This is a genomic window from Poseidonibacter antarcticus, from assembly GCF_003667345.1.
Taxonomy (GTDB): domain Bacteria; phylum Campylobacterota; class Campylobacteria; order Campylobacterales; family Arcobacteraceae; genus Poseidonibacter; species Poseidonibacter antarcticus.
Genome location: NZ_RCWF01000001.1, coordinates 57,672 through 115,342 on the forward strand (window position 1 = coordinate 57,672; position 57,671 = coordinate 115,342).

Sequence of the window (57,671 nt, forward strand, 5' to 3'; positions counted from 1 at the left end):
AGTCGCAGTTGCACTTGTTCCTGAAGCTATTGCTTTTTCATTTATTGCACAAGTTAGTCCAATTGTTGGATTATATGCTGCATTTATTTTAGGATTAATAACCGCACTTATGGGTGGAAAACCTGGAATGATTTCAGGAGCAACGGGTGCGGTTGCTATTGTACTTGTTGGTTTAAGTATTGCGGCAAAAGATATATTAATCGCTCAAGGATTAAGTGGTGATGAACTCTCTTTTGGAATAGTGCAATATATTACCTTAACAGCAATTGTTGCGGGAATTATACAAATAACAATTGGTGCTTTTAAAATGGGTAAATTTATTCGTTTAGTTCCGCAACCTGCTCTTCATGGCTTTGTAAATGGACTTGCAGTTGTAATTGCTACTAGTCAATTTAAGTTTTTAGATGGTGCTGGAATAGTTATGTATGCAATTATCTTAGGAACAATGGCAATTATGTACTTTTTACCTAAGTTGACAAGTGCTGTTCCTGCTGGTCTTATAGCAATTATTGTATTTACTCTTGGTGTTTATATTACAGGTATAGATACAAAACTTGTAGGTGATTTAGCTAACTTATCACAATTTAAAGGATTACTTCCATCATTTCATATTCCTGATACGATTTTAAGTTTAGATGCATTAAAACTTATTCTTCCTTATGCAATTATTGTTGCACTTGTTGGTGTAATTGAATCACTTTTAACACTTTCTGTATTAGATGAAATTAGTGGGAAAAGAGGAAGTGCAAATCAAGAATGTATTGCACAAGGAACTGGAAATATTACTTGTGGATTATTTGGAGCAATGCCAGGATGTGCGATGATTGGGCAATCAATTATTAACTTTACATCAGGTGGTCTTGGACGACTTTCAAGTCTTGTAGCATCTATTGGATTAATTTTGTTAGTTGCAACATTAACAGACCTTCTAAATATCATTCCTGTTGCTATTTTAGTTGGAATTATGTTTATGGTTTCTATTGGAACTTTTGAATGGAGTTCTTTTTCAAGAATTACAAAAATGCCAAAAAGTGATGCTTTTGTACTTCTAACTGTAACTGGTATTACAATAGTTGCAGATTTAGCAATTGCTGTTATTTCTGGTGTGATAATCTCAGCACTTGTATTTGCTTGGAAACATGCAAAAGTTGTAGCTAAAACAAATATAGAAGAAGATGGAACAAAAATATATAATTTTGATGGACCATTATTCTTTGGAAGTGTAACAGCTTTTAATGATAATTTTGATGTAGAAAATGATCCAAAAAATGTTGTATTAGATTTTAAAGATGCAAGAGTTATGGATATTTCAGGTGTTGAAGCAATTGATGCAATTACAAAAAAATATCTTGAACTTGATAAAACAATCAAAATTAGACACTTAAGTCCTGAATGTAAATCTATTATGAAAAATGCTGGACAATTTTGTACATACGAAGAAGATGATCCAAAATATAAAGTTGCTTATAATTATTAACAAATAGTTTACTAATAAAGTGTATGATACAGATAAATATAAAATAAAGGAAAATAAAATGAGTAAAATAAATGTTATTTGTCCATCTTGTTTAAAAGTGAATTCAATTCCTAAAAAAGATAGTTATAGTAAGGCCAATTGTGGGTCTTGCAAAAATTCATTATTAGATACAACTCCAATAGAACTTGATGAATCAAATTTTGACCATGTTGTTGTAAATTCTGATATTCCTGTTATTGTAGACTTTTGGGCACCTTGGTGTGGACCTTGTAAAATGATGGCACCAATATTTTTAGAAGTTGCACAAAAATATCCACTTAAAGCATTATTCGTAAAAGTGAACACAGAAGCACATCAAGATTTAGGTGCAAAATATAATATAAGATCAATTCCTACAATTGTAGTTTATAAAGGTGGTCATGAAGTTAAAAGAGTTTCAGGAGCTTTAGATCCATTAAGACTATCAAATTTAGTAAATGAAAATTTATAGAATCTAATTAGATTCTATAAATTGTTTTAAATCTTCCAATTGAGTTTCATTAAAAACTCTTATTCCATTTTCTTCTAAAAGTCTAGCTGTTAAGCCTTGTCCTTCTATTAAAGTATTTGAGAAAGTTCCATCATATATATGTGTATTTCCACATGAAGGAGATTTTGATTTTAATAATGCAACTTTAATACCCTCTTCATTACATATATCAAGAGCATTTTTTGCTCCTATTAAAAAAGGTATTGTAACATCTGTTTCATCATTTGTTTCAACCTTAAAAGGTTTAGTTGTACTTACTATTTCAGCAGGTAATCTAGGTGTACTTAAACCACCTGAAACTTCTGGACAAAAAGAGTATATTTGGTTTTCACAAAGTATATCCATAAATATCTCTTTTTGTGAAAATGTAAAAGATGAACCCATCGCAATTGATGAATTTCTACCATCATATCTTACATCTTCGCCTAATAAACATGAAGAGACTAATACTTTCATATACTAATCTTCCTCTTCTTTTAGAACTGTCTTTAATTCTTCTTTATTAAAAAATGTTGATGGTTGGAAATTTTTAAATGCAGCTTTCATAGATACAAAAATTTGTGGATTTTCTTCTTCTAATTTTGCTAATAATTTTTTAGTACTAGCTCTTGCATGAGGCATTTTAATATCAAATCTCATACCAGGACATGCTTCATCACCAATTACATTGATTTCATTTTTATCAGCAAATGCTCTTAATTGTCTTTCTCTACAAAAGATTAAAGGTCTTATCACTTCTAAACCATTTTCAGCTTTGTAAATTGGAGGCATTGAACGCATTGTTCCATTATAGAAGAAGTTCATAAAAAATGATTCCATTGCATCATCTAAATGATGTCCTAAAGCTACTTTATTAAAACCTTGTTCAAGTGCTGTTGTATATAAATACCCTCTTCTCATTCTTGAGAAAAATGAACAAAATGAAGAATTTTTTCTAATCTTTTCACCAGCTAATTCAAATATTTTTGTATCAATAATTTCATGGTCAATTCCATGTTCTTTACAATGATCTGCTAAAAACTGTACTTGTTCACCCATTCCATATGTAACAGTAACTGCTTTAAAATCAAAATCATATTGTGCAACTTTTTTCATTCTATTTAGAGTGTGAATTAGAGTTAAAGAATCTTTTCCGCCAGAAAAACCAACTAAAACTTTATCACCCTCTTTTATTAATTTGTATTCAGCATTAGTTCTACCAACTAATGAAGATATTTTTTTACTTAATTCAAGCAAGATATAAATCCTATATAATTTTTTTGCAATTATAGCTAAAAGTTTATCAAATCTATGCTAAAATGATGAGATTCAATATTTAAATCTTGACTTAAGTAGAATTTATGAGCATCTTTTCTATGAACACTTGAGTCTAAATGAATTGATTTGCATTCTTGTTGTTTCGCATATAATTTAATAAAATCTAACAAAGCTTTTCCAGCATGTGTTGCATTAACACTTTTATCTGTAACAAAATCATCAATATAAATATGTTTCCCTATAGATAACTTATATCCAATTGAAAATCCGGCAACACAAATAACTTCATCATTATGTACTACATACGCTAATTGATATCCATTTTTTATTTGATTTGAAATAATTTTATGTAAAGCATCATCTGATAAGTCTTCTCTTATTTGATGCATTATTTTATAACAATATTTTATCTCATCTTCACTTGCAATTTTTATTTCCAATCATTTAGCCTTTTTATTATTATTTATCTAATATATTTATTATAATAACAAAACTTTTTTTTAATATAGTTATAAAAAAGTCAAAAAAAATAGTTTTTTAGCAATCTTTTATATAAATAGTATATAATTCGGATTAACTAACTAATAAAAATAAGAGATAAAATATGACAAAAGAAGAAGAACAAGAATTCCGAGAAAAAGTCGCTCAAACAATTTTGCCAATTACATTAAATATGTCAGAAAAACAAATCAAGCAAATAATAATATCAGTTGAAAAAGAAAATCCAAATTTGCCAATAGGTTTTGCAGATATGTTATTCCAACAAATAATGGTTTACAAATATAATAAATAATATTTTTAATAGTTACTATCAACTAGATCACTTGGTTATATCCATATAAAATAAATTTAAAAAATAATTAAAAGGTTTTAAAATTAGAATTACAATAACAGTCAATGAATTAAAGATATTGCAAGAATTAACTAAAGAACATGGACAATTAGACTTATATGAAAAACTTTGTAATGAAGAAAAAAAATATGAAAAAAGTATTACCGAAAAAAAAACAAATGCAACTAAAAAAGCAACTAAAACTAGACAAGAAACTGCAAAGAAAAAAATAGAAGCATCTGTTAATATGATGAGAATGTTTAATCAAAAAATTACCATTTACTCTGTTGCAAAAGAAGCACAAGTAAGTTATAATACAGCATCAAAATATAGAGATTTTATTACAAAAAATTCAGATAATTAGGAAAAGAAATGAGAAAATTTATTACTTATGATAAATCTATTGAAATACTAAATAATATAAAGTTAAATAAACCTACAACAGAAAAAGTTTTTATAGTCGATGCAATTGATAAAGTAATAGCATATGATGTAATTGCAGATCATAATAGTCCTGAGCACCCAACTTCTGGTATGGATGGCTATGCTATAAAATTTGAAGATATGAATAATCCTAGTATTGAGATTATTGATAAAAATCCTGCAGGCAGTGTTGTTGAATCAAAGGTTGTAAAAGGAGTATGTATCAAAACTTTTACTGGCTCTTTAATGCCAGAAGATAGTGATACATTAGTTCCAATTGAAAATGTAGAAGTAAATAAAAATACAATAAAAATTACTAAAGCAGTTCCTTTTGGTTTTGCAACAAGAGATATTGGTGAAAACTACTCAAGAAATGAAGTATTAATTAAAAAAGGTACTGTAATTGGTTTTGCTGAAGTAGGAGTCTTAGCTTCATTAAATATTGCTCAAATAAATGTAATAGTAAATCCTACTGTTGCAATTGCAAGTACAGGAAGTGAGATACTTGATTTAGGAGAAATTCAAACTAATCAAGCACAAATAAGAAGTTCAAATCATCTTACTATTGAGGCTTTATGTAAAAAAAATGGTGCAAATACACTTCAAATGGGTATAGTTGAAGATGATATTGAATCAATTACAAACTTACTTGAAACTGCTTTACAAAAAGCTGATATTGTTGTAACTACAGGTGGTGTTTCTGTTGGTGATTATGACTTCGTTCAAGATGTTATAAAAGACAAACTTCAAGCTGAAGTATTATTTCATGGTGTTACTATTAAACCAGGAATGCATATTCTTGTAGCAATTAAAGATGGAAAAACAATTATTGCACTTCCAGGTTTTGCATACTCTTCAACAGTATGTGCAATTTTATATGTATTACCGTTAATTTATAGATTTAGACAATCTAGTGAATCATTACCAATAGTAAAAGCAAGAATTAGTGAAGATTATCCACGAAGAATGCCAAAGACTATATTTTCTGCATGTAATGTTGAATATATAAATAATGAATATACTATAAATTTTGATGGAAAGAGAAAAGGAACAAGTGCTATTTTAACAAATATGTTAGAAAGTCCAGCACTTTTAATTCAAAAAGAAGATAGTAAAGATATTAAAAAAGGTGACTTAGTAGAGATACTTCTTCTAAATCAGTTAAAGTAAATAACTTAAGTTATTTACTCTATACTATTATTTTTAAGATTGATTTGTCTTTTAGGTTTTACACCTAATTCAAGAAACTCTTCAGATCTTTTAAGAAGATTTCCATTACCCGTTGATAACTTAGAAAAAGCTCTATCATAAGCTTTTTGGGTTCTATTAATATTTAAACCTATATCTTCAATATCATTTATAAATCCATGAAATTTGTCATATAAATCTGCTGCTTTTTTTGAGATAATTTCTGCATTTTCATTTTGATGTTCATTTCTCCAAATATTTTCTATTGTTCTTAATGTAACAAATAATGTAGATGGTGAAACAATCATTATATTATGATCAAATGCTGTTTTAAATAAATTTTTATCTTCAGAAGATGCCAATAAAAATGCACCTTCTATTGGTATAAACATTAATACAAAGTCTAAAGTTTTAACACCTTCAATATCCTCATATTTTTTAGAACTTAAACCTTTCATATGATTTGAAATAGATTTAAGAAGTTCTTTTAAAGCTTGTTCTTTTTTATCTTTATCATCTTTTTGCGTATATGCTAAATATGAGTTTAGTGATACTTTTGAGTCAATAATTATATCTTTTTTAGAAGGAAGATGAACAACAACATCAGGTCTTAACACTTTCCCATCATTATCTGTATATGAACCTTGAGTATCATATTCTTTACCTTCTCGAAGACCTGTTTGATCCAAGATAGAAGATAAAATCATTTCACCCCAATCTCCTTGAATCTTATTCTCACCTTTTAATGCTTTTGTTAAATTAATTGCATCAGCTGATATTTTATGATTTAAATCTTTTAAAGTTTTTAGTTCTGTTATTAACGATGTTCTTTGCTTTGTTTCTTCATTATAGATATCATTTGCTCTTTTCCCAAAAGATTCAAGTTGGTCTTTAAATGATGTTAAAACTTGCGATAAATTTAGATTAGATTTCTTTTGATTCTCATCAAAAAGTTTATTAGCTAAATTTTCAAATTCCATTTTCATTTGAACTTTTGATTCTTCTAACAAAGTAATTTTTTCATTCAAATTTCTTTCTTTTGCTTCTGCTAATTCTTCTTGATTTGATAATTTTAGTTCATAATTAGCAGTTATATTATCTAATGTTTCATCAGTATGCTTTTCCAACATCCTTAGTTTATCTTCTAAACTTTCTTTAATTAACTTTTTCTCTTCTTCTAGTTTTCTATTAGAAGTGTTTAATGTATTTATTTGACCTTCATAAGAGCTATGATTTAATTCAATTTTTTCATTTAAAGCTTTTAATTTCAATAAAGCTTCATCTTGAAGGCTATTTAGTTTACTTTCATATTTCTGCCTAGAGAATTGCAAAATAATTAACAACCCTGCTAATATAAAAATTATAGAAATTATTAAAGTTATATAATTAATTTCTATAAAGCCATTATCCATCATAATTAAACTCCTCCTTAAGTGCACTACTAGAGTTATTATTTACATCGTATCCTAATTCTTTAAATCTCTCAGTTAAAGGAGGATGAGAATAATAAAAGAATATATATAAAGGATGAGATAAAGGGAAAGACTTATTTTCATTTGCTAATTTCAATAATGCATTTACCAAATCATTTTTCGAAGATAAGTTTGAACCAAATTCATCTGCTGCGTATTCATTATGTCTTGAAATAAGTGAAATCAAAGGCATTAAGAAAAATGATAATATTGGTGAAAATATTAAAAAAACAACAATGATAGATGAAGCTTCTTGATTTAGTTTTAGTCCTAAAAATAATTCTTCAGGTAAATTACCAAAAATTGCAAAGAAAACAAACATAACAAGTCCCATAATACCAATATTTTTAACTATATCACCATTTTTAAAGTGACCTAATTCATGACCTAATACAGCTAATAATTCATTATGCGATAATTTCTCAACTAAAGTATCAAATAATACAACTCTTTTCGTACTTCCTAAACCACCAAAATATGCATTTAATCTGTTATCTCTTTTACTCGCATCAACTGAAAAAACACCAGAACTTTTAAATCCAACTTCATCCAAAAGCTTTTCAATTTTTGCTTCAAGTTCTTTATCTTTAAGTTTCTCAAATTTATCAAACATTTTATCTCTAATTACTGGATAAAGCATATTAATTAATATCATTATTATAAATATAAAAACAAATCCCCATATCCACCATGCAGGGAAAGATTCAATTATAAATGCAATTCCAGCAATTACAAGTGATCCTAAAACAAGAAATAAAATAGCTGATTTAACTGTATCTTTTAAATATAAACTAACTGTCATATTTGAAAAACCATATTTTTTATCTAGCTTAAATGTTGAATATAAATCAAAAGGAAGAGTTAAAATCCAATTTATTATTATAAATGCATTTACGAATAAAACTGCTTTTAACCAAAAAGATTCAGTAGTTATAATAGAATCTAATGTAGATAAACCAAAGCTTATCCACATCATAAATATTAAGAAATCATAAAACGTAGATAAAATTGAAGTTTTTTCTTTTTCTATTGTATAATTTGCAGCAACTATATATCTTGATTCATCCAAAATAATAGGCTCTAATCTTTTTGCTTTCTGAACAAAAGCCACTTGCATGAATGAAGTATATATATTAAATAAAAAATATACACAATATGCAATAACAAATATTTCTAACACTAAATAATCCTTCTTAATCTATAAATTAAATTACATTTTACAATCTTTATACTTGTATATTAGTAAAATATATATCACAATTATTTTTCAAAATCTATTTAAATAATTCAACATCTTGTTTATCGTCTTTTTATCTTTTGTAAATAATACAACTTCATAATTATCTTTAAAAGATTCTTTCGTCCAATTTATACTACCTAAAACAGCTATTTTCTCATCAAATATCGCAATTTTCATATGCATTTTTTTATCTGCTATTTTTATATTAATTCCATTACTTTTAAGATATTTATATATTTTATCATTTTTAGTAATCTTTGACTTATCTAAAATAATGGTCACTTCTACCCCATCTTTTGATGAAGAAATCAATTCTTTTGCAAACTTCTTATATGAAAAATTATACATTGCTATTGATATATTATTCTTTGATTTTTTGATTAATCTTAAAATATTATCCTTTGCTATATCTGCTTCTTTTGGTAAAAAGTATACTTCATTTATATTTGGAAGTAAACTTGTTTTATTGTCTTTTGCATGTAAATTAAAAAATACACATATTACAACTAGCATAGTTTTAAAGAAAAACATTAATTAAATCCTCGGGTATTCTGCTTGGTTTAAAGTTTTTTAAAAAGGCTAATTTAAATTTTCCTGTAAATAAAACTTCATTATCTCGTAATACTTCTTGATACATTGTAATTGAAGCAAATTTTCTATCTATAAGCTTACAAGTAACATCTAAATCATCACCAAATATAGCTGGTTTTATATACTTAGCCTCAACATGTTTAACAACAAAAAATTCATCACCATTATGAGGACTCATTCCTTTTTGAAAGAATAATTCGGACCTAACTCTTTCGCAAAATTTTAAATAATTTGCATAATATACTATACCACCAACATCTGTATCTTCATAATAAACTCTTATTTTCACTATAAACTTCCTTTTTTTAAATACTTCTATTTCTCATTTAAAATATTCGCTCCTATTTTAGCTATTTTCTTCAGTCTTATATCTTAATCTTCTTTAATATCTTTTCAATATAAGGCAATGATTTCTCTTGGTCTCATATCAGTTTAATCCTTTGGGTATTAAATCAATTTATATTCAATAGTAAATTTCGGAGATTCCGGAATTTTATCAATCAAACCAAACTTTTGAAATTAGTTCATAAGATTTTATTTTATCTTCTGGATTATGCATCATAGCATTTATCATAACTTCATTTGCTTGTGTTCTCTCAATTAGTTTTTCAAGTCTTTCTTTAACAACTTCTGGTGTTCCCCACATTGACTCTCTTGTTTTATGTCTTATACTTTTTTCTTCCCATTCTTCCCATAAACTACTCATATTTTTTGTAGGTTTTGGTAATTGTTTATTATCGCCTCTTTGTAGATAAAGAAATTTTTGAAGTTCTGTTGTAGCTAAAAATTGCGCTTCCTCATTTGTTTGAGCACATACGATATTGATGCAAACTATTAAATAAGGTTTCTTTAATTGCTCAGATGGTTTAAAGTTAGCGTGATAAATTTTTATGGCATCATCCATTGAATCAGGTGCAAAGTGTGAGGCAAAAACAAAAGGTAATCCTTTTTGTGCAGCCAATTGTGCACTAAAAGTACTAGAACCAAGTAACCAAATTGGTATATCTAAGCCATATCCTGGTACTGCTTTTATTCCTTTGTTAACAGCTTTATTGGATAAATAGTATTGTAACTCTTCAAGCATCAAAGGAAAGTCTGAACCATCATTATTTATATCGCGTCTTAAAGCTAGCATTGTTTGTCTATCCGTACCTGGGGCTCTTCCTAAACCTAAATCTATTCTATTTGGATATAAAGATTCCAAAGTCCCAAATTGTTCTGCTATAACTAATGGTGCATGATTAGGGAGCATAATTCCACCAGAACCTATTCTAATTTTTTTAGTTTTTGCTCCAATATAACTTAATATTACAGATGTTGCAGCACTTGCTATTCCACTAAAATTGTGATGTTCAGCTACCCAATAACGACTATAACCAAATTCTTCAACAGCTTGGGCTAGTTTTGTACTATTATCTATTGCTTGTGCTATTGAGAAACCCTCTGCAATTGGAACTAAATCTAACACAGATAGTGGTATTTTTTTATTCATATTCTTCTCCATTTATATTTGGTATTTTAAAATTATTTTATGTAATAAACAATTTTACCTACCAAAGATTAAATTTTATCATAAATCCAGAGAGTTTTAAGAATTAATATATTGATCTGTCTACACTTTTTAGGACACCGATTCGATAAAGTTTCTGTATCAAATTCCGCTTCTTTTTTAGATTGCTTTTTAAAAAGACTTTTTCGCTAAATCATCAAACTTCATAAAAAGTTTTAATTCTTTTGTAAAGGTTTTATCTAGGCTATCGTATGATCTTTTCATTCTTTTATATTTACCTAGTTGATTTTTTTGTTTTGCTTTACTCATTCCTCTTATTAGATAATGATACCTAACAAGATTTTTTGTATATGATGATATTTTCCAATTCTTTATTATCTGATATGATAACTCTTCATGATTATGAAAAGAATACTCTCCTGTTATTTTATCTTTTTCATCTTGATATGCAATTACTGGTTTCCCTATATCATGTAAAAATGCTGCTGGTATCATTCTATATTGTTTATGTTTGATTGTATGAACTACTAGTGCTAGAGTGTGATTAAAAACACTATATTTATGCCAATTATTTTGTTTTACAAATAACGTTATAAAAAACTCTTTTCTAAATATTCTTTTTAATCTCATTTAATTCATCTCTTTGTATTTTTAAAGTCTAATATATCCTATAAATACTTTATAGAATTAGTATTAAACACTAGTTAATATAAATAATTTAAGAAATAATCGTACCCGTTTTCCCTTCAATAATATCCAATGCATCTTTTAAAGTACCAATTCCCGCTTTTGCTTTAAGTGAATTAACAAAATCACAAGCTGCATCTACTTTAGGACCCATAGAACCATTTGCCAATGACATCTGACTAATTTCTTTTGCTGTTACTTTTCCTATAAATCTTTGCTTTGTTGTACCCCAATCTTTATAAACTGCATCAACATCTGTAAGCATTAATAACATATCAGCACCTAATTTTTTAGCTAATAATGCACTAGCTTTATCTTTATCAATCACAGCTTCAATACCAATAGATTTGCCATTTTCTTGACGAACAATTGGAATACCTCCTCCCCCAGCACAAATTACGATAATATCATGCTTAAGAAGTATTTTAATAGTAGGTATATCAGGAATTGAAATAGGCTCAGGTGACGCAACTACACGTCGATAATTCTCGCCATCACTTGCTACTGTCCAAGCATGTTTATTTGCTAGAAGTTCTGCTTCTTCTTTAGAATAAATTGGTCCCACTGGTTTTGAAGGATTATCAAAAGCAGGATCTTTTGCATCAACTTCAACCTGAGTAAGTAGCATTGCAACTTGATGAGCAGAAGGCAAAGCATTTTCTAATTCTTGTTCAATTAAATAACCTATCATACCTTCAGTTTCTGCACCCAAAACATCTAAAGGATAAGCTTCTTCAGGTTTATAAGAAGCACCTTGAAGTGCTAATAAACCAACTTGTGGCCCATTGCCATGGGTAATAATAACCTTATGTCCAGCTGCAATGACTTCAGCGATTGACTTTGCTGCAATTTTTGTGTTAGCTCGCTGATTTTCTATAGTTAATGGCTCTCCACGCTTCAATAAAGCATTACCACCTAATGCAATTACAATTAGCATAACTAATCTCCCATTGTTGCAACTAAAACAGCTTTAATAGTATGCATACGATTTTCTGCTTGGTCAAAAACAATAGATGCTTTTGATTCAAATACTTCATCTGTTACTTCCATACAATCAAGTCCAAATTTCTCTTTTATCTGTATGCCCATAGTTGTATCAGTATTATGAAAAGAAGGTAAACAATGCATAAATTTAGTTTTTAAATTCCCTGTTTGTTTCATAAGTTGGGTATTTACTTGATATGGCTTTAATAAATTAATTCGTTCCTGCCATTTCTCTTCATCTTCCCCCATTGATACCCAAACATCTGTATAGATAAAATCACAATCTTTTACTGCAACATTAATCTCTTCAGTGATTTGTAATTTTGCTCCAGTTTCAAGAGCAACAGATTGTGCATATTCAATTATTTCAGAGTTTGGCCAACAAGCTTTTGGTGCACATAAACGTACATCCATACCTAACTTAGCTCCACCAATTAATAATGCATTCCCCATATTATTTTCTGCATCACCAATGAAACAATAAGTAATTTGATCTATTGGTTTTTCACTATGTTCAATCATTGTTAATGCATCAGCTAAAAATTGTGTAGGATGATACTCATTAGTTAAACCATTAAAAACAGGTACTCCTGAATATTTGGCAATCTGTTCTACAATATCTTGACCAAAACCACGATATTCAATGCCATCATAAATTCTACCTAGAACTCGTGCAGTATCTTTAATTGTTTCTTTATGACCAATATGTGAACCTGTTGGTCCTAGAAAAGTCACATTGGCTCCTTGATCATATGCAGCAACTTCAAACCCTACTCTTGTTCGAGTAGAATTCTTTTCAAAAATCAGTGCTATGTTCTTTCTTTTTAAACGTTGTTGTTCTATACCTGCATATTTTGCAGATTTTAAATCTTTTGAAAGTTTCAACAAAAACTTAATTTCTTGTGGACTAAAATCTTTAATGGCTAAGAAACTTCTATTTCGTAAATTATATGACATTTTTATCTCCTTAACATACCTAGGTTAATATTATATTTTGTATCTTTATGTTTTTAAATAACAGGATCACGTTGAATAGGACATGTCATACAATGAGCACCACCACGCGCACGTCCTAATTCAGAACCACGAACAGTAATTACTTCTATACCCGCTTGACGTAATTTATCATTAGTAAAAGTATTTCGTTCATAAGCAATAACTACACCAGGTTCTAATGCAAAAACATTATTACCATCATCCCATTGCTCTCGTTCACGTTCATAACTATCACCACCTGTTGAAATCACATCAAGCTTTTTAATATTTAGACACTCTTCTGTAATCTTAAATAAGTCTTTCTTTTCTTCACGAATATCTAAAGTTCCTATTTTATCACCTGGACGTAAAGAATAACATTTTATAATTGAAGCAACTTCAGTATAACTAGTTGCAATATCACGATCACATAAACTAAATACTGTATCTAAATGCATTGCAGAACGTTCTTTTGGCATTTGGCAAGCAACAACTCGTTGTGCAGCACCTGATGCAAATAATGATTTTGCTACTTGACCTACAGCTTGTGGTGTTGAACGTTCACCCATTCCAATTAATACTGTACCATTACCAATTGGCATAACATCACCACCTTCTAAAGTAGCTGGACCATGATCAATATCAGGATCACCCCACCATATATTTGGAGCTTGTGCTGTGAACAAAGGATGAAAACGATAAATTGCAGTCATTAATAAAGTTTCTTGTCGACGTGCTGGCCAATGCATTGGATTAAGAGTTAATCCATTATAAATCCAGCAACTGTTATCACGAGTAAAAATAGTATTTGGTACAGGAGGGATAACAAAACCATCAGAACCAAGATAACTACCAAACATACCATTTGGTTTAAAAGGTAAATCATGTACAGCTATCCCACCAATAAGAAATTCAGCAAGATCAGAAGCTTTCATTTCATTTAGCCAAGAACGCAATTCATTTAACATACCTACACCTACATGGTTTTCTGTAATACGACGATCCAATACCCATTTACGATTTTGTTCAATCATTAAAACTTCTGCTAGTAATTCATGTACATCTAGTACCTCAATACCACGTTCACGCATTCGTTGACAAAAGTCATCATGATCTTTTTTAGCTTGTTCTACCCAAAAAACATCATCAAATAAAAGTTCATCACAATTCATTGGTGTTACACGAGTATGTGCTAAACCAGGACGACAAACTAATACTTTATGTAGTTTTCCTACTTCAGAATGAACACCTAGTGTTCCTATTAAATTATTAGACATGCTATTATTTACCTCCATTATTAAATTTATAAATTATTTTATATGATATTTAAATTAATACACCAATACTCAATAACACCATAATTAGAATTGATAAGATCAATAATAGTGGCCATACGAAAATTAACCATTTTTCATAAGAAACTCTTCCTATTGCAAGACCACCAACAACTACTGCTGAAGTAGGTGTAATTAGATTAACTATACCACAAGCTGATTGGAAAGCTGTTACAACTAAATCACGTTCTACACCTGAAAAATCACCTAATGGAGCCATAATTGGCATACTTAATACTGCAAGACCTGAAGTTGAAGGAACAAAAAATGAAAGTAAAACTTCAATCCAATACATAACATTGATAAACACTACTGTTGAGTATCCTTTAATTGCTTCTGCTGAGAAGTTTAGAATTGTATCTGTGATATGTCCATCATCCATTATTACAACAATACCTCGAGCTATACCAATAATTAAAGCAACACCTAAAAGATCCCTAGAACCATTTACAAATGCATCTGTAAATTTTTTCTCTCCAACTCTTCCTATAACACCAATAACAAGTGCTGAACCAATAAATAATGCCGCCATTTTTCCCATCCACCAGCCTTGAGAAGAAACCCCCCATATCATTATTGCAAATGTAGCTGCAAATACCACTAGGATAATTTGTTGAGATGTTGTAAGATGTACATTATCAGCTGATACTTGTTTAAGAAAAAAGGCTTTATTACTTTCTTCTTGTGCTGCAACTATAGATTTTGAAGTATCTTCACGAACTCTTTTTGCATACCACATCACATATGCAGTACAAATCAACCAACCAAGACCAAGAATAACTAAACGTAAAGTCATACCTTCAGTAAATGCAATACCTGCTGCATCAGATGCAATAGTAGTTGAAAAAGGATTAATAGTAGAACCTAAAACACCTATACCAGCACCAAGTAGGATAATTGCTACACCCGTTATTGCATCGTATCCTGCTGCAATCATTATGGGAATAATAAGTATATAAAAAGCAAGAGTCTCTTCTGCCATACCGTAAGTAGTACCACCTAAAGCAAATAGTGCCATCATTATAGGAATCATCCATATTTCATGACCCTTCATATTAGACATAGCCCGAGCAATACCTGTATTAATAGAACCTGTCAAATTAACTACACCTAAAAAACCACCAATTACTAATACAAAGAGAGCTACATCAATCGCATTAGCAGCTCCTGAATCAGGATCATAAAAACCTTTAATCGGAGCCATTATTACGTCTAAAATACCTTGTGGATTAGAATCAACTATTTGATATGTACCTGGGACTGGAACATTCTTCCCTAGTGCTTCATTGTTTACCCGATCAAACTGACCTGCTGGTATTACCCATGTTAGAGCAGCCATTAAAATAATCAGACCAAAAAGAATTGTATAGGCACTTGGAAACCTTGATTGTATAGCTTTTACCATACTTGAGTCATCTTTGGGTATTCTATCTGTTGAATTAGCCATTTTATATCCTTTTATTATTTTTTTTTAGAAATTCTTTTATTCCTAATACTTACTATAATTCTTTTCAAAACTCTTTATTAAGAATCTTGTTAGAATTTTCTCAATTAAATATAGCTATTTAATTAATACAGCTAAAAAATAACTATATAATACCTTTCCCCATAAAATAAAAAAACTATTAAGAAGTACATATTTAAACATATTATTAATCTTTATACTAATATTTTTCATTCAATATCTTATTAATTATTCTACACTAAATAATTTAATAATAAAATAACTTTAAGAATGTAAATAAAGTTTAAATTTTATAATATAATTACTACTTAAATAATATCTTTATAAAAAAGATATTATTATTTTCTTACTTAATTATATCTTACCTAGAAAGATATTTTTAGAAAATTTATGTTACTATTTGAGTATGAATATAAAACAATTTAAAACTAATCTTGAACATGTAAAAAAATTAAGTCCTGAAGTTTTTAAAAAATCTATGTATTCATCTGTGCCTTTTTTTATACTCCATGAAGAAATATATGAGAAAGGTGAAAAACTATTATCAATGAAATTTAATATAAACCAAAGTGAATTAGATGTCTTAGCATCTTTATATTATATGGGTGGTGAAGATTATATGTTAAGTCCTACAAAATTGTATGAAGTTATGATATTTTCTTCAGGAGGAATGACTAAACTTTTAAAAAAACTTGAAGCATTAAATTTCATACGTAGAATAGAAAATACCAATGATAAAAGAAGTAAATTAGTTCAAATAACTGATTTAGGAAAACAAATAACAACAAATGCTTTAAAAGATTTAATCGCTCTTGAAGATACATATTTTTCTAAATTAAATATAAAAGAACAAGATACTTTTCAAAAACTTATTTGTAAGATATTAAACTAAGTGAATAAAATAATATAGATAAATTTGCAGTCAAGGAAATATTTTATGGAAATACAGACAGTAAAAAAAATGCAAAAAGAAGCAATCAAGAGTAGTGGTATTGATTTTATCAGACTTGGCTTTGCCTTATTTTTTCTAGTTGCAGTTTTGACTTATAGTTTTTTAAGTACAGGATCCATTCCAAATAATGTTTTTTTAGCAATTGCTGCACTTTTTGGTGCATATATGGCCATGAATATTGGTGCAAATGATGTTGCTAATAATGTAGGACCTGCTGTTGGATCTAAAGCACTTACAATGAGTGGAGCAATAATTATTGCTGCTATTTTTGAAGGAACTGGAGCTTTTATAGCAGGAGGAGATGTTGTTGAGACTATTAAAAAAGGTATTATAAATATTGATTCCTTTGAAAATAATATTGAACCATTTATATGGGCAATGATGGCTGCACTTTTGGCTACTGCTTTATGGCTAAATCTTGCTACAATAATGAAAGCACCTGTTTCAACTACACACTCAATTGTAGGTGGTGTAATGGGTGCAGGTATCGCTGCTTCTGGATTTTCAATAGTTTCATGGGATAAAATGGGTGAAATTGCTATATCATGGGTTATTTCACCCATTCTTGGTGGTATTATTGCAGCAGTATTTTTATTTGCAATTATAAAGTTGATAGTCTATAGAAAAGATAAAATAACAGCAGCAATAAAGTGGGTACCTATTTTTGTAGCTATTATGTCATGGGCTTTTATTACTTATTTAACTCTTAAAGGTCTTAATAAAGTATGGCCTATAATTATTAATTTTTTAATATTCTTACCAAATGAAAAAGAACCCTCTTTTCTAACAGCTTCTACTTTTGGATTTATTATTGCTATAACTGTTTATTTCATAGTAAAAAAAACTGTTTTATATAAAGCCAATAAGCTTAAAAATACAAGAGATTCTATCAACCTCTTATTTACAGTACCTTTAATCTTTGCAGCAGCATTATTAAGTTTTGCTCATGGTACTAATGATGTAGCAAATGCTATTGGACCATTGGCAGCTATTAATGATGCAGTTATTAATGGTGGAATTTCAGAAAAAACTGGTATCCCAATATGGGTTATGGCTGTTGGAGCAATTGGTATTGCATTAGGTCTTACTCTTTATGGACCAAAATTAATTAAAACTGTGGGTAGTGAAATTACAGAACTAGATCAAATAAGGGCATTTTGTGTTGCTATGGCTGCTTCAATAACTGTTATTATAGCCTCTCAATTAGGACTTCCTGTATCTTCTACACATATTGCAGTTGGTGGAATTTTTGGGGTAGGCTTTTTAAGGGAATACTTTGCAGCAACAGGACAAGAAGAAATTATTGCACATGCACAAATAAATATCGAAGATGAAAAAAGAGTTTTAAAAGCATATAATAGTGAGCTAGAAGCATTGGGAAATAAAAACAAAAAAACAAAAACAACTTATCAAAGAATTGTTGATTTATATAGAGTTATCGATGAAAAAGAAGAACAAATTAAAATATCAAAGAAAGAAGTAAAAAGTGTCGAACGCATAGAATATGTGAAAAGAGATGCTATTAATAGAATAATTGCAGCATGGATCATCACTGTTCCTGCTGCAGCTATTCTATCAGCTGCAATATTTTTTATGATTAGGGGGATTGTAATTTAATGTTAAGAAAAATATTATTACCTACTATTCTAGCAATTCTTGCTTATGGTTTCTGGATTAGTCCTGACTTTAAAGTAATTGCTGCTGGTGTTTCTATTTTCTTATTTGGAATGTTAGCTCTTGAAGAAGGATTTAAAGCTTTTTCAGGTGGAACTTTGGAGAAAATATTACAAAAATCTACAAATAAACTTTACAAAAGTATTGGCTTTGGTTTTATAACAACTGCAATAATGCAATCAAGTTCATTAGTTTCAGTTCTAACTATTTCTTTTTTAGGAGCAGGACTAATTGGATTAACTCAAGGTGTTGGAATTATCCTAGGAGCTAATATTGGTACAACAACTGGAGCATGGTTAATGGCTGGATTTGGATTAAAGGTAAAAATTTCTGCTTATGCTATGCCATTACTTGTATTTGGAGTAATACTTATATTTCAAAAGTCAAAATCTCTAAAAGGTATTGGATATATATTTGCAGGACTTGGTTTTTTATTCCTTGGAATTCATTATATGAAAGAAGGATTTGAAGCATTTAAAGAAGCTGTTGATATATCAAATTTTGCAGTTTCTGGGTTTAAAGGTTTACTAATATTTCTAGGTATTGGGATATTAGCAACTATTGTTATGCAGTCATCTCATGCAACTATTGTTCTTATTTTAGCAGCACTCTCTGTTGGGCAGATTAACTATGAAAATGCTTTAGCTCTTACTATTGGAGCAAATATTGGTACTACTGTTACTGCAGTTTTAGGTTCACTTAGTTCAAATATAGAAGGGAAACGATTAGCTGGAGCTCATTTCATTTTTAATATGATTACTGCTTTTATTGCAGTAATTATTATTCAACAAATGATGTATACTGTTGATATAATTAGTAATTTTATTGGTATAGCAGAAGATAATTATACATTAAAATTAGCAGTTTTTGATAGTATATTCAAAATTATGGGTGTTTTATTATTTATACCCTTTGTAGATAAGTTAGTTTCCTTCTTAAATAGAACATTAAAATCAGCTATAAAAAAACCTGATGCAAGTTTAGATAATGCTAAATATTTAAATAATTCAGCACTAGAACTTCCCTCAACATCAATGATTGCAATTATTAGAGAAACAAAACATCTTTATCAAAATGCTTTTGAGATTATTACTCATGGTTTAAATTTAAAAACAAGTAGTATTCTATCATCTATGCCTTTGGAAAAAGCTATAATAGATTTATATAATATAAGTGCAATAGACATTGATATGTTTTATAAAAATAAAATAAAAGGTATTTACGGTGAAATACTAGATTTTTCTGCTAATGCACAATCAGACATGAGTCCAAAAGACATAGAAAGACTATATAAACTCAAACTTGCAAATAGAGATTTAGTCGAAGCAATAAAAGATACAAAACATTTACAAAAGAATCTTTTTAAATACTCAAATCATCAAAATGTACATATTAAAAAAGAATATAATCGTATTAGACAAGATTTAGCAGAATTACTAAGAAACCTTAATAATATTGCAAATTCTAAAGAAGAAGATGTTATTTTACTTTTACTTTCAAAATCAAAGGTGCATACAGAAAAATATGATATTCTTGCAAATGGCACACTCGATAATCTTATTAGACAGGGAGTAATTACTAATAAAATGGCAACTTCACTTATGAATGATAGTAATTATGCCTATAATATAAGTAAAAATCTTACAGATATGGCTGAAATTATATTTATAGATAATTCTTCAATCTTAAATGTAGAAATGAAAATAAATGATGATGATATTGACTCAATTTTAAGTAAAAAGGATAAGTAATGGGTATTAATAAATTTATAAAAAAAGTAAAAGATACACTTGGATTAGATAATTATGGGATTGAAGGTAAGAAAAAATCTCTTAAAGACCTTTTAAAAAAGCTCAATACTAGAAAAAAAAGTATCACAAATTCTCTTAAAAATGAAAAAAAACTAAGAACAAAAAAAGAATTAGATGACTTAGATGAAGAACTCAGAATTATTTCATGCCAAATAAAAAAAGGAAAAAAAATCTTGCATGATTTTTATTCTGATAAATAATTTAAATTATAATTTATAAGTAAAGCAGAAGTACTCATAGCTCCATATTCATTCTGTCTATAAAACTGCTTTATAAAAATAATTTGGTACTTCCCCCTACTTTCATTTCATGACATACTTTGTTCATTTTATTAACCTATTTAATTTTTCCTAACCACTTCCTAACAATTAAAAGTAATAATTATGATATTAAAAATCTATTTTAAAAGAAGGTATATTTTGCAAAAAATTTCAAATGTTGATGTTATATTAAGAATAATAAAGTATGTTCCATTAATATTTATTATCATAGCATCAATTTTAACTACACTTAACATCTCTTTTAACTATACAAATAATTTAAAGAAAGAAAAAGAAAGAATTAAAAAAGAATATATACATTCTAATAAAGATATTATCGAAAATAATATAAATATCATTTTTGAATATATTAATAATAAAAATCGTCTTTCTAACGATTTTCTAAAAGAAGAAATAAAACAACAAGTCTATAATGCCCACAGTATGATGTCTTCAATATATAATAAATTTAAAAAAACAAGAACAAAAGAAGAAATAACTTTAATAATAAAAACAGCCTTAGAAAATATGAAATTTAAGAATGAAAGTGGATACTATTTTATTCATGATTTAAAAGGAATTGGTATTTTTCATCCAATAAATCCTGAACTAGAAGGGGAAAATAGTTTTTATACCCAAGATAGAAATGGTAATTTTAGTATACAAGAATCCATTAAAATAGCAAATAGCAAAAAAGGTGAAGGATATCAAACGTGGATGTATCCTAAACCTAATGGAACAAAAATTGAATATAAAAAAATTGGATTTATAAAAAAATTTGAACCTTATAATTGGTTTATTGCCGTGGGAGAATATGTTGATGATTTCCAACAAGAAGTAAAATATGAGATATTAAAACATATAAAAGAAAATCAATATAAAAATGCAGAATATATTTTTGTAATTAATAAAGAAGGTGATTTTTTACTAACGAGAACTGCGTTTACTAATGTTACGGATATGGAAAATGAAACTTTATTTAGTAAAGTATATAATGACTTTACTAATTCTAAGAAAGAAAATTTATATATAGAATATGCTTTAAGAAATGATAAACAAAATTATTCACAAAAAATATCTTACTTAAAAAAAGTTGAGTTATATGATTGGGTAATAGGAACCGGTTTTGATTTGAATAATTTAGATTTAGAAATTAAAGAAAAACAAAAAGAAATAGAAAAATATTATGATGAACAAATTTTTATTACTTTAATAACTACTATTATTATGACTGCTTTATTTTTAATAATATCAATATTTCTATCAAACTTGCTAAAAAAGAAATTTCTAGAATACAAAGAAAGTTTAGAAATACAGATACTAAAAAATCAGCAACAAAAAGAGACTTTAATAAGAGCCCAAGAAGTTGCTCATCTTGGAGATTGGAAATTAAATATAAAAACAAGGAAAGCTTATTGGTCAAATGAAATCATTCGTATATTTGGTATTGATAAAAAAGATAAAGATAAATTTGGACCTGAATTTTTGAAAGGTATAATGTTAGAAGAAGATAAAATTTGTTTTGAAGATTCATTAAATAAATGTATTGATACAGGAAAAGAACATAAATGTGTTTATAGAATAAAAAGAGCAAATAATGAAATTAGATGGATTGAGTGTAGAGGAAGACTCGATATAAACAAATTATTTATTGTAGGGACTATACAAGATATTACAGAAAATAAAAAGCAAGAAATAGAAAAGCAAGAAAAAGATGGAATCTTATATCAACAAAGTAAGATGGCAGCAATGGGAGAAATGATAGGGAATATTGCTCATCAATGGAGACAGCCTTTATCCGTAATTTCAACTGCTGCTACAGGTATAAAACTACAAAAACAAATGAATTGTTTATCTGATAATGAACTAATTTTTTCATTAACTGCTATTAATAATTCAGCCCAACATCTTTCTACTACAATTGAAGATTTTAGAGGTTTTTTTGATCCTAGCAATAATAAAGTTACTGAATTTACTATCTCTAATACTTTAAATAAAACATTAAACTTAATAAATGCACAATTTGTATCAAAAGAAATAGAAATAATTAAAAACATAGAAGATTTTAACTTATTATCAATAGAAAATGAGTTAATACAAGTTTTAATAAATATACTTAATAATGCAAGAGATGAATTAGTAAAAAAAGAAGATGGTAAAAGATTAATATTTATTACTACATATATAAAAGACAATATTTCATATATTGAAATTCTAGATAATGCAGGTGGTATTCAAAAAAATATTATAAATAGAATATTTGAACCTTATTTTACGACAAAACATAAAGCACAAGGAACAGGTATTGGATTATATATGAGCAAAGAAATTATAGAAAATCATTTAAAAGGTAATCTTTTAGTTTCCAATGAAGATTATATATATAAGAATGCAAGAAACACTGGAGCTAAATTTACAATTAAAATAAAAGTCTTCAATTCCTTATAAATTCAGCTAACTTTGCATATTTTCAATTAAATTATGGGAAAATACACAAAGTAAGCTGGGTTTACACAGTTTATCGAACACTTCCAGAGTTATCTTAATCTTTTTTTGTTACTAATGAAAGGTTATTTAATTCATATTTTTGTAAGTTATCTAAAACTTTTACTATTTTTTCATAGATTACATCTTTATCTATTCTTACAATAATATTTTTCTTTTTATCTTTTATTTCTGCTAGTTTTAAATCTAGTTCTTCAATACTAACTTCTTTTCCATAAATTGCTAGTTTATCTTTACTTATTTCTAAAGAAATTTCTTTTGGTTCTACTTCTAGTTCTTGTGCTTTTGAAGATGGTAAGTTTAAAACCAATGCTAGTTCTTCTTTTTTAAAAACTGATGAAACTATAAAAAATATAAGTAAGATAAAAACAACATCAATTAACGGCGTAATATCTGGTGTAATTGTTTCTCTTGGTTTTCTTCTCATATCTTAGTTATAACTTTCTCTTCAATTTTATGTTCTAATTTGTCAATAAACCCTACTAAATAGTTATATCCAACATAATGAGGAATTGCAACAATTAAACCAGCAACTGTTGTAATAAGTGCTATTGAAATACCAGTTGAGAAAACGCTTGGATCTCCTAAACCAGATTTTGAAATAGAATCAAATGAATTTAAAACACCAACAACTGTTCCTAATAAACCAAGTAAAGGAGCAATAGAAGCAATAATTTTAACAGTATTTAAACCACTTTCTAAACCTTTTACATATTTATCCAAGGCATTATCAAGGGTTTTTACTTCATACTTATCATTACTTTTTTCCATTGACTCTATGATTCTTTTAACAACTCTATCTTTGTTAAATTTTGCAATTGTTATAATAATTAACTTCCAAAACATAATTGTAAATCCAATTATATTTAACCCAATTAAAATATATACAATCACACCACCTCGATTGATATAATCTATTAACTCTACCATTAACTCTCCTATTTTTAATTAATTATTGAATAATTTATTGGAACTTCAATTGTCCAACTATTTTTTTCTAATTCTTTTGGAATTGCTTCAAATCTTGCAATTTTTTTAAGTAATTCTAAAGAAGCATTATTTAGTCTTTTATAAGAAGATTTTCCTACAATTTTTATGTTTCTTATATTTCCATTTTTTGTAATAAGAAATGAAACACGAACTTTCCCTTCCTGTCTTAATCTTTTCGCACTTTTTGGATAAACCTTATTTTGTTCTATTTTTCTCTTAACTTTTAACAAATATGCATTTTTTATTAGCTCTTTTGTAGCAGGAGAAACAACAACTTTTTTAGTAATTTTAGGAACCTTTGCTACAGTTTGAGGGACAACTTGAGGTGCAGGTTTTTTTACCTCTTTTTTAATTGGTTTTTCAACTGGTTTTTTTATAGGTTTCTTTTTTACAACTTTTTTCTTAACTTTTTTTGCAACTTTTCTTTTAGCTTTTTTTACAATCTTTTTAACTTCTTTCTTTACTTGTACTTTCTTAACCTCTTCTACTACAGGTTTCTTTTGGATTTCTTTTTTCTTTAAAGTAACTTTTCGTAGAGAAATACTGTTAGCTTGAGGCTTTTCTAATGCCACTTCTTTTTTAGGCTCAGGTTTATATAAAGCAAAAGCAGAAAGATGAACAATTGATACAATTACTAATGATGTGACTAATGAGATTTTATTAAACATAATCTGATTATATATTAATATTGATAATAATTATCTTAATTGATTAGTATTTTTAAAAGAATTTTTAAATTTATTAATGTGTTTTTGAGATTTAATATAGGTTATGAAGAAACACCATTAAGTTTTCTTCATAAGGCTTATAATAGATTAAAGTTTGTCTGTTCTATTTCTTCTTTTTATCATTTTTTTAGATGTTTTAGTAATTGTTTTTGCAGTTATTGCGGCTGTTAATATTGTAGCTAGTGGTAATAAAAATCCCATGAAATTCCTTTTTAATAATAATTATCAATAATTTTATCAAAAAGAAACTTATACGATTCTGATATTAATTATCATTTATCAAATTTCTGGGATTATATCTTTATTTTCTATTTCTCTTTTCTCTTCTAATACTTTATTTACTTTCTTCTTTTTTGAATCATATAATAAAGTATGCCATAAAGTAAAACCACAAAAAGCCACACCACCAATGATATGAGCTTTTTTTGCAGCTTTATTTTTCATAAATAACGATGTTACAACTGTAACACCAAGAGTCGCTGTCATTCCAATTTTGGCAGTTTCTCTTTGTAATTCTTTATCAAATTTCATATTTATTTTACTCCTTTTATTGAGTTTAATAATAATCCAATAGTTGTACCATTATGTAAAACAGCTGTTACGATTGGTGAAAACAATCCAAATGTAGCTCCTGCTAATATTGCAGAGTTTATACCTACTGTTGCATTAAAGTTATTACCTATTAATTTCATTGTTTTATTTGCTAATTCTTTTGCTTCAACAACTGCATAAATATCATCTTTTAATAAAGAAACATCAGCAGTAGCTTTTGCTATATCAGCCCCACGACTCATTGAAATTCCTACATGAGCAGAAATCAATGCTGGTGCATCATTTATTCCATCACCTACAAAGGCTACATTTTTACCCTCGGTTATAAGCTCTTTTATTATTGTTGCTTTATCTGTTGGTAAAAGTTCTGATCTTACTTCATCAATTCCTAATTCTTTTGCAATCATTTCAGCTTTTTTCTTAGTATCGCCTGTTAGCATAACAATATTTTTTACACCAAGTTCTCTAAGCTTAGATATTGCTTCTTTTGAATTTTCTCTTAAATTATCAGCAAGTGTAATTGTTCCTAAAAGCTTACCATCAAAACCTACATATAATAGTGTATGACCTTGACTTAATGATTTTTCAATTTTATCTTTGTGTTGTGAAAAATCTATTTTTTCGTCATCTTCTAAAAAGTGTCTACTTCCAATAACTACTTGTTTTTTATCAACTTCTGTTTTAACGCCATGAGCTACGATAAATTCTACTTCTTCATGGTGCATATGAACAAAACCATTCTCTTTTGCAGCTTTTACAACTGCTTCTGCTACTGGATGAAAATAGTGTTCTTCTGTTGAAGCTGTAAGATTTAAGATTTTTTCTTTATCCCAATTATCATCATAAGATTCAACTGAAATTACTTCTAATTGACCTGCTGTTAATGTTCCTGTTTTATCAAAAACAAAAGTATCAGCATTATATAAAGCTTCAATTGATTTTGCACCTTTTATCATAATACCATTATGACCTGCTTTTGAAATAGTAGATTTAAAAGCAACTGGTGTTGCAAGTTTTAAAGCACAAGAATAATCAGCTTGTAAAATAGAAGCTGTTCTTTCAAAATCTTTTGTAAATACATAAGAAGTTGCAGCTAATCCCAATGTTACAGGAACTAGGCTATCAGCTAATTTTGTTGCTTTTAGTTGTACAGATGATTTTTCATTTAATGAACTTTCAATATAATGTTTAATTCTTTGTGTAGCTGTATTAGTACCTACATACTCAGCCCAAACTCGTAATCTTCCATCTTCTATAATAGTTCCAGAAATAACTCTATCACCTCTTTGTTTTATAACAGGTTCAGCTTCACCTGTCATAGAAACTTCATTTACACTTGCACTTCCATCTATAATATGTCCATCAATAGGCACTGTATTTCCAATACCTACAATAACAATATCACCGATTTGTATATCTACACTTTTTATTAATACTTCGCTTGTTTTTCCATCAACTTCTCTTTCAACCCATGCTTCTTCAACATTTGGTTTTGAAAGTTCTTTTAATAAATCATCACTTTTATGAACTGTAGTTTCTTCAATATATTCACCAAGTTCAAGCATAACATTTGTAGAGTTTGCAGCTATATAATCTTTTCTATAAATAGAAATACCAACAGCAGCACTTTCTAAAACTTTTGAAGTTAATCCTTCTGTAAAAAGTTCTTTTGTACCATCAATTAGCATAGGAACAGCAGCAGCGGTTGTAATACCAGCTTTTAGCATATCATTTTGTATAAGTCTTTCTGAAACTAAAGCGGCACTAGCTCTAGCCATTCCTTTGATACTTGGCTCTTCATTACTTATACAAAATGTACAAGATTCTTCACTTGTACAAGAATTTAACAAGTTATCAGTATTTAAACTTGCTAATTCTTTTTCTATATTTTCACAAACATTATTTTCATCAAAATCAAAAATAATACTATTTGCTTTTTTATTTATTCTTACAGCAATAACACCTTGTATTTTTTCTAAATTATTTTTTAGAATATTTTCATCTAAATATTTCTCTTTTAATAAAGAAAATTTGTATCTTGCTCTATTTTTTGTACTATGTACTTTTTTAAATTCATTATTCATTTAGAGTCACTATTGTTGATTTGCTTCCATTTGAGCACGTGCATCTTCATATCTTTCTTTTAATTCTTCCATACCTGCTTGGAAAAATTCGCTTCCTTTTGAAGCAGCTTTCATAATACCTTGTTGAGCATTTTTATTTGTTAAAAGATATGTAACAGCAGCTCCAATTAAAGCTCCTTTAATAAAATCACCATTGTTAAATCCACTTTTTATAGGAGTTACTGGATTTGTTTGATTCATTTGAGCCATTTGACTTATTGGATTCATTTGAGAATCTAAAGGATTATTTACAGTTTGGTTTATATATGGATTTTGATTACTATTCATATTTTGAACATTTGAAACTCTTGTATTTTCAATATTTGTATCATAATTATTATTTTGCATTATTCACCTTCACTTATTAAATCTGTAGCGTTATTTTCATTATTTTCAATTGGAGTATAATTAGCTCCTAATTTATCATCTATTAATTCAACAGCATAAATACCACTCATACCTATTGAAAGGGCTGTTAAAGCTTTTAAAAACCCACCTTTTTGCCCTAGATAATTTGTAGTAGCAATAGCAGTACCTGTTGCTATTGCTCCTTGAGAAGTTCTTTTTACTGTATCTTTTACAGCATCTTGTTGAGATATTTTATTTTCTTTTAATTTTTTATAGTTAATCGTACCTGAAACAACCGCCGAAGCTATTGCTCCACTTACAATATGTCCTAGTACATTTCTAGGTTCTCCTAGATTTAACAATGGGTCTGTCATTATTTTTCCTCAGTCTTTTTTTCTATCTTTTCTTCTATCGTCTCTTCAACATCTTCAATTTTTTCTACTGTTTCAGTTTTTTCTTCATTTTCTTTTTTATCTAAAATTGCTTGTTCTTTTTTTTCTTTTATACATTGAGCTGTAGCGTCAATTGTTTGTTTTACTTCGCTTACAGTTTCTTTACCTTTTTCGTAAGAAGAATTTGCTACATCTTTTGATTTATTGAATAAATTTCCTGCTACTTTTTTGATTTTATCAGACTTATTTAAAGCTACAATTGCTCCTGCACCTACTGCTATTCCTAATATAAATGGTAATGCCATAATTTATTCCTTATTGTTTTTATTATTCATATAAGTATTTAAAAGTGCAACTGCCGCACCTCCAAAGCCTACACCACTAATCATTGAAATATTTAATTTAGAAAGAATTTCTGTTAATTTGCTTTGATCAATATTTCCATTCATCACATCATCAAATAAACCTTGATATTCTCCTAATTTTTGCATTAAATCTTCTTGATTAAATTCTTCGTTATTTGCAGCAGTATAATGATTAATTACGCAGTTTCTAAATGCTGGTAAATGATTATTATAAGAAGCCGCTTGCAATCTAAATAAAACATCTTTAATATCAAGTTCAACTGTATGTGATATTAAATTATCATACATTGCAATATTTTTTATTTCTGATGCAACACCTAATTCACAACATTCTATATATGTATTAGGTACTTCAATCTTTTCCGCCCAATCATTGATTGGAACTTCAACCCCATATTTTTCTAAAAGTGGAATAAGTACAGAATAATGTCTAGACTCAGCTTCTCTAATGTTTATAAATGGTTGAACAAATCCAAATTTTTCCATTATTTTTGTATATGTTTCATACGCTTTAAATTCATCATATACAGCAATTCTAAGAACTTGTGAAGTAATTTCTTCTTGGGCATTGACATCTACTCTTTGAGATAAGAGTATTTGTTCATTGATATTTTCTTCCAACTATACAACCTCCTTTGCTAATTTATTAATTAATAAAGTCAACTCATCAATGTTTTCATTTTTTATTAAATCTTCCCAAAGTTTTGGGCTAAATATTGAAGGATTATAGGTAATTGTAATTGAAGCAATAATCTTATTAATTTTTATAGTTTTTATTCCATCAATTTTATTTGGTATATCTTCAATATCTTTTAATGTTAAATTTCCACCCTCTTCTTTTATTTTTGGGTTTACTCTAACTCTTAATCTTCCTGGTGTATGAGCAATAATTGTAAAATATTTTGCTATTTTTATTATATCTTCTGAATTAATCAAAGTTTTCCTTTATTTTGAAATTTTATCTCTAAGGTCTTAAATAAATCTTTTTATAAAATCAGACTCATTATCATTATGTTTTTATTGACAATCTTCGCATAAACCATATATTGTCATAATATGGTCTTTTAAATTGAAATTATGTTTTTTAGCTACTTTTATTTGTTGTTCTTCTATAAAATCATCAGTAAACTCAACAATTTTCCCACAAGAAGTACAAACAAGATGATCATGATGTAAAGCTATACTTAGTTCATATCTTTTAACACCATCGCCAATATCTAATAACTCAACAAGATTAAGTTCTTCAAAAAATTTCATTGTTCTATAAACTGTAGCTATTCCTATATCTACGTTATATTCCATTTTTACTTTTGCATTAATTTGCTCTGCTGTTAAATGCTCATCCATAAAAAAAAGAATTTTTAGAATATAATCTTTTTGAATAGAGTTTTTATACCCTTTATTTGATATTTGTTTTTTAAAATTCTTTAAAAAATCATCAAAATCAATTTCATACTTATTCTCCATTAGTTAATACCTTTTATAACAACTACTGCTATACTAACTATCAATCCTAATGTATAAACTTTCCACAAATTATTTTGTATTTTCTTATTGTTTCTATAAAACATTGAGTTTTCAATGCTATTTTCATTTTTCATATTATTGCCTCTAATAATTATTGTCAGAATAATACAGTTTATGCACTTAACATAATATTAATGATAGTTAGTATCATTTTAATAAAGGGTTAAGTTTTTATTGCGTAATATTTGATAATTAATATCAATAAGGAAAAACATGTCAGCTCTAGCTTTAGTTAATACAGTAGCAGGAAATGCGATACTAGGTTCAGTTAGTACAAAACTATTTGACTCTTTAATATCATCAAGATTTACACAAAAGCATGATAAAAATAAATGGTTAAGAGAAAAAACATTAAATCTTTTTTCAGAACTTTCACATAATATAACAGAAATCAATTGTGAAAATTTAAAGGAAAAACAAAAGCTAGTAAATGAATTAACTTCAAAAATCAATCTTTTAATAGATGACAAAAAACTAAAAACAAATCTTAAAAACTACTCTTTTATTTTAAATGAATATGAGTGTTATAAAAGTGAGATAAATTTAGAGCATATAAATGAAGAATTAATAAATACATTAAGGTTACATGTAAAAAAAATGTAAGTAATTTACATCTTTTTTTATAGATATATCTTATTAAATTGGAAATTTTAAGAATACTGTAGTTCCAGAATTTTCTATACTTTCTAATATAATTATAGAATTATGAATTTGCATAATTTTCTTAGAAATAGACATTCCTAATCCTGTTCCACCTGAATCTTTACTTCTACTTTTATCTGTTCTATAAAACTTTTCAAATATTTTTTTCTGCTCATCTTTTGCAATACCTATACCATTATCTTTTACACTAATAATATAATAGTCATTATTTCGATAATTTTTTATATAAATTGAACTATTTTCATAACTAAAGATTATTGCATTTTTAATTATGTTCTTTAACGCAATTTTTAAAAGTTGTGAATGTCCATTGATTTGGAAAGGCTCTAAAATATCATATTTTATATCTACTTTTTTTAATTTAGCAAATTTTTCTAATTCTTTTCCTGCTTGTAATGTTATTTCATCAAGATAAATTTCATTTTCAATATATTCTAATTTATCTTTTGTTTTAGCAAGAAAAAGTAAATCTTCTATTGTTTGCTGAATAAGTAATACTTCTTCTAAAGAGGTATTTAAAGTATCTTTGTATTCATTTGTTGAGCGATCTTTTCTTAATGCAATTTCAAGTTCACCTCTTATTATTGTAAGTGGCGTTTTTAATTCATGAGAAGCATCGCTTGTAAATTGTGTAACTTTTTCAAAAGATATTTCTAATCTATTAAGCAAATTATTAATCTCTTTGCTAAGATTATCTATTTCATCATTGTTTTCAAGTCTTTCTAATCTTTTTGATAAATTTTTTGAATTAATTTCTTTCAAATTTTGGACAATTTGTTCTATTGGATAAAAAGATTTATAAATTATAAAGTATCCACCAATTGTTGCAAAGATAAGAATAATAGGAATAATAAATACAAGTATATAGAGGAAATTTTCTAAGGTATTATTTAAGTTTATATCATTTGTTGCAACTTCTAAAACATAAGATTCATTATTAATAATAAATTTTAGTCTACTAATTAAATAAGGATCTTGTTCATCAAAGATAATGATATCTTTATTATATAAATTAAGTTTTGATATATCACTTTTTATTTCTTCTGGAAAAGAAATATTTTTTATAATATTTATCTTTTTATCTAGTTTTATAAACCTGATATACAAAGGCTCAAATTTGTATTCTTTTTCTTCATCAAAATTCAAATCTTCAAAATTATCTTTTTCAAGAATATCATCGACAATATCGAGAGTTATAACTTTTAAAGTACTTTCTAACTTATCAATTGTAGATATTTCTAAAGCTTTATGTAGTGAAATAGAAAAGATTATAAGTATAAATACTTGTATAAAGAATACATAAATCAATAACTTTTTTTTAATTGATAATTTATTCATCATTAATCTTAAAGCCCATACCTCTAACAGTTTTAATCAATTTTTTTGTGTATGGTTTATCAATTTTGTTTCTTAATCTATAAATATATACATTTACGACATTACTCATATTTATTTCATCAAGATTACTTAATGAATCTAAAATAATTGTTTCAGATAAGACTTGGTTCTTATTTTTTATTAAGAATTCTAATATAGAAAATTCTTTTGCAGTAAGAGTTATATTATTATTGGCTCGTTTTGCTGTTTTTGTTAATAAATTAAGTTCTAAATCTGCAATTCTTAGAGTTGTATCAAATGAATTCTTCGGTCTTAATTGAACTCTAATTCTTGCTAATAATTCTGAAAAAGAAAAAGGTTTGGCAAGATAATCATTTGCACCAATATCCAAGCCTTTTATTTTATCTTCAATAGAATCTTTTGCTGTAAGCATTATAATAGGTGTTTGTATATTTGAATTTCTTAATGTTTTACAAACTTCTATACCATCTTTTAAAGGAATCATAATATCAAGTAAAATTAAATCATAAATATTAACACTTGCTAAATAAATACCTTCTTCACCATTTAATGAAGAATCAACAGTATAAGACTCTTCTTCTAACCCTTTTCTTAAAAAGTTAATAATCTTTTCATCATCTTCTATAATTAAAATTTTCATAAATACCTTTATTAATTCTATTTCTATTTTACATCTTTTGAAATTAATTTTACTATACTAATCTCACTATTAGCTTTATATCTAAAATCAATTCCCCAAGTACCTAGTCCTCTATTTACATATATTGCTGTTTTATTTTTATAAAAAAGTCCTGCTAAAAAAGGTTGTACTAATTTTACTAGATAATGAAAAGGAAAAATCTGCCCACCATGAGTGTGCCCACATAAAAAAATATCGCTTTTAGAATCAACTGCAAAAGTATAATCTTTTGGTTGATGAGAAATAAAAATCGTAGCTTCATTATTTTTTAGTAAACTAGCAATCTTTTTTTCATCTCTTTTTACTCCAAAAAACTTTGAAAATCTATCAGCTAAACCTACTAAGCAAATTTTATTATTATTAAACTCTATATAAACTGCTTGATTATCCATAAAAACAAAAGATATAAGCTCTTTTTTCAAATCTTCTAATCCATAAAAAACATCATGATTCCCACTTATATAATATACAGGTTTTACAAAAGCTAAGTTATTTAAAATTTGTAATTTCTCTTTAATATTTTCTACTTTACAATCAATAATATCACCTGTTATAACAGCAAAATCATAATCTAAATCTGTACAAATATTAATTAACTCTAATAAATTCTCTTTAGAAACTTTCTTATCAATATGTAGGTCACTTAAATGAAGTATCTTTAAACCATTTAAATATCTATGATTTACTAATACTTCAATTGTTTTAGCACTAGGCAATTTCATTATTTAGAAACTTTTTATTAGACTATTTTTATATAACAAATCATATTTTATTTCTATTTTATCTCTAACTGTTAAAAATAATAATGATGGTGGTTCTATATTAAACTGTGTTAAATTAATCGAAAAATATCCCAAAATACTTACTTCATCTTTATGTTCAGAAATTGTAGCAATTGATAAAACTTCTTTTTCTTGACCATTCAATGTTAAAATCCCATTAATTTGATAATTTTCATCAATTTTTTTTATACTTTTAATCTGAAAATTGATTTTTGGATACTTTAGTATATTTAAAACCTTATACATATGTTCATCTCTATCAAGATTATCACTTTTCAAAGATATTGATGTTATAGTAATATTCCCCTTTATTGATTCTACATTTTTACTTATTATTAGACTTGAACTAATATTTTTTGTTTTTGGATCAATTTTGCTATCTCCAAAGATTCTTGTATGAGCTATAATCTCACCTTTTTGTAATATTAAATTACTTCCAAAAGAAAAAACTGTAAATACTAAAATTAAAATCATACTACGCATAATTAAACTCCTTTTTTTGTGATTGTTGTTCATTGATTACTATTAAAAATGCAATTAAAAATAATATTGGAACAAATAAGATTAAACCCATCAAGGCAATAATTAGTCCAAGTCCAGATGCTATCCATCCTATAAAAATCATAAAAATACTAATAACTTTTAAATCTTTTTTAATTATAGTTTTAAGTATTGCAACATTATAATATGAAATTACAAAAGGGTATACAAGTGATAAAAGAAAAGACTCTTCTAAAAAATAAAATAGATAACTAAGTGCAAATAAAAGTATTATAAATAATTCTTTTATCTGCTTTTGTATTTTATATTTTAGGGCTACAAAAACTCCGATTATATGAAACAATGCAATTTCAAAATTATAACCATCTCTCCAAATTGAAATTGTTATATCTCGTGAAAGTGTTTCAAATAAAGCAGAATCTAAAAATACCCATAAAACCATTATAAATAATGAAAATTCTTGATAATTCTCTAGGTTTTCTGATGGTGTTTTTCTCTTTGGTAAAAGATATGAAGAGATAATAGTCAAAGTACTAAGAACAATTGCTAAATTGCCTCTTAAAGAAGCCTCATAACTAAAAAGAAATGTTCCAAGTACATAAGAAAGACAAAGAGCAAGACCTAAATCTATTAGACTAGCTTTTTTTAATTCATTTATTAAAAGTGGTGCTAATGCCCCAACACTTATTCCTAAAATAAAAAGCATAACAATTGATAAATTTGGATAAAAAAAGCTCATTATTAACTGTAAAAATAAAAATAGTGATATTTTACTTTTATTTGATATTTTAAGATAATAAGTTAAAAGTGAACCAAGAACTCCACCAATAGGAAGCGGTGCAATAGCAAAAATATCAGATGAAAGATATTCTACAATTCCTGTTTGTGCAATTAATAAATAATAAGATAATTCAGAAGATATAAAAATAATCAAAGCTATTTGTGCAAGTGATATTTTTAAAAAATTTAATTTTTGCATAATATGTCCTTTTGATAGAAAAAAATTAAATACACTAGTACAAATGTTAAATCAAAAGCACTAATAATTAAGCCAATAAACCCTAAAGTTTTAGAAATATAAAGAGCGAAAAAAACAGAACTTATAAAAACTCTTATAATAACTGTTATATTTGTTAAAATAATCTGATGTTCTTTATATTTTAAAGCCATAAAATGTATTATTCCTGTCATACTTACAAAAGTAAATACGATATATTCATAGCTTCCTGCAAATGTAAAACCAAGAAGTGGATAAATAAAACTAGAAAGAAGAATAAGTCCAATTCCTCCTAAACCATCACTTAGGACACCTATTAAATTGTATTTTTGTAAAGTACTTAGTGTATATTTACTTTGAATAAAAAAAAGTAAACTTGATAATGTGATTAAACCAAAACATGATCTTAATATCCATAGTAGCTTAATATTACTATTTAAAATACCAGCTTCAACAAAACCAGAAAAACTTAAGCTAAAGAAAATACCAAGTAATCCTAAAAGATAAAGATAATAAAAAGCTGTTTTTTTAAGCTCATTTATATAAGATGTAAACATACATAAAACCATAAAAAATACTGCAATTCCCATTGCTATATGAGCATGAGCTACTATTAAATCATTTCTATGAAAAATCCATCTAATTTCAGGAATAAAAAGAATATTTCCCTCTATATCTACAAAAAGAAAAGCAAATATTGATATAAAAAGTGAAAGCTTTGCAAAATGCTCAATATTTGAATCTTTGTACCATCTATAAAGTAAAGGGACATATAGAAGACTTAAATATTCTAAAAACCATTCTTGATTATACGTTAATGGCTCAAAGAATATTCTATATAAAACAGAAGAAAAGTAAAATACAGTAGGAATAATCCATAAAAGATTCCATCTAGCAATAAATTCTTCTTTATTTAATAATTTGATTATTAAGTAATACAATGGAATAAGTGCTAAACTCATTCCTAATGTATTATCTCCATGAGGTCCCGATACTGTACTTTCAACTTGTCCAATTATAGGATTCATCAAAATCAAAAGTGCAATAGGTGCAATGATTACAACTCGTAAACACACTTTTACCCACATAGGATGGACTTTGTACATTTTTATAAAATTATACAAAGCAATTATATAAAATATTCCAGCAAAGGCAAGTATAAAATTTAACTCATAAGGAAAATCGTAAAAAGCTAATCCTCTAGTATTTCCAAACAGAAGAGAACTTATCATAAAGATTAAAAAGATATACCAAAAAATAGTATATAAATTTAAGTAATGAAGTCCTTTTTTGGAAGAACCAACTTCTTTTTTTATTAATAAAAAAGGTAAATATGAAAGCATTAATGGAACAAAACCATAAAGCATTAGACTTATGTGCAAAGCTCTTAAATTTGTAGGTAATAGTGTTTGAGAATTAATAGAAAAACCTAATAAATTTATTGAATAAAAAAGTCCAAAAATTAAACCAATACCAAAAAATATTAGAGATATTTTAAAATGTGTTTGTATAAAAGTATTAAAGTTGTCCATCTTTTACCTCCACTATTCTGTCTGCTTTTGAAGATAAGTTTATATCATGAGTTGCTACTATTATTGTAGTTCCTTCTTTTGATAGTTTTTTAAAAATATCAAATACATTTTGAGAATTTTTTGAGTCTAAATTTCCTGTTGGTTCATCTGCAAAAATTACCTTTGGTTTATTTATCAAAGCTCTGGCAATTGCAGCTCTTTGTCTTTGTCCTCCAGAAATTTCATTTGGATATTTATTTATGATATTTTTAATTCCTAAAAGTTCTAATAACTCTTCAATCTCTTTATCTCTCGCATGTTCATTTGCTATTTGTATATTTTCTTTTATATTTAAGTAATCAATTAGGTAATGAAATTGGAATATAAAACCAATATTTTCTTGTCTGAAAGTGTCAATATTTTTAATATCTTTAAAATTTATATCTTTAAAAAAGATTTCACCAGATGTGGGTTTTAAAAGAGTTGAAAGTATAGAAAGTAAAGTTGACTTACCACTCCCACTTTCTCCTATAATAGCTACAAACTCACCTTTTTTAACTTCAAAATCAATATTTTGTAAAGCAATATCATTTGAATAAGAATGTGATATATTTATTGCTTTTATCATATTTTATTTCCTTGAATTAAAATAACGGGATCTATTTTGGCTGCATTTAGTGCGGGAATAACAGCTCCTAACATAGCCATAATAATTGAAGTAGCAAAAATATAAAGACTTAAATTTGTTGATATTTCACCATTTACATAACCTTGAAGAGAAGAAGAATTTTTTATAAAATATAAAACTATATGTGATAAAACAAAAGCAGAAATAAAACTAAAAAAACCAAGGATAAAACTTTCACTCATTATCTGAAAAACTATTTTTCTCATTGGAATTCCAATTGCTCTTTTAATACCAAATTCACTTTTTCTTTGATTTATTGTAATACTCATAATACTTACAATCCCAAGTAAACCCATAGCAAATGCAATAAATGAAATAGCATTTGATGAGGTTTGGATTATCTTAAATTGGTTATAGTTATTAACAAAGCTTTTTGTAGATTTTACATCTATTTTTGAACTAAGAGAACTAATATCTTTTATAAGTTTTTTAATATTTGTATCACCATTTTTATTTATCTTACTGTTTACCATTATCATTGAAGCACTTTTATTGAAAATTTCTCCAGCTTCTTTTATATTTAAAACAACTCCTCCATTTTCAAAACCTATATCACTTTGGAAAACACCTGATACTTTAAATGTTTTATTTGCAATTTCTATTGTTTTTTTATTTTTAAGTTGTTTATAAATTGATTGTCCTACTAAAACTTCATTTTCTTTTGGATAAGAATCTTTTACTAATTTATAATTTGCAAATCTATTTTCACTTACTCCATAAACTGCAACAATTGGGAGTTTTTCAACAGGAGATGCTCCTACAATAATTGCAGATGAGTTTTTTACATTAGATAATTTATTTATTTTTGTGATTAAATTAATATTTACATTTGAAAAAAATGTGTCAGATATTTTGGCTTGAGTAATGATAATATCTCCATCACTTTTTAACATAGATGAATACATTGAAATAATACCATTTGAAATAGAAGAAATTAAAAATATAGAAGTAATAGAAAATATTAGACTCAAATATATTAAAATAGTTTTTAAATAGTTGGCTTTTAGTGCTTTTACAGCAGATGAAATCATATAACTTCCTTTTTAATTTAAGGAAGTTTAGTAAACATATATGAATTAGTAATGAATAGAATATGAATAAAAATTCATATTCTATGTTTAAAGAAGATTTATTTTGCTTTTATAGATTTTACTGCATTATCTACATTATTATAAAATTCGATAACACCTTTCTCTTGAATAATACCTATTTTTGATAATTTATGTAACATTCTATCTTCAAGTCCTGATAATACTAATAAATTATTACTTTCTTTAACAGATTCTAATAGAGATCTTAATGCAACCATTGCAGTCATATCAATCATTGATACGTTTTCCATATTTATAATAATTACATCGTATAGATCTTCATCTGTTGTTAATATTGTTTTTAGGGCGTGTTGTGCTGCACCAAAAAACATTGGTCCATTAATATCATAAATACAAATATTATCTGGAATATCTAAATCTCGTTTATGGTCTTTATTAACCAATTCAATTGAGTATAAATCAATAGTTCTTTTTATAAATAAAACAGAAGCAAGAATCATTCCCACACCAATTGCAATTTGCATATCTAATAAAACAGTTAATATAAAACAAGTAAGTAAAATATATATATCATCTCTTGGAGCATTTTTCACTATATTAATAAAGTGTTTATATTCAGACATATTCCACGCAACTATAAGTAATAATCCTGATAATGAAGCCATAGGAAGATAAGATAGAATAGGAGCAATAGAAATAACTGCTATAAAAATAAATACAGAGTTAAAAACAGAAGAAAGAGGACTAGTTGCACCTGATTTAATATTTACAACAGTTCTAGCAATCGCAGCAGTAGCTGGAATACCTGCAAAAAATGGTAAAATTACATTTGTAATACCTTGTCCTATTAATTCTTTGTTTGGATTAGTTTTTTTCTTTGTCATACCATCTGAAATAACAGCACATAATAATGATTCTAAAGAACCTAAAACTGCAATTGCAATTGAATGAGGAATTAAATCTTTTATTAATTCTTTCGTAATTGTAAAGTCAGCCCAAGGTATAGTAAAAGTTAAAGGATTTGAAGGTATCCCTGAAAATGTTTCACCATTTACTATATAAGAAAAGTTTGAATTAATTGTTGCAATTTGATAAGCATCTGCATAGTTATTATAAAGATAAGCTAATACTGTAACAACAACCAAAGAAACTAAAGAACCTGGAGTTTTATAGTTTTTCTTTTTCCAAAAAACAATTATTAAAATAGTTAGTAATCCAATACTAAACTCTTCGATTCTAAACGTATGTAAAGATGTAAAAAGGATATAAACCTTTTCTAAAAAGTCACCATCAAAATGCTCTACAGTTAGACCAAAAAAATCTTTGATTTGTAAAGTTGCAATTACTATTGCAATTCCTGATGTAAAACCCACTGTAATAGGATAAGGTACTAACTCAATTAAGCTTCCTAGCTTTGACAATCCCATTAGAATTTGGAAAATCCCTGATAAAATACCACAAACAAGTAAGCCTTTTAATCCATATTGTTGAACAATAGGTATTAAAATAACTACAAAAGCAGCAGTAGGTCCACTAATATTTACCCTACTACTACCAAATATTGCAGTTAATATTCCTGCAATAATAGCTGTATATATTCCATTTTCTGGAGGTGTACCAATTGCTATTGATAATGCCATTGATAAAGGTAAGGAAATAATTCCAACTACAACACCTGAGAATAAATTTGATTTCATATTATCTCTTTTTTTTGCTTTTTTTTGTAGAAGTTTGATATTTTATAGCTTTCAAATCTTTAATAACTTGTGAAGATATCATATACATCTGACTTACTTTTAATCTATATTCTTTATTTTCTTCTATATCGATAGTTTCAAATTTAGATAATAATCCTAGATAGTCAATATCATTTAGATATGAAAAATATTGTGTATGTTTTTCTTCTAATAGCCATTCTGAAAGTAAGCACAGAGTGAATTGTTCGGGTATCCATAAATCGCCATTTTTCATATTATGTTCAATTTGTATAACAATGCTATTATAGTATGTTACAAGTTCTTCATAATATGTATTAGGACCTTTGCATTTATTAACAGTGTTTCTAAAAATACTATCATTCATAATTTCAGATTCTTTTAATCTTTTTAGAAGTTCTTCTAAATGTTCAATTATAGTTTTGCTGTCTTCTGGTGTTAGTACTTTAAGGGCATATTCTTTTTGTTCGATTAGAGTGAAAAGTTGTTCTAATGTTGAGCGAACATATATCAATAATGCAATTGTTTTAGTTTTATTTACGAATAATCTATTCATATATTATCTTTAAGTTTGAATTCAGTTCATTTTATATAATTTATGATAAAAATATGATTAAATTAAAAGTTATTTTTGTTATAATGTAAAATAAGGCGTAATTAAATGAACAAAATCAATCAAGAAATAAGTAAAATTAAGAAAGAATTATATTTAGAAGAATCAATTAAATATTTTGATACTATAGGATTTAAAGACTCCAAGATAAATGAAATATCTAAAGCTTTAGATACTTCTGTAGGAACGATTTATAATATTTTTAACTCAAAAGAAGAATTATATTTAGAATATCTAATTTATAAATTAAGAAAATTCTTACATAATATAGAAAAAGAAAAAACAGAAGATCCCTATGCTAATTTATGTGTTTACTTAAAATATAAATATGAATTTTTTATTTATATTAATGAAAATGAATCAAAACCAATTACAAACGATCCGTATTTCTTTCATAAACTAGATATTGCAAAACACCCTATTGTTGATCATATATACGATTATTTGGAAGAACAATTTAAACTAATGATTGATGAACCTTATATATCATATAGGCATTTAGCCATATTATTCAAAAAATTTTCTGATGGCTTTATTGAAAGTTATATTTTAGAAGCATATGAAACACAGAATATTGTAGATCATACGCTTACTATGTTTTTAAATGGATTATTAAGAAAAAATAATTAAAATAGTTTAACTATTCTTTCTTTTTTCTTATTTTATCCCATCTCTTTTGTAATTCTTCAAAATCTATTTTATGTTCATTATCCATTTCATCCTCCCTTTGAATTTTTTAATAAATTTACGTACCAATCGTCATTGACATCATCTATTTCTAAGTCTTTTAAAACAATTTCCATTTCACCCTCTACCATAGTCAATTCTTCAATTTTTTCTTCGGGAATAAACAAAGCCTCAATACAATAGTCAATTAATAGTTCTTCACAATCTGCTGTTTGGACTCCCCAACCTTCTTCAAAGTTATCCATTAAGAAATATTTCTCAAACTCTTTCATAAAATCATATCCTTATTGTTTTCTAATGATATAGATTATCATTATTAATATAAATACTATCTTAAATACTTTTTTAAGTTTTATATTAGAATATACTAATATACTTCTATTATAATTTACAAAAAGGAATTAATATGGAATTAATATTAAGTTTTTTCGACAATTTTCTTACATTATTAAATGCAATGTCTATTTATATAATAGTAGGTTTATTTTTTGCAGGTATTTTAAAACAGATAATACCTGATGATTTCGTTTCAAAACATTTAGGAACGACTTCAACTAGTTCAGTTGTAAAAGCCACACTATTTGGAATCCCCCTACCTGTTTGTTCTTGTTCTGTTATACCTTTAGCTCAAGGTTTGAAAAAAGAAGGTGCTAGTAAAGGTGCTGTTCAAAGTTTTTTAATCTCTACACCAATTACAGGTGTTGATTCGATATTGGCTACTTATTCGCTTTTTGGTTTTGTATTTACTGTATTTAGAATTATTTCATCAATTATAATAGCTATTACAGTAGGACTTATTCAAAATCTTTTTCAAAAAAATCACGATAAAAAACAAGAAGAAGAAAAAGTTTCTTGTTGTTCTTCTTCATCTTGTAGCTCAACAAATGTAAAAAAGAAATTTTCTTTTATAAATGTTTTAAAATATGGTTATGGAACATTATTTAGTGATATGGCAAAAGCACTTTTGATTGGACTTATCTTAGGTTCAATATTTGTTACATTTATTCCAAAAGAATATACAGAAATCTTATTTGAAAACCAATTTTTAACATATATAGTAGTTATATTATTTTCAATGCCTTTATATACTTGTGCAACAGCATCACTACCAATTGCGGCTGCTTTTATGTTACAAGGTATGTCTCCTGGAGCTGTATTTATATTTTTAACAGCAGGTCCTGCTACTAGTGCTGTTACTATGAGTGTTGTTTATAAAATGTTAGGTAAAACATCATTGATTATATATTTAATTGTTATTGCTGTATTAGCGTTTTTATTTGGTTATATTTATGATACATTTTTTAAAGAACTTAGTTTATTAACAATTTCTATAAATCACGAAGAAGTAAATATTTTTAATACTTTATCATCAATTGCAATGATATTATTAATAATCTATCACTTAATAAAACATAGATTTACAAAAGAAGAAAGTTGTTGTTCATCAAGCAGTGATTGTTCAGATACAGTAGAAAAAAATAAATTTTCTATAAAAAATAGTGATTTAACATTAAAACCTAAGTTTAGCAATGATAAAGTAAAGAATAATATGTTTAGAACAAAGGAATAAAATTTGAAGAATGATACAACTTGTCTAAGAATTAGTGTTGACAAAGATAAAATTCAACGTGAAAGAAATCAATTAATTTCAAAACAAGCTATATTTTCAAAAAAAGAAAAATTCTTTTCATTATTAGGAAGTGAAGTTAGATTAAAAATAATCTATCTTCTTCTTAACAATGAAAAGCTTTGTGTATGTGATATAAGTGATATGCTAGAAATGAACCAATCGCCTGTATCTCAACATTTAAGAAAACTAAAAGATGCTCAAATACTTATCTCAAAAAGAGAAGGTTTGATGATAAATTATTATATTAGTTCTAAATATAAAGAAGATTTACTTTCACTATTTTAAGATTTATTTAATCAAACTCAAAATATATTCAAACATTAGATTACTATCATCTTCTGATTGATTACATTTTCCATGTAGATTAAAACCATAAATCATATTAATAAGAATCAAAGTCATTGTTTTTACATCACCGTTAAACTCATTAGCCAAAGAAGCTTCTATAAGTTTCTTTTCTAATTGAGCTTGAAGTTGTGTAAAATAGTTTTTTGGTATATCAAAAATATCAGAATCTTTAAAATCTTTTTCTACCATACAATTTGTAAAAAGACATCCTCTAAAATTTTCATTAAATTTCATAAAATCAAATAGATTTTCAATACTTTTTTTCCCTTTTGCACTTTTTAAAACATCCAGAAATTTCCCAGCTTTTTTAGTATTATAATTTTCAAGAGATTTTTTAAACAAACCTTCTTTATCTTTAAATAAAGAATACATACTACTACGACTTAAACCTGTAAATTCAACTAAATCAGCCATAGATACGCTATCGTATCCTTTTTGCCAAAATAATTCCATTGCATTATCAAGTGCTTTTTCTAAATCATACTTAGTAGGTCTTGCCATAATTTCATCTCCATTTATAAAATTTTATAAAATCGTCTTGCGTGCTACGTGACAACTTTTATCTATCATAATCAATGACTTTTTCATCTTATCTTGTGAATTATTTAAGTTAAATGATTCTGCAAATTTCTTAAAATCCAAAGAAATAATAGACTCAGGTAACTCATATTTATTTATGACCTTTTCAATTGTCAATTTTTCACTAGCTGTAATAATAAAACATTCAATATTTTTAGAAGATGTTTGTATTGCGTTTAAAAGTTCCTTAGAAAATTCATTTATATTTGGAAGAGTTATAATCATTTGTGCTTCTTTTTTCACAAGTCCTACTACTTTCTCTTCATTATTTAACATTTTTAATTTCAATATAGGAGAAATAGTATGCTTAAAATTTACACTCATTTGTGGCTTCCTCAATTTGTATTTATATTTAATCGCGGAATTATAGAACAATCATTCCATAATGTCAATACAAATACTAAATTATGCTAATTATTTAATCCAATTAAGCTATTATTGACTTAAAAATGTTCTCCAGCTTAAAAGCCCACTTATCTCTTTTGCCTCTTTTAAATAATCGCTCTCACATAAAAACCCATATACACTACTTTCATCTTCTAAGTAAACCGTTCCAATACCCAAAGGTGATTGTATTTGTTTCATAAACCTTCCAAAATTTTCAATAGGCATTGACCATATTTCAACTTCAATTTGGAAATCACACGAACTATCATAAATCATTCCAGGACGAATTGGGTCTTTATTTTCTAAAACAAATAATCTATATCCTTTTTTTGTTTTTGTTTTTCTAACAAAATTTGCATTTAAGTCAGCAAGTTGCCAATTTAAAGGCAAATCACTCATATGTGCTCCACAAACTCCTACTAAGATTTCATTTTCATTCATTTTAAACTCCTAAATATTTAGAAGAATAAGATATTAACTTCTCTTCTTCAAAATTATCTGCAACAATAGTCACCCCAAAAGGAAGTCCATTTTTTCTAAATCCAGCAGGTACTGCAATAGCTGATAAATCAAGTAGATTCATAAAATTTGTGTAATATCCAAGATTAGTATTTAAGGCTATTGGGTCTGCATTTACTTCTTTTATTTTATAAATAGTTCCAGTTGTTGGTGTAAGCATAAAATCATATTTTGCAAATATCTTATCCATAATTTTTCTATTTTTCTTTAGAGTATATTCTGATTCAAAATAATTAATTGCATCAATTTTATCCCCACCACTTATAATAGCTCTTACAGTTTCATTTATAATCTCAGGAGTTTTAGTAATAGCATCTTTTATAGCAATAAATCGTTCAGTTACCCAAGGCCCACTATAAAGTAGATTTGCACTTTCATTAAAAGGTTCATAATCAATTTCTACACTTTTCCCACCAAGAGATTCAAATTTTTCCACTGCTTCGTAGAAAAGTTTTTGGGCTTCTTTATCTCCAAAAAATTTCAAATCTTCTTTTTTAGGAATTGCAAATGTAAAATCATTTCTTGCTTCTTCACAAGAAGATATATACTTTCTACTATAAATATCTTTTTCATCATAAGAATTTGCTACTTTAAAAACTGCTTGCACTTCTTCTAAAGTTTTTGTAAATATTGTTACACAATCTAAACTTCTACAAGCAGGAACAACACCACTTGTACTAATCACACCTTTTGTAGCTTTTAGTCCAATAAGATTATTAAAAGCAGCAGGAACTCTTCCTGAACCTGCTGTATCAGTTCCTAGTGAAAAGCTTGCCATTTCAAGAGCGACACTAACTGCACTTCCTGAGCTTGAACCTCCTGAAATGTATTCAGGGTTTATTGAGTTTTTACATTCACCATAAGGACTTCTTGTTCCTACAAGTCCTGTAGCAAATTGGTCTAGGTTTGTTTTTCCAATAGGAATAGCACCTGCTTTTATAAGTTCATTTACTACATAAGCAGATTCTTTTGCAATATATTCATACTCTTTACACGCAGCTGTTGTTGGAATATTTATTAAGTCAATATTATCTTTAATTGCAAAAGGAATACCATATAGAGGTAAGTCTTTAGGATCTTGATTTTCTAAATTCTTAATATAAGGCTCCAAATCTTTATCACTTAAAGTATATATCCAAATATTATGGTCTTTTGTTTCTTTTATTTTCTTTTTAATTGATGTTAAAACATCTTCAATACTTATAATCTTATCTATATACTTTTTTCTTAAAATATTAATATTTAAATTCATTTATTATCCTTTTTTATTACAACTAAAACATCACCACTTTCAATATTATCACCCTCTTTATAAAGAATTTGTGATACAAGCCCCGTATATTCACTTTCTATTTCTACTTCCATTTTCATTGATTCTAAAATTACTAAAACTTCACCTTCTTTTACTTTATCACCAACTTTTACTTCTATTTTCCAGATATTCCCTGACATAATAGACTCTATTGCTTCTTCATCATCATTTAAAATAAGTTCATCTTTATCTTCAACTGCTTCTATCTTTGTATCAAAACTATCAAGACCTTTTTCTTTCCACATTAATCTTTCATCTTCAAAAGCTTGAACTCTTTTTGTTTGGAAAGTATTTGATTCTTTTTTATTTTCTTTTAAAAATTGTTTATACTCTTTTAATTTAAATGATTTATCTTCAATTGTTAAAGGAAATTTTCCATATAAAAACTTTTCTCTAATATCTTCTAACTCTTCTGTTGTTACAGGATAAAACTTCACTTGATCAAAAAATCTTAAAAGCCATGGGTTTTTAAATTCTTTTGTTTGTCTATATGTATTCCACATTTGTAATGTTCTACCAAAAAGTTGATAACCTCCTGGTCCTTCCATTCCATATACACACATATAAGCTCCACCAATACCAACAGAGTTTTGTGCTGTCCATGTTCTTGCAGGATTGTATTTAGTTGTTACTACTCTATGTGATGGATTAAGAGGCGTGGCAACAGGTGCTCCTAGATAAACATCTCCTAGTCCCATCACTAAATAATCTGCATCAAATACGATGTTTTTAACTTCATCTTTATTCTCAAGTCCATTAATTCTTCTGATAAAATCAATATTAGATGGACACCAAGGTGCATTTGGTCGTACACCTTTTTTATATTTGTCTATTGCTTTTTGAATTGAAGGATCATTCCATGAAAGAGGAAGCCAAACAGTTCTTGAATCAACTTCTAAGTTTTCAATATCTTCTAATGAATCTACGCTTTGTTTTACTAAGTTTAAAATAGTATCTCTACTTACTACACTTGTATTAAAGTGAATTTGTAAACTTCTAATACCAGGTGTTAAATCAATAATTCCCTTTAAGTCTTTATCTTCAATTGAACTCATTAAAGCATGAATAAAAAATCTAAGCTCAATATCAAGTTTTAACTCACCTGCTTCTATTAAAATGAACTCATTTCCAGCAGCTCTTATAGTTATATCAATATCTAATTCATCATATTTAAAAGTATCAATAATTGGTGTTGCTTTTTGTACATCAAGCTTATTTGTAAAGTCACTTAGTTTTGGTAATGCTGTATTTTCTTCTATTGCTTTTTCGCACGCTTTTGTCATTAAATCTGCATTTTCTAAGCTTACTGCTTTAAATTTGATTTTATCTCCTGCTTTTAATTGACCTATTTTATATATTTCACACGAAATAATAGTTGCAGGACAAACAAATCCTCCAAGACTTGGACCATCAGGTCCTAAGATTACAGGCTGATCACCTGTAAAATCTATTGTTCCAAAGGCATATGCATTATCATGAATATTTGAAGGATGAAGTCCAGCTTCTCCTCCATCATTTCTAGCCCATTTTGGAGCAGGTCCAATTAGTCTTACACCTGTTCTACTTGAATTAAAGTGTACTTCCCAAGAAGCTTCAAAAAATGCTTCAATATCTTCATCTGTGAAAAAGTCTGGACTTCCATGTGGTCCATAAACTACACCAATTTCGTATTCATTAGTTAAACTTGGAATATCATAAGGTACCTTGAAGTCTTGCTCTTCTTTTGAGGGATAGAAACTTAAAACATCCCCAGCTTTAAGTGCTCGTCCTCCATGACCTCCAAATTTACCTAATGTAAAAGTAGAAGCACTTCCTAAATATTTTGCTGTATCAAAACCACCTTGTATAGCAAAATATGTTCTATTACCATTTCCAATTACTTTTTTAAATTCTAAAGTATCTCCTAGTTTTACCTTTATAGCTTGATAACTTTGTATTTCTACGCCATTTAGTTTAGCATTCATATTAGCTCCACCAATTGCTATAATACTATCTTGTCTAAATTTATAAGATGCACCTATAAATGTCATTTCTATAAATGAAGCATCTTCTTTATTATTTAAAAGTTTATTTAGAAGTCGTGGTGTTAAGTTATCAATAGCTCCTGATGGTGGAATACCTACATTCCAAAGTCCTTGACGAGAAGGATAATCTTGAATAGTTGTTAATGTTCCTGATTTTAATATATCTACTTTATATGGATTGTATTCAAGAGTATCTAGTACTTTTGTATAAAAACGTGCTTGAGTAAAAAACTCTTCTTGTACTATTGCACTTAAATATAATAAGTTTGATTCAAGACCATATATTCTACTTTCATCTAATGCTTTTTGTAATTTTAAAACATTTTCTTCTCTTGTAGGGCTTACTGTAATTAGTTTTAATAAAAGTGGATCATAAAAGGGACTTACTTCACATCCATCTTCTATCCAAGTATCACATCTTGTATTACTTGGTAACTGCACTTTTGTAATAGTTCCTGTACTTGGTTGGAAATTTTTTCCTCCATCTTCTGCATAAACTCGGACTTCAATTGCATGACCTTTTGGATTATGTTTATAATTTAATAGCTCTTTATTATCTCCATAAGCTATTTTTATCATCCATTCAACTAAGTCAACACCGCAAACCTCTTCAGTAATACCGTGTTCAACTTGTAATCTTGTATTAACTTCAAGAAAATAGAAATTATTGGTTTTTGTATCATAAATATATTCAACTGTTCCTGCACTTTTATAATCAACGGCCTTTGCTAGTTTATATGAAGCTTCAAATAATTGTTCTCTTAGCGCGTCTGAAATATTAGGAGCAGGTGTTTCTTCAATAACTTTTTGATTTCTTCGCTGTATTGAACAATCTCTCTCACCCAATGTTTTTATATTTCCTAAACCATCACCAAATATTTGAACTTCTATATGTCTTGCTGTTTGGATATATTTTTCTAAAAACACTCCACTATTACTAAAGTTTGCACCTGCTAATTTAATAACACCTTCATAAGCATCAACTAATTCTTTCTCAGAGAAGCAAAGCTTCATTCCAATTCCACCACCACCTGCTGTACTTTTTAACATTACAGGATAAGTAATTTCTTTTGCTGTTATTTTTGCTTCTTCAATACTTGAAAGTAATTCACTTCCTTCTAATAATGGTACATCATTATCTTTTGCAATTTGTCTTGCTGTATGTTTTAATCCAAACTCTTCAATATGTTTTGAGTTTGGACCTATAAATACAATTCCATTATCTTCACAAGCCTGTACAAAATTTACATTTTCACTTAAGAATCCATATCCTGGATGAATTGCATCTACATTATATTCTTTACAAATTTTTATAATTTTTTTATAATCAAGATATGTTTCATCAAGTGTTATCCCATCTAAAGATACTGAAATATCTGAATTCATTACAAAAGATGCATTTTTATCTGCTTGACTATATATTGTCACTGATTCTATGTTCATCTTTTTTAAAGTTTTTATTATTCTGTTTGCTATTTCTGCACGATTAGCAATTAAAACTCTTTTAAACATTCTATTTCCTTAAAGTATTTTTGTGGGCCGTCCCGAATGAATATATCTTATAAGTCGTCTTATAAAATAAAAAGATAAGGTTCTTTTAAACCGTAGTTTTGTTTTTTTATTTATCCCAAATAATTAATTGAATTGGTGTTGGGTTATATCCATTACAAGGATTGTTAAGTTGTGGACAATTTGAAATTAATACTAAAGTATCCATAAGTGCTACCATTTCAACATAATCACCTTTTTTTGATATTCCATCAACAATTGCTAAATGTCCATTTTCTTCAACAGGTACATTCATAAAAAAGTTTACATTATTTGTAATATCTTTAGGACTCATTTCTAATTCACCAACTAATGTTAAGTAATTATCTCTACAAGAGTGCATATATCTTTTATCTAAACCAAATCTAACAGAGTTACTCTCAGCACTACAATGTCCACCTAAAGTATCGTGATTTCCACAAGTATCTTCTACTATTTCCATTAAAACATTATCATCACTAGATATTAGTTTAGTTCCTGTTGTAATAAAAATACTACCTTGTTCTCTTATCGTATCTGTTGGACTATATCTATCGTTATAATCATTGTTATTATAAAAAAGTGTATCAACTGCTTGACAACCTTCTAAATCAACTATTCTAAATGTTTGACCTTTTTTTACAACACCTGACCATGGAAGACCTGATAAAAGTTTTTCGTTATAAACTGCATTTTCAATATTTTTTGACATTTTTTAATCCTTACGCAAAGTATCTATTTGTATTTTGAAAGCCTCTTTTGGCTTCATCAGAAAAATCTACATAATCTTCATCTTTAAAATCTATAGAATCAAAGATAGTAATTTCTACATCACTTGGGTTATAAGTACCTTTATCCATTGCATGGGGTGTATTTGATAAAACAAGAAGAACATCCATATGTGCAGTTAATTCAATAACATCACCTTTTTTTGCACATCTTGGGTTTAATTCTAATTTTGAACCCTCTTTAACATCAACTTTTCTAAAAAGGTTTAAAGCTGGAATCATATCTTTTTTACCCATTCCATATTTACCAATTTCAATTAAAAAGTTTTCTCTATCTGATTTAAAGTATCCATTTCTACAGCTTTCATAAGTTGCATCACCTTCAAAGTTTTCTTTTATAACTCTTGGATTACTAATTCCACCTAAGATATCAAATAAACCATCTGTAGTATCACCTGTAATTGCAAATAAAACTCTTCCCATTTCAGAAAGTAAAACTTTTTTCTTTCCTAAAAAGGCATTCCATTGTACTTTTACTGTATCTGCACTATTAAATCTTTCTGCTACATTTGAAGAGTTATAAAACATAGCACTTAAACTTGCATTATCATCTAATGCTTTTAATTGAATAGTTTGTCCTCTTTTTATTCTTTTTGACCATTTTACACTTGAATATAAAATTTCATTTAATACTATTTTTTCACTTTTCATTATTTTTTTCCTTTTTTACTTGCATCAATATCATTTACGATTGTTGAGCCATATCTATTTGGGTAATCTTTATCAGTTTTAACCTTGTCAAATACTAGTACTCTAGTACCTAATTTAAAAGCTTCACTAATATCGTGAGTTACCATTACAACACCAAAATTTAATTTAGAATGAATATCTAAAAGTAAATCATGCATATCTTTACTAATACCTGGATCTAAAGCTCCAAAAGGTTCATCTAGTAATAATAGTTTTGGTTCTTTTACTAGTGATTGTGCTATTGATAATCTTTGTTTCATTCCACCTGATAATTCGTGTGGATATTTTTTACTTGCACTATATAAACCAACTGCTTTTAAAATCTCATAAGCTTTTTCATAAGCTTCTTTTTTTGCTTTTCCAAAAAGTTTTCCAAAAAGTTTTGATTTTTTAAACTCTAAACCAATAATCACATTATCAATAACATTTAAGTGACTTAATGTTGAATATCGTTGAAAAACAATTCCTCGCTCATCACTTGGTTCTTTTGGATATTCATTTCCTTCAAATTTTAGTGTACCTTTTGAGGGAGTTTCTACACCTAGTAACATTCTTAAAAATGTAGTTTTACCACATCCAGATGGTCCTACTAATGCACAAAATTCACCTTCATTCATAGAAAAGTTTAAATTTTCTAGAATAATATCTTCACCATATATTTTCCATATATTTTTAGCTTCTACTAATTTCATTATTACTCCTTACCAAACCAAGGGAATAGTTTTTTATTAAATTGTCTTAAAATAAAGTCAATTAAAAATGCTAAAAACGTAATCCATAAAACATAAGGTAAAATTACATCCATTGCTAGATAACGTCTAACTAAAAATATTCTATAACCTAAACCTTCCGTTGCCGCAATTGCTTCTGCTGAAATTAAAAATATCCATGCAGTTCCTAGTGTTGTTCTTATCGCATCAATTAATCTTGGTAATATTTGAGGAGTAATTACTCTTATAATGATCTGCCAAGTACTAGCACCTAAAGTTTGAACTTTAATAATTTGTTCACTAGGTATTTCTGTTACTCTTTGGTAAATTTCTCTTGTAATAATTGGAGAAACTCCGATAATAATTAAAACAACTTTAGATAGCTCCCCTAAACCAAAAACAATAAATAGAATTGGTAACAAAGCCATGGTAGGAATTAAAGAAAATAGCCAAACTAAAGGAGATAATGTTGAAGTCATATAAGGTATTGCACCTATAGATACACCAATAACCAAGCCAATAATTGCACTAATAATTACACCAAAAAAAAGTCTTTTTAAACTCGATATTGTGTCTTCTAATAATATATATTTACCATTTCTCTTATTTTCTTCAAAAGCCATCTTACTTATTGTATTTACACTCTTCTCGATTGATGGCAAAAGCTTATCATTCGGATTCTCTGCTAATCTTTGTGTTGAAGCACTTATATAAACTAGGATTATTATTATAAATGGCAATAATCCTAAAAGTATATTAGTTGACTTTGATGGAACTTGATTAATCAATCTTTTCATTATTTACTCCTAAAATAGTTTTATAAAACTATTTACTGTAGATAGTTGACCCCAAACACCACCTTCTTCTAATATCATTTGTTCACAAGCTTCTCTTATTTCTGGTTTAAAAGCTGATATTGCATCTTTTAAATAAAAACAGTTATAACCTCTGTCCGTAGCCTCTCGTAAAGTAGTATGAACACAAACATCAGCAGTAACTCCAGCAATAGCAATATTTTCTATACCTTTATTTTTTAATATTTCATCAATATTTGTAGTTAAAAATGTTCCATAACTAGACTTATCTAAAACTATTTCATTTTTAAGAGGACTTAATTCATCAATAATATCGTTACCATATTCGCCACGAATCATAAGTCGTCCCATTGGTCCTTGATCGCCATACTTTGCTCCAGCATTCTCAGATCTTTGTAATTTTATTTGTGAACAATCGGATAAATCACTTGCATAATTTTCTCTTGTAAATATTATTGTTAAACCAAGTTCTCTTGCTTTGTCTAATAGCTTTTTTGTATTTGGAATGATTGGTTTTACCCAATCTAATCCATTACACTTATCAGCATAACCACCTTCAGAACAGAAGTCTCTTTGAAAATCAATAAGAACCAATGCAGTTTTTTCTGTACTTAAAGAATCCATTTTTTAAAGTTTCCCTTCTGCAGCCATTTTTATATATGTATTATCAAATCTTAGTTTTATGTTATTTTTATCTCCATAAATTTTTCCATTAGGAAAAGAAATCCCAATAAATTCCGCATCAGGTGCACCTTCTCCAAGTATTCCATGCTCAAAAGAAAATTGACTAACTTTTTTCATAGTATTAATAATTTCTTGGCTTTCTACAAATTTAAGTGCATCTTTTACATTATAAAACATCATTGTTGAGTCTAATTGTTCTTGGAAACTTTTTATATTTGTTCCTGAATCTTTAGCCATAAAAGATAGTGCCTCTTTATCTTTATTTTTAACAATTTCCATAACTTCAAACCAAGCACCAACTAATGCTTTTCCTAATTCTGGATTATCATTTAATATTTTAGTATGTATAACAATATTATCGATTATTTCTCCAGGAATATTACTTGAATTAAATACTATATTAGCACCGTTAGATTTTTTAATTTCACTTAATTGTGGATTCCATGTAACTAAAGAAGTTACATCATCAGATGAATACGCTGCTATAATATCAGCATCAGACGTATTAATAATACTAATATCTCTTTCACTAAGTCCTACTGTATCTAAACCTCTTGCTAATAAATAGTGAGAAACTGATAACTCTACAAGGTTAACTGTTTGACCTTTAATATCTTCAAGTTTATTTTTATCTTTTAATACAATTCCATCATTTCCATTTGAAAAATCTTGAGTAATTAATATTGTAGAATCAACTCCTCCAGCAGCTGGAATTGTTAAGACATCCATGTTCGTCATTAATGCTGCATCGAATGTACCTGCTGTATATTGATTGATTTGCTCAATGTAATCATTAACTTGAACTACTTCAATATTAATCCCATATTTTTTTGCCCATTTATTTACTATACCTTTTTGTGCAGCATAAGGTAATGGCATATTTCCTACATAAATAGTCCACGCGATTTTAAAATCTTTTTTAGTCTCAGCTTGAAGAGAGCTTGTCGTTAATCCTAATACTAAAACAGACAGTGACAGTGCTTTGATTAGTTTTTTGAAAGTAGTTGATTTCATTAGATTTCTCCTAAATAGAATTTTGAAACACATAGAGGTATTAACCTCCCGGGCTTTTATCCCTCCGTGTAACTCTATTTAAGAGTCGGTTGCTCTTGGACCAGTCATCTTTAAAAGATCGGAACCCTAGCTACCATTGTTAGTTGTTTAAATGAGATATGTTAATACCTCTAATATGATTTCATTGGATTAAGTATAAAAGAAATTGAAATAAAATTCAACACTTAAGTCTATAAATTATATACAATCTTTAAAAATTAAGCTATTTATTCTTAAAATTATTCTCTATTAAAATTTTAAGTTCACTTATTTCAGTTCTAAGTTTTTTAATTTCATCATTTACATGTATTTCATTTAAATGAACTTCATCTAGAAGTTCTTGATCCTCTTTTTTATTTAAGATTGCCATTGCATCAACAATAATTGCTACAACTAAATTTATCATTACAAAAGTTACAACAAAAATAAAAGGTACAAAGAACAACCACGCATGAGGTGAAACTTCCATTATAGGCCGAACAATTCCCATTGACCAAGATTCTAAAGTCATAATTTGGAATAAAGTATAAAAAGATTCTCCTAACGTTCCAAACCATTGAGGAAAATTTTGTGAAAATAGTTGAGTAGACATAATCGCAGAAATATAAAAGAATAATGTCATTAAAGCAATTACAGATAACATACCAGGAATCACACTAACTAAAGCAGAAACAATTTTTTTCATTTGAGGCACTGCTGTAACTATTCTAAATAATCGTAAAACTCGTAAAATCCTTAATATCTCAAAACCTGAACTAGTTGGAACTAATGAAATTGCAACAACAAAAAAGTCAAATAAACTCCAAGGGTCTTTGAAAAAAGACAATCTATGAATATAAATTCTAAGAATAATTTCTATTGTAAATATAGTGATAACAAATTGATTGAAAAAGTTTGTATAGCTTTCAAAACTTGACATAAGTGTTTTAGAAGTTTCTAATCCCATTGTAATACCATTTAAAATAATTAAATAAATAATAAATTTTGTAAATAGATTACTTTCTATAAAAATTTTAATTTTATTAAACATATATTTCTCCAAAAAATTAGAATGATTGTGATTTATTATATTTATGATTAGATTGGAATAGCTAAAATTAGCTATCCCATTGGGTAAAGTATATCTTTTTGAATTTCTTCGATTTTTTTCATTAGTTCATCATCAATTTTAAATTTGAATGCTGCTAATGAATCATCTAATTGATCTAATTGTCTTGCACCTATAATTGTAGATGCAACAAAATCAAAGTGTTTTGAATAAGCAACTGCTAGTGTAACAGTTGAGATACCGTATTCTTTTGCTAGTTGTTCATATCTTTTTGTAGCTTCGATTGTTTTAGGATTTACAAATCTTGTAGCTTGTGCTTGTACTCTTGGATTTGGATTTTTCATATATGCTGAAAATCTTGCTTCCTCTGGGTAAAAGTTATTATTGTATTTTCCTGATAAAACTCCACCTGCTATTGGCGAGTATGGAAGAAGTGAAATATTTTCATTTTTACATACTGTTGAAAGTTCATCTAAAAATCTTGGATTTAGTAAAGAAAAGTTATTTTGAATTGATTCAAATCTCGCTAAATTTTTATTTTTTGATGTTTCATTTGCTTTTGTAAGTCCATAAGCACTATCATTTGAAGTACCAATATATCTTACTTTTCCTTCACGAACCAATTCATCAAAAGCTCTTAAACTCTCTTCAATTGGCACAATAGTATCAGGCCAGTGCATTTGGTAAAGGTCGATATAATCAGTTTTTAACTCTTTTAGACTTCCTTCAACTGCTTTTTTAATATGAAAAGAATCAATAGCTGTAAGTCCATTTCTAATAGGTGGTACAAACCACCCTGATGCTGCTCCTGCAACTTTTGTAGCTAAGATAATAGAATCTCTTTTTTTAGTTTGTAACCACTCACCTACCCATTGTTCTGTAATTCCTGCTGTACTTGCTTTTGGAGGTACGGGATAGATTTCTGCTGTATCATAAAAGTTTATACCTTCAGCATAAGCTTTGTCCATTATTTTAAAAGCTTCACTTTTTGATGTACTTGAACCAAATGTCATAGTTCCCATACAAATAGAAGAAACTCTAAGTCCACTTTTTCCTATGTATCTAAAATCCATAATATTCCTTTTTATTCTTTTTCATCATTTTTAATTGAGTTTAAAATTGTCTCAATATTACACTTTGTCGAATTATCACAAGCTTTAAACTCATGACTTAAAGATAATACTAAATTACCTAAAATACTTGAGATTATTTCAAGTGATATTTCTTCTGTATCGCAAGGTTTGAACTCTTTACATTCTACGCCTTGCTTTAGATAATGATTTATAAGATTTAGGTTTTCTTTATTAAAACAACGTAACTTTTTAATTTCATCGCTGTTTTTTTTAGTAAAGGCTAATCTTAAAAATTCAACTAAAATATAAGTGAACTTTTCATCTTTTTCTTTTGATTTAAAAATATATTTAACTATAAAAATGATTTTTTCTTTATTTGTTTTATACTCATTAATCTTTTCATTAATTTGAATATGCATATTTTCAAAATATACTTTTATATATTCGTTTATTACATCATCTTTCGTTTTAAAATATTTATAAAAAGTTCCTTTTTCTATATTAGCCAAGTAGGTAATTTCTGAAATTGTTGTTTCATTAATACCTTTAGAATAAAATAAATCAGATGATATTTTCATAATCTCATTTTTTGTTTTTTCTTTTAAATTATCCTGCATTGACTACCTTTCTTAGTTTTCTTTATTTTCTAATAATCTTTTTTTCTCTATTTTTTCATCACTATTAGTAAGTTTTTCAACTACATAATAGAACATTGGAATAAAAATAATTGCAATAAATGTAGCTGCTAACATACCACCAATAACACCTGTACCAATAGAGTGTCTACTAGCAGCACCTGCTCCTTGTGATATTGCTAAAGGAACAACACCAATAGTAAATGCTAATGACGTCATAACGATTGGTCTTAATCTTAATTTAGCTGCTTCAACTGTTGCATCAAGAAGTTTCATTCCTTCTTTTCTTTTATGTAAAGCAAACTCTACAATCAAAATCGCATTTTTGGCACTAAGTCCAATAAGTACTAATAATCCAACTTGGAAATAAATATCATTTGATAATCCTCTCCACATAGTAGCTTCAATAGA

The 57,671-nt window shown here is 27.3% G+C and carries 64 protein-coding genes and 1 riboswitch (2 of these 65 cut by a window edge); of the genes, 14 read left to right on the top strand and 50 right to left on the bottom strand.

Going from position 1 to position 57,671, the window contains the following annotated elements; genetic code table 11:
- A protein-coding gene (locus D9T19_RS00275; protein ID WP_121626196.1) for a SulP family inorganic anion transporter crosses the window boundary here: on the top strand, positions 1 to 1,477 show its 3' portion. 65 nt of this gene lie to the left of the window's left edge; the window shows 1,477 of its 1,542 coding nt (coding positions 66-1,542); its start codon lies off the left edge, out of view; it ends in the stop codon at positions 1,475 to 1,477.
- Between the two features lie 58 nt (positions 1,478 to 1,535).
- Positions 1,536 to 1,967, top strand: a complete 432-nt coding sequence (trxC, locus tag D9T19_RS00280) for a thioredoxin TrxC (RefSeq protein WP_205588659.1) — start codon at positions 1,536 to 1,538, stop codon at positions 1,965 to 1,967.
- Positions 1,968 to 1,970: 3 nt separating this feature from the next.
- Here the strand turns inward: trxC and D9T19_RS00285 are convergent, their stop codons facing one another.
- The 3 genes from D9T19_RS00285 to D9T19_RS00295 are packed head-to-tail and all read right to left on the bottom strand — an operon-like array spanning position 1,971 to position 3,703.
- On the bottom strand, positions 1,971 to 2,462 hold the full coding sequence (locus D9T19_RS00285; RefSeq protein WP_121626197.1) for a 2-thiouracil desulfurase family protein: 492 nt from the start codon (positions 2,460 to 2,462) through the stop codon (positions 1,971 to 1,973).
- 3 nt (positions 2,463 to 2,465) lie between these two features.
- Positions 2,466 to 3,242, bottom strand: a complete 777-nt coding sequence (locus tag D9T19_RS00290; RefSeq protein WP_121626198.1) for a PP-loop family protein — start codon at positions 3,240 to 3,242, stop codon at positions 2,466 to 2,468.
- Positions 3,243 to 3,277: 35 nt separating this feature from the next.
- On the bottom strand, positions 3,278 to 3,703 hold the full coding sequence (locus D9T19_RS00295; protein WP_121626199.1) for a GNAT family N-acetyltransferase: 426 nt from the start codon (positions 3,701 to 3,703) through the stop codon (positions 3,278 to 3,280).
- Between the two features lie 164 nt (positions 3,704 to 3,867).
- Here D9T19_RS00295 and D9T19_RS00300 point away from each other — a divergent pair, with 164 nt between their 5' ends.
- The 3 genes from D9T19_RS00300 (at position 3,868) to D9T19_RS00310 (ending at position 5,688) form a co-directional block, all read left to right on the top strand.
- Entirely contained in the window at positions 3,868 to 4,056 is a 189-nt protein-coding gene (locus tag D9T19_RS00300) for a hypothetical protein (protein WP_121626200.1), read from the top strand.
- A 118-nt stretch (positions 4,057 to 4,174) separates the two neighbouring features.
- Positions 4,175 to 4,459, top strand: coding sequence for a hypothetical protein (locus tag D9T19_RS00305; protein WP_121626201.1), 285 nt, complete (start codon positions 4,175 to 4,177; stop codon positions 4,457 to 4,459).
- An 8-nt stretch (positions 4,460 to 4,467) separates the two neighbouring features.
- Positions 4,468 to 5,688, top strand: a complete 1,221-nt coding sequence (locus D9T19_RS00310; protein WP_121626202.1) for a molybdopterin molybdotransferase MoeA — start codon at positions 4,468 to 4,470, stop codon at positions 5,686 to 5,688.
- 14 nt (positions 5,689 to 5,702) lie between these two features.
- Here the strand turns inward: D9T19_RS00310 and D9T19_RS00315 are convergent, their stop codons facing one another.
- From D9T19_RS00315 to D9T19_RS00360, 10 genes are all read right to left on the bottom strand, one after another.
- On the bottom strand, positions 5,703 to 7,121 hold the full coding sequence (locus D9T19_RS00315) for a DNA recombination protein RmuC (protein WP_121626203.1): 1,419 nt from the start codon (positions 7,119 to 7,121) through the stop codon (positions 5,703 to 5,705).
- On the bottom strand, positions 7,111 to 8,358 hold the full coding sequence (locus D9T19_RS00320) for a M48 family metallopeptidase (RefSeq protein ID WP_121626204.1): 1,248 nt from the start codon (positions 8,356 to 8,358) through the stop codon (positions 7,111 to 7,113). Before D9T19_RS00320 ends, D9T19_RS00315 begins: the two co-directional genes overlap by 11 nt.
- Positions 8,359 to 8,445: 87 nt before the next feature.
- Positions 8,446 to 8,949: a phospholipase D-like domain-containing protein gene (locus D9T19_RS00325; RefSeq protein WP_228197930.1), complete on the bottom strand. Its 504-nt coding sequence runs from the start codon at positions 8,947 to 8,949 to the stop codon at positions 8,446 to 8,448.
- Complete coding sequence (locus D9T19_RS00330; protein ID WP_121626205.1) at positions 8,936 to 9,298, bottom strand: YbgC/FadM family acyl-CoA thioesterase; 363 nt, start codon at positions 9,296 to 9,298, stop codon at positions 8,936 to 8,938. Before D9T19_RS00330 ends, D9T19_RS00325 begins: the two co-directional genes overlap by 14 nt.
- Positions 9,299 to 9,505: 207 nt before the next feature.
- Positions 9,506 to 10,501, bottom strand: coding sequence for an LLM class flavin-dependent oxidoreductase (locus D9T19_RS00335; RefSeq protein ID WP_121626206.1), 996 nt, complete (start codon positions 10,499 to 10,501; stop codon positions 9,506 to 9,508).
- A 189-nt stretch (positions 10,502 to 10,690) separates the two neighbouring features.
- Positions 10,691 to 11,149: an HD domain-containing protein gene (locus D9T19_RS00340; protein ID WP_121626207.1), complete on the bottom strand. Its 459-nt coding sequence runs from the start codon at positions 11,147 to 11,149 to the stop codon at positions 10,691 to 10,693.
- Between the two features lie 88 nt (positions 11,150 to 11,237).
- Entirely contained in the window at positions 11,238 to 12,143 is a 906-nt protein-coding gene (arcC, locus tag D9T19_RS00345) for a carbamate kinase (RefSeq protein WP_121626208.1), read from the bottom strand.
- Positions 12,144 to 12,145: 2 nt separating this feature from the next.
- Positions 12,146 to 13,147 carry an ornithine carbamoyltransferase gene (argF, locus tag D9T19_RS00350; RefSeq protein WP_121626209.1) on the bottom strand — a complete coding sequence of 334 codons (1,002 nt, stop codon included), beginning with the start codon at positions 13,145 to 13,147 and terminating at the stop codon, positions 12,146 to 12,148.
- A 53-nt stretch (positions 13,148 to 13,200) separates the two neighbouring features.
- Positions 13,201 to 14,442, bottom strand: a complete 1,242-nt coding sequence (arcA, locus tag D9T19_RS00355; RefSeq protein WP_121626210.1) for an arginine deiminase — start codon at positions 14,440 to 14,442, stop codon at positions 13,201 to 13,203.
- 49 nt (positions 14,443 to 14,491) lie between these two features.
- Entirely contained in the window at positions 14,492 to 15,946 is a 1,455-nt protein-coding gene (locus D9T19_RS00360; protein ID WP_121626211.1) for a YfcC family protein, read from the bottom strand.
- Between the two features lie 424 nt (positions 15,947 to 16,370).
- Between D9T19_RS00360 and D9T19_RS00365 the strand changes: the two genes are divergently transcribed.
- The 5 genes from D9T19_RS00365 to D9T19_RS00385 all read left to right on the top strand — a co-directional run bounded on the left by D9T19_RS00365 (position 16,371) and on the right by D9T19_RS00385 (position 23,109).
- Positions 16,371 to 16,856: a MarR family winged helix-turn-helix transcriptional regulator gene (locus tag D9T19_RS00365; RefSeq protein WP_228197951.1), complete on the top strand. Its 486-nt coding sequence runs from the start codon at positions 16,371 to 16,373 to the stop codon at positions 16,854 to 16,856.
- A gap of 45 nt (positions 16,857 to 16,901) precedes the next feature.
- Positions 16,902 to 18,533 (top strand): inorganic phosphate transporter, encoded by a 1,632-nt coding sequence (locus D9T19_RS00370; protein WP_121626212.1) that lies wholly within the window; start codon positions 16,902 to 16,904, stop codon positions 18,531 to 18,533.
- On the top strand, positions 18,533 to 20,341 hold the full coding sequence (locus D9T19_RS00375; RefSeq protein WP_121626213.1) for a Na/Pi cotransporter family protein: 1,809 nt from the start codon (positions 18,533 to 18,535) through the stop codon (positions 20,339 to 20,341). Before D9T19_RS00370 ends, D9T19_RS00375 begins: the two co-directional genes overlap by 1 nt.
- Positions 20,341 to 20,601: a hypothetical protein gene (locus tag D9T19_RS00380; RefSeq protein ID WP_121626214.1), complete on the top strand. Its 261-nt coding sequence runs from the start codon at positions 20,341 to 20,343 to the stop codon at positions 20,599 to 20,601. The genes D9T19_RS00375 and D9T19_RS00380 overlap by 1 nt, the downstream gene beginning before the upstream one ends.
- 219 nt (positions 20,602 to 20,820) lie before the next feature.
- Positions 20,821 to 23,109, top strand: a complete 2,289-nt coding sequence (locus D9T19_RS00385) for a cache domain-containing protein (protein ID WP_162984512.1) — start codon at positions 20,821 to 20,823, stop codon at positions 23,107 to 23,109.
- 94 nt (positions 23,110 to 23,203) lie between these two features.
- Here the strand turns inward: D9T19_RS00385 and D9T19_RS00390 are convergent, their stop codons facing one another.
- The 11 genes from D9T19_RS00390 to D9T19_RS00440 all read right to left on the bottom strand — a co-directional run bounded on the left by D9T19_RS00390 (position 23,204) and on the right by D9T19_RS00440 (position 30,131).
- Entirely contained in the window at positions 23,204 to 23,593 is a 390-nt protein-coding gene (locus D9T19_RS00390) for an ExbD/TolR family protein (protein ID WP_121626216.1), read from the bottom strand.
- Positions 23,590 to 24,096: a MotA/TolQ/ExbB proton channel family protein gene (locus D9T19_RS00395; RefSeq protein WP_121626217.1), complete on the bottom strand. Its 507-nt coding sequence runs from the start codon at positions 24,094 to 24,096 to the stop codon at positions 23,590 to 23,592. The genes D9T19_RS00390 and D9T19_RS00395 overlap by 4 nt, the downstream gene beginning before the upstream one ends.
- A 14-nt stretch (positions 24,097 to 24,110) precedes the next feature.
- Positions 24,111 to 24,824 carry an energy transducer TonB gene (locus D9T19_RS00400; RefSeq protein WP_121626218.1) on the bottom strand — a complete coding sequence of 238 codons (714 nt, stop codon included), beginning with the start codon at positions 24,822 to 24,824 and terminating at the stop codon, positions 24,111 to 24,113.
- 339 nt (positions 24,825 to 25,163) lie between these two features.
- Positions 25,164 to 25,415, bottom strand: a complete 252-nt coding sequence (locus D9T19_RS00405) for a hypothetical protein (protein WP_121626219.1) — start codon at positions 25,413 to 25,415, stop codon at positions 25,164 to 25,166.
- 2 nt (positions 25,416 to 25,417) lie between these two features.
- Positions 25,418 to 27,520, bottom strand: coding sequence for a heavy metal translocating P-type ATPase (locus D9T19_RS00410; RefSeq protein WP_121626220.1), 2,103 nt, complete (start codon positions 27,518 to 27,520; stop codon positions 25,418 to 25,420).
- A 9-nt stretch (positions 27,521 to 27,529) separates the two neighbouring features.
- Positions 27,530 to 27,907, bottom strand: coding sequence for a YtxH domain-containing protein (locus D9T19_RS00415; RefSeq protein ID WP_121626221.1), 378 nt, complete (start codon positions 27,905 to 27,907; stop codon positions 27,530 to 27,532).
- Positions 27,907 to 28,281, bottom strand: coding sequence for a magnetosome protein MamC family protein (locus tag D9T19_RS00420; RefSeq protein WP_228197931.1), 375 nt, complete (start codon positions 28,279 to 28,281; stop codon positions 27,907 to 27,909). Before D9T19_RS00420 ends, D9T19_RS00415 begins: the two co-directional genes overlap by 1 nt.
- Positions 28,281 to 28,604 carry a hypothetical protein gene (locus D9T19_RS00425; RefSeq protein WP_205588661.1) on the bottom strand — a complete coding sequence of 108 codons (324 nt, stop codon included), beginning with the start codon at positions 28,602 to 28,604 and terminating at the stop codon, positions 28,281 to 28,283. The genes D9T19_RS00420 and D9T19_RS00425 overlap by 1 nt, the downstream gene beginning before the upstream one ends.
- A 3-nt stretch (positions 28,605 to 28,607) precedes the next feature.
- Positions 28,608 to 29,285 (bottom strand): ferritin-like domain-containing protein, encoded by a 678-nt coding sequence (locus tag D9T19_RS00430; protein WP_121626222.1) that lies wholly within the window; start codon positions 29,283 to 29,285, stop codon positions 28,608 to 28,610.
- Entirely contained in the window at positions 29,286 to 29,600 is a 315-nt protein-coding gene (locus D9T19_RS00435) for a hypothetical protein (RefSeq protein ID WP_121626223.1), read from the bottom strand.
- An 81-nt stretch (positions 29,601 to 29,681) separates the two neighbouring features.
- Positions 29,682 to 30,131, bottom strand: a complete 450-nt coding sequence (locus tag D9T19_RS00440) for a Fur family transcriptional regulator (RefSeq protein WP_121626224.1) — start codon at positions 30,129 to 30,131, stop codon at positions 29,682 to 29,684.
- 273 nt (positions 30,132 to 30,404) lie between these two features.
- Here D9T19_RS00440 and D9T19_RS00445 point away from each other — a divergent pair, with 273 nt between their 5' ends.
- Positions 30,405 to 30,794 (top strand): hypothetical protein, encoded by a 390-nt coding sequence (locus D9T19_RS00445; RefSeq protein WP_121626225.1) that lies wholly within the window; start codon positions 30,405 to 30,407, stop codon positions 30,792 to 30,794.
- A 33-nt stretch (positions 30,795 to 30,827) separates the two neighbouring features.
- Here D9T19_RS00445 and D9T19_RS00450 read toward each other — a convergent pair whose 3' ends face one another.
- The 10 genes from D9T19_RS00450 to D9T19_RS00495 all read right to left on the bottom strand — a co-directional run bounded on the left by D9T19_RS00450 (position 30,828) and on the right by D9T19_RS00495 (position 40,694).
- On the bottom strand, positions 30,828 to 32,192 hold the full coding sequence (locus D9T19_RS00450; protein WP_228197932.1) for a sensor histidine kinase: 1,365 nt from the start codon (positions 32,190 to 32,192) through the stop codon (positions 30,828 to 30,830).
- The gene (locus D9T19_RS00455) at positions 32,185 to 32,853 is read right to left on the bottom strand and encodes a response regulator (RefSeq protein ID WP_121626227.1); all 669 of its coding nucleotides are present in this window, start codon (positions 32,851 to 32,853) and stop codon (positions 32,185 to 32,187) included. The genes D9T19_RS00450 and D9T19_RS00455 overlap by 8 nt, the downstream gene beginning before the upstream one ends.
- 23 nt (positions 32,854 to 32,876) lie before the next feature.
- Positions 32,877 to 33,614, bottom strand: coding sequence for a metallophosphoesterase (locus D9T19_RS00460; RefSeq protein ID WP_121626228.1), 738 nt, complete (start codon positions 33,612 to 33,614; stop codon positions 32,877 to 32,879).
- Positions 33,615 to 33,617: 3 nt separating this feature from the next.
- Positions 33,618 to 34,157 (bottom strand): YceI family protein, encoded by a 540-nt coding sequence (locus tag D9T19_RS00465; RefSeq protein WP_162984513.1) that lies wholly within the window; start codon positions 34,155 to 34,157, stop codon positions 33,618 to 33,620.
- Positions 34,150 to 35,154, bottom strand: coding sequence for a hypothetical protein (locus tag D9T19_RS00470; protein WP_121626230.1), 1,005 nt, complete (start codon positions 35,152 to 35,154; stop codon positions 34,150 to 34,152). The genes D9T19_RS00465 and D9T19_RS00470 overlap by 8 nt, the downstream gene beginning before the upstream one ends.
- On the bottom strand, positions 35,142 to 36,704 hold the full coding sequence (locus tag D9T19_RS00475; RefSeq protein ID WP_121626231.1) for a cbb3-type cytochrome c oxidase subunit I: 1,563 nt from the start codon (positions 36,702 to 36,704) through the stop codon (positions 35,142 to 35,144). Before D9T19_RS00475 ends, D9T19_RS00470 begins: the two co-directional genes overlap by 13 nt.
- Positions 36,691 to 37,311, bottom strand: coding sequence for an ABC transporter ATP-binding protein (locus D9T19_RS00480; protein WP_121626232.1), 621 nt, complete (start codon positions 37,309 to 37,311; stop codon positions 36,691 to 36,693). Before D9T19_RS00480 ends, D9T19_RS00475 begins: the two co-directional genes overlap by 14 nt.
- Complete coding sequence (locus D9T19_RS00485) at positions 37,308 to 38,402, bottom strand: ABC transporter permease (RefSeq protein WP_121626233.1); 1,095 nt, start codon at positions 38,400 to 38,402, stop codon at positions 37,308 to 37,310. The genes D9T19_RS00480 and D9T19_RS00485 overlap by 4 nt, the downstream gene beginning before the upstream one ends.
- 98 nt (positions 38,403 to 38,500) lie before the next feature.
- Entirely contained in the window at positions 38,501 to 40,120 is a 1,620-nt protein-coding gene (dauA, locus tag D9T19_RS00490; RefSeq protein ID WP_121626234.1) for a C4-dicarboxylic acid transporter DauA, read from the bottom strand.
- A 1-nt stretch (position 40,121) separates the two neighbouring features.
- Positions 40,122 to 40,694 carry a hypothetical protein gene (locus D9T19_RS00495; RefSeq protein WP_121626235.1) on the bottom strand — a complete coding sequence of 191 codons (573 nt, stop codon included), beginning with the start codon at positions 40,692 to 40,694 and terminating at the stop codon, positions 40,122 to 40,124.
- A gap of 105 nt (positions 40,695 to 40,799) precedes the next feature.
- On the opposite strand from D9T19_RS00495, the gene D9T19_RS00500 reads away from it, so the two are divergent.
- Positions 40,800 to 41,381 (top strand): TetR/AcrR family transcriptional regulator, encoded by a 582-nt coding sequence (locus D9T19_RS00500; protein ID WP_121626236.1) that lies wholly within the window; start codon positions 40,800 to 40,802, stop codon positions 41,379 to 41,381.
- A gap of 86 nt (positions 41,382 to 41,467) precedes the next feature.
- On the opposite strand, the gene D9T19_RS00505 is transcribed toward D9T19_RS00500, so the two are convergent.
- The gene (locus D9T19_RS00505) at positions 41,468 to 41,710 is read right to left on the bottom strand and encodes a hypothetical protein (protein WP_121626237.1); all 243 of its coding nucleotides are present in this window, start codon (positions 41,708 to 41,710) and stop codon (positions 41,468 to 41,470) included.
- Between the two features lie 134 nt (positions 41,711 to 41,844).
- Between D9T19_RS00505 and D9T19_RS00510 the strand changes: the two genes are divergently transcribed.
- Positions 41,845 to 43,008 carry an SO_0444 family Cu/Zn efflux transporter gene (locus D9T19_RS00510; RefSeq protein ID WP_121626238.1) on the top strand — a complete coding sequence of 388 codons (1,164 nt, stop codon included), beginning with the start codon at positions 41,845 to 41,847 and terminating at the stop codon, positions 43,006 to 43,008.
- Between the two features lie 3 nt (positions 43,009 to 43,011).
- A complete protein-coding gene (locus D9T19_RS00515) occupies positions 43,012 to 43,353 on the top strand; it encodes an ArsR/SmtB family transcription factor (RefSeq protein WP_121626239.1) in 342 nt (113 codons plus the stop codon).
- Positions 43,354 to 43,356: 3 nt separating this feature from the next.
- On the opposite strand, the gene D9T19_RS00520 is transcribed toward D9T19_RS00515, so the two are convergent.
- From D9T19_RS00520 to D9T19_RS00590, 15 genes are all read right to left on the bottom strand, one after another.
- On the bottom strand, positions 43,357 to 43,917 hold the full coding sequence (locus D9T19_RS00520) for a TetR/AcrR family transcriptional regulator (protein WP_121626240.1): 561 nt from the start codon (positions 43,915 to 43,917) through the stop codon (positions 43,357 to 43,359).
- Between the two features lie 24 nt (positions 43,918 to 43,941).
- Positions 43,942 to 44,319 carry a hypothetical protein gene (locus tag D9T19_RS00525; protein WP_121626241.1) on the bottom strand — a complete coding sequence of 126 codons (378 nt, stop codon included), beginning with the start codon at positions 44,317 to 44,319 and terminating at the stop codon, positions 43,942 to 43,944.
- A 111-nt stretch (positions 44,320 to 44,430) separates the two neighbouring features.
- The gene (locus tag D9T19_RS00530) at positions 44,431 to 44,823 is read right to left on the bottom strand and encodes an allophanate hydrolase-related protein (protein ID WP_121626242.1); all 393 of its coding nucleotides are present in this window, start codon (positions 44,821 to 44,823) and stop codon (positions 44,431 to 44,433) included.
- A 1-nt stretch (position 44,824) separates the two neighbouring features.
- The gene (gene atzF, locus D9T19_RS00535) at positions 44,825 to 46,153 is read right to left on the bottom strand and encodes an allophanate hydrolase (protein WP_121626243.1); all 1,329 of its coding nucleotides are present in this window, start codon (positions 46,151 to 46,153) and stop codon (positions 44,825 to 44,827) included.
- A complete protein-coding gene (gene uca, locus D9T19_RS00540; protein WP_121626244.1) occupies positions 46,150 to 49,749 on the bottom strand; it encodes an urea carboxylase in 3,600 nt (1,199 codons plus the stop codon). Before uca ends, atzF begins: the two co-directional genes overlap by 4 nt.
- A gap of 106 nt (positions 49,750 to 49,855) precedes the next feature.
- Entirely contained in the window at positions 49,856 to 50,476 is a 621-nt protein-coding gene (locus D9T19_RS00545) for an urea amidolyase associated protein UAAP2 (protein WP_121626245.1), read from the bottom strand.
- Between the two features lie 10 nt (positions 50,477 to 50,486).
- Complete coding sequence (locus D9T19_RS00550) at positions 50,487 to 51,203, bottom strand: urea amidolyase associated protein UAAP1 (RefSeq protein ID WP_121626246.1); 717 nt, start codon at positions 51,201 to 51,203, stop codon at positions 50,487 to 50,489.
- Positions 51,203 to 51,934 (bottom strand): ABC transporter ATP-binding protein, encoded by a 732-nt coding sequence (locus D9T19_RS00555; RefSeq protein ID WP_121626247.1) that lies wholly within the window; start codon positions 51,932 to 51,934, stop codon positions 51,203 to 51,205. The genes D9T19_RS00550 and D9T19_RS00555 overlap by 1 nt, the downstream gene beginning before the upstream one ends.
- Positions 51,935 to 51,936: 2 nt before the next feature.
- Entirely contained in the window at positions 51,937 to 52,749 is an 813-nt protein-coding gene (locus tag D9T19_RS00560) for an ABC transporter permease (RefSeq protein WP_121626248.1), read from the bottom strand.
- 9 nt (positions 52,750 to 52,758) lie between these two features.
- Positions 52,759 to 53,391 carry a cysteine hydrolase family protein gene (locus D9T19_RS00565; protein ID WP_121626249.1) on the bottom strand — a complete coding sequence of 211 codons (633 nt, stop codon included), beginning with the start codon at positions 53,389 to 53,391 and terminating at the stop codon, positions 52,759 to 52,761.
- A gap of 3 nt (positions 53,392 to 53,394) precedes the next feature.
- On the bottom strand, positions 53,395 to 54,465 hold the full coding sequence (locus tag D9T19_RS00570; RefSeq protein WP_121626250.1) for a putative urea ABC transporter substrate-binding protein: 1,071 nt from the start codon (positions 54,463 to 54,465) through the stop codon (positions 53,395 to 53,397).
- 43 nt (positions 54,466 to 54,508) lie between these two features.
- Positions 54,509 to 54,606, bottom strand: a riboswitch (guanidine-I (ykkC/yxkD leader).
- A gap of 121 nt (positions 54,607 to 54,727) precedes the next feature.
- Positions 54,728 to 55,534, bottom strand: a complete 807-nt coding sequence (locus D9T19_RS00575) for an ion transporter (protein WP_121626251.1) — start codon at positions 55,532 to 55,534, stop codon at positions 54,728 to 54,730.
- A gap of 71 nt (positions 55,535 to 55,605) precedes the next feature.
- Positions 55,606 to 56,625 carry an aldo/keto reductase gene (locus D9T19_RS00580; RefSeq protein ID WP_121626252.1) on the bottom strand — a complete coding sequence of 340 codons (1,020 nt, stop codon included), beginning with the start codon at positions 56,623 to 56,625 and terminating at the stop codon, positions 55,606 to 55,608.
- Positions 56,626 to 56,636: 11 nt separating this feature from the next.
- Complete coding sequence (locus D9T19_RS00585; protein WP_121626253.1) at positions 56,637 to 57,242, bottom strand: TetR/AcrR family transcriptional regulator; 606 nt, start codon at positions 57,240 to 57,242, stop codon at positions 56,637 to 56,639.
- A 12-nt stretch (positions 57,243 to 57,254) separates the two neighbouring features.
- Positions 57,255 to 57,671 carry the end of an efflux RND transporter permease subunit gene (locus D9T19_RS00590; protein WP_121626254.1) on the bottom strand. 2,724 nt of this gene lie beyond the right edge of the window, so only the last 417 of its 3,141 coding nucleotides appear in the window; the start codon falls outside the window, past its right edge — the gene reads right to left on this strand; it ends in the stop codon at positions 57,255 to 57,257.

Coding starts and splice junctions, on each gene's coding strand:
- trxC (WP_205588659.1), top strand. CDS start 1,536: ATGAGTAAAATAAATGTTATTTGTCCATCTTGTTTAAAAGTGAATTCA.
- D9T19_RS00285 (WP_121626197.1), bottom strand. CDS start 2,462: ATGAAAGTATTAGTCTCTTCATGTTTATTAGGCGAAGATGTAAGATAT.
- D9T19_RS00300 (WP_121626200.1), top strand. CDS start 3,868: ATGACAAAAGAAGAAGAACAAGAATTCCGAGAAAAAGTCGCTCAAACA.
- D9T19_RS00310 (WP_121626202.1), top strand. CDS start 4,468: ATGAGAAAATTTATTACTTATGATAAATCTATTGAAATACTAAATAAT.
- D9T19_RS00315 (WP_121626203.1), bottom strand. CDS start 7,121: ATGATGGATAATGGCTTTATAGAAATTAATTATATAACTTTAATAATT.
- D9T19_RS00325 (WP_228197930.1), bottom strand. CDS start 8,949: ATGTTTTTCTTTAAAACTATGCTAGTTGTAATATGTGTATTTTTTAAT.
- D9T19_RS00335 (WP_121626206.1), bottom strand. CDS start 10,501: ATGAATAAAAAAATACCACTATCTGTGTTAGATTTAGTTCCAATTGCA.
- D9T19_RS00340 (WP_121626207.1), bottom strand. CDS start 11,149: ATGAGATTAAAAAGAATATTTAGAAAAGAGTTTTTTATAACGTTATTT.
- arcC (WP_121626208.1), bottom strand. CDS start 12,143: ATGCTAATTGTAATTGCATTAGGTGGTAATGCTTTATTGAAGCGTGGA.
- argF (WP_121626209.1), bottom strand. CDS start 13,147: ATGTCATATAATTTACGAAATAGAAGTTTCTTAGCCATTAAAGATTTT.
- arcA (WP_121626210.1), bottom strand. CDS start 14,442: ATGTCTAATAATTTAATAGGAACACTAGGTGTTCATTCTGAAGTAGGA.
- D9T19_RS00360 (WP_121626211.1), bottom strand. CDS start 15,946: ATGGCTAATTCAACAGATAGAATACCCAAAGATGACTCAAGTATGGTA.
- D9T19_RS00365 (WP_228197951.1), top strand. CDS start 16,371: ATGAATATAAAACAATTTAAAACTAATCTTGAACATGTAAAAAAATTA.
- D9T19_RS00370 (WP_121626212.1), top strand. CDS start 16,902: ATGGAAATACAGACAGTAAAAAAAATGCAAAAAGAAGCAATCAAGAGT.
- D9T19_RS00375 (WP_121626213.1), top strand. CDS start 18,533: ATGTTAAGAAAAATATTATTACCTACTATTCTAGCAATTCTTGCTTAT.
- D9T19_RS00380 (WP_121626214.1), top strand. CDS start 20,341: ATGGGTATTAATAAATTTATAAAAAAAGTAAAAGATACACTTGGATTA.
- D9T19_RS00390 (WP_121626216.1), bottom strand. CDS start 23,593: ATGAGAAGAAAACCAAGAGAAACAATTACACCAGATATTACGCCGTTA.
- D9T19_RS00395 (WP_121626217.1), bottom strand. CDS start 24,096: ATGGTAGAGTTAATAGATTATATCAATCGAGGTGGTGTGATTGTATAT.
- D9T19_RS00400 (WP_121626218.1), bottom strand. CDS start 24,824: ATGTTTAATAAAATCTCATTAGTCACATCATTAGTAATTGTATCAATT.
- D9T19_RS00405 (WP_121626219.1), bottom strand. CDS start 25,415: ATGAAATTTGATAAAGAATTACAAAGAGAAACTGCCAAAATTGGAATG.
- D9T19_RS00410 (WP_121626220.1), bottom strand. CDS start 27,520: ATGAATAATGAATTTAAAAAAGTACATAGTACAAAAAATAGAGCAAGA.
- D9T19_RS00415 (WP_121626221.1), bottom strand. CDS start 27,907: ATGCAAAATAATAATTATGATACAAATATTGAAAATACAAGAGTTTCA.
- D9T19_RS00420 (WP_228197931.1), bottom strand. CDS start 28,281: ATGACAGACCCATTGTTAAATCTAGGAGAACCTAGAAATGTACTAGGA.
- D9T19_RS00425 (WP_205588661.1), bottom strand. CDS start 28,604: ATGGCATTACCATTTATATTAGGAATAGCAGTAGGTGCAGGAGCAATT.
- D9T19_RS00440 (WP_121626224.1), bottom strand. CDS start 30,131: ATGGAGAATAAGTATGAAATTGATTTTGATGATTTTTTAAAGAATTTT.
- D9T19_RS00445 (WP_121626225.1), top strand. CDS start 30,405: ATGTCAGCTCTAGCTTTAGTTAATACAGTAGCAGGAAATGCGATACTA.
- D9T19_RS00450 (WP_228197932.1), bottom strand. CDS start 32,192: ATGAATAAATTATCAATTAAAAAAAAGTTATTGATTTATGTATTCTTT.
- D9T19_RS00455 (WP_121626227.1), bottom strand. CDS start 32,853: ATGAAAATTTTAATTATAGAAGATGATGAAAAGATTATTAACTTTTTA.
- D9T19_RS00460 (WP_121626228.1), bottom strand. CDS start 33,614: ATGAAATTGCCTAGTGCTAAAACAATTGAAGTATTAGTAAATCATAGA.
- D9T19_RS00465 (WP_162984513.1), bottom strand. CDS start 34,157: ATGCGTAGTATGATTTTAATTTTAGTATTTACAGTTTTTTCTTTTGGA.
- D9T19_RS00470 (WP_121626230.1), bottom strand. CDS start 35,154: ATGCAAAAATTAAATTTTTTAAAAATATCACTTGCACAAATAGCTTTG.
- D9T19_RS00475 (WP_121626231.1), bottom strand. CDS start 36,704: ATGGACAACTTTAATACTTTTATACAAACACATTTTAAAATATCTCTA.
- D9T19_RS00480 (WP_121626232.1), bottom strand. CDS start 37,311: ATGATAAAAGCAATAAATATATCACATTCTTATTCAAATGATATTGCT.
- D9T19_RS00485 (WP_121626233.1), bottom strand. CDS start 38,402: ATGATTTCATCTGCTGTAAAAGCACTAAAAGCCAACTATTTAAAAACT.
- dauA (WP_121626234.1), bottom strand. CDS start 40,120: ATGAAATCAAATTTATTCTCAGGTGTTGTAGTTGGAATTATTTCCTTA.
- D9T19_RS00495 (WP_121626235.1), bottom strand. CDS start 40,694: ATGAATAGATTATTCGTAAATAAAACTAAAACAATTGCATTATTGATA.
- D9T19_RS00500 (WP_121626236.1), top strand. CDS start 40,800: ATGAACAAAATCAATCAAGAAATAAGTAAAATTAAGAAAGAATTATAT.
- D9T19_RS00505 (WP_121626237.1), bottom strand. CDS start 41,710: ATGAAAGAGTTTGAGAAATATTTCTTAATGGATAACTTTGAAGAAGGT.
- D9T19_RS00510 (WP_121626238.1), top strand. CDS start 41,845: ATGGAATTAATATTAAGTTTTTTCGACAATTTTCTTACATTATTAAAT.
- D9T19_RS00520 (WP_121626240.1), bottom strand. CDS start 43,917: ATGGCAAGACCTACTAAGTATGATTTAGAAAAAGCACTTGATAATGCA.
- D9T19_RS00525 (WP_121626241.1), bottom strand. CDS start 44,319: ATGAGTGTAAATTTTAAGCATACTATTTCTCCTATATTGAAATTAAAA.
- D9T19_RS00530 (WP_121626242.1), bottom strand. CDS start 44,823: ATGAATGAAAATGAAATCTTAGTAGGAGTTTGTGGAGCACATATGAGT.
- atzF (WP_121626243.1), bottom strand. CDS start 46,153: ATGAATTTAAATATTAATATTTTAAGAAAAAAGTATATAGATAAGATT.
- uca (WP_121626244.1), bottom strand. CDS start 49,749: ATGTTTAAAAGAGTTTTAATTGCTAATCGTGCAGAAATAGCAAACAGA.
- D9T19_RS00545 (WP_121626245.1), bottom strand. CDS start 50,476: ATGTCAAAAAATATTGAAAATGCAGTTTATAACGAAAAACTTTTATCA.
- D9T19_RS00550 (WP_121626246.1), bottom strand. CDS start 51,203: ATGAAAAGTGAAAAAATAGTATTAAATGAAATTTTATATTCAAGTGTA.
- D9T19_RS00555 (WP_121626247.1), bottom strand. CDS start 51,934: ATGAAATTAGTAGAAGCTAAAAATATATGGAAAATATATGGTGAAGAT.
- D9T19_RS00560 (WP_121626248.1), bottom strand. CDS start 52,749: ATGAAAAGATTGATTAATCAAGTTCCATCAAAGTCAACTAATATACTT.
- D9T19_RS00565 (WP_121626249.1), bottom strand. CDS start 53,391: ATGGATTCTTTAAGTACAGAAAAAACTGCATTGGTTCTTATTGATTTT.
- D9T19_RS00570 (WP_121626250.1), bottom strand. CDS start 54,465: ATGAAATCAACTACTTTCAAAAAACTAATCAAAGCACTGTCACTGTCT.
- D9T19_RS00575 (WP_121626251.1), bottom strand. CDS start 55,534: ATGTTTAATAAAATTAAAATTTTTATAGAAAGTAATCTATTTACAAAA.
- D9T19_RS00580 (WP_121626252.1), bottom strand. CDS start 56,625: ATGGATTTTAGATACATAGGAAAAAGTGGACTTAGAGTTTCTTCTATT.
- D9T19_RS00585 (WP_121626253.1), bottom strand. CDS start 57,242: ATGCAGGATAATTTAAAAGAAAAAACAAAAAATGAGATTATGAAAATA.